The 57,671-nt window shown below is 39.4% G+C and carries 58 protein-coding genes and 1 pseudogene (1 of these 59 only partly in view); 17 read left to right on the top strand and 42 right to left on the bottom strand.

Annotation, left to right across the window (positions count from 1 at the left end):
• A protein-coding gene (locus tag CEF17_RS06990) for an erythromycin esterase family protein (protein ID WP_100398896.1) crosses the window boundary here: on the top strand, window positions 1-491 show its final stretch. Its footprint begins 763 nt before the window's first position; only the last 491 of its 1,254 coding nucleotides appear in the window; the start codon falls outside the window, past its left edge; it ends in the stop codon at window positions 489-491.
• A gap of 158 nt (window positions 492-649) precedes the next feature.
• On the opposite strand, the gene CEF17_RS06985 is transcribed toward CEF17_RS06990, so the two are convergent.
• Window positions 650-2,107 carry an NADP-dependent isocitrate dehydrogenase gene (locus tag CEF17_RS06985; protein ID WP_100398895.1) on the bottom strand — a complete coding sequence of 486 codons (1,458 nt, stop codon included), beginning with the start codon at window positions 2,105-2,107 and terminating at the stop codon, window positions 650-652.
• Between the two features lie 367 nt (window positions 2,108-2,474).
• On the opposite strand from CEF17_RS06985, the gene CEF17_RS06980 reads away from it, so the two are divergent.
• The 5 genes from CEF17_RS06980 (at window position 2,475) to CEF17_RS06960 (ending at window position 5,847) form a co-directional block, all read left to right on the top strand.
• Complete coding sequence (locus CEF17_RS06980; protein ID WP_198508914.1) at window positions 2,475-2,684, top strand: hypothetical protein; 210 nt, start codon at window positions 2,475-2,477, stop codon at window positions 2,682-2,684.
• 82 nt (window positions 2,685-2,766) lie between these two features.
• A complete protein-coding gene (locus CEF17_RS06975; RefSeq protein WP_100398893.1) occupies window positions 2,767-3,036 on the top strand; it encodes a hypothetical protein in 270 nt (89 codons plus the stop codon).
• A gap of 428 nt (window positions 3,037-3,464) precedes the next feature.
• Window positions 3,465-3,752: a MarR family winged helix-turn-helix transcriptional regulator gene (locus CEF17_RS06970; RefSeq protein WP_232725443.1), complete on the top strand. Its 288-nt coding sequence runs from the start codon at window positions 3,465-3,467 to the stop codon at window positions 3,750-3,752.
• A 7-nt stretch (window positions 3,753-3,759) separates the two neighbouring features.
• Entirely contained in the window at window positions 3,760-4,962 is a 1,203-nt protein-coding gene (locus CEF17_RS06965; protein ID WP_100398891.1) for an MFS transporter, read from the top strand.
• A gap of 630 nt (window positions 4,963-5,592) precedes the next feature.
• Complete coding sequence (locus tag CEF17_RS06960) at window positions 5,593-5,847, top strand: hypothetical protein (protein WP_100398890.1); 255 nt, start codon at window positions 5,593-5,595, stop codon at window positions 5,845-5,847.
• A 79-nt stretch (window positions 5,848-5,926) separates the two neighbouring features.
• Here the strand turns inward: CEF17_RS06960 and CEF17_RS06955 are convergent, their stop codons facing one another.
• Complete coding sequence (locus CEF17_RS06955; RefSeq protein ID WP_100398889.1) at window positions 5,927-7,015, bottom strand: nitric oxide synthase oxygenase; 1,089 nt, start codon at window positions 7,013-7,015, stop codon at window positions 5,927-5,929.
• A 256-nt stretch (window positions 7,016-7,271) separates the two neighbouring features.
• Here CEF17_RS06955 and CEF17_RS06950 point away from each other — a divergent pair, with 256 nt between their 5' ends.
• Window positions 7,272-8,156 carry a helix-turn-helix domain-containing protein gene (locus CEF17_RS06950; protein ID WP_100398888.1) on the top strand — a complete coding sequence of 295 codons (885 nt, stop codon included), beginning with the start codon at window positions 7,272-7,274 and terminating at the stop codon, window positions 8,154-8,156.
• A 186-nt stretch (window positions 8,157-8,342) separates the two neighbouring features.
• The gene (locus tag CEF17_RS20350; protein ID WP_100398887.1) at window positions 8,343-8,573 is read left to right on the top strand and encodes an alpha/beta hydrolase family protein; all 231 of its coding nucleotides are present in this window, start codon (window positions 8,343-8,345) and stop codon (window positions 8,571-8,573) included.
• 346 nt (window positions 8,574-8,919) lie between these two features.
• On the opposite strand, the gene CEF17_RS06940 is transcribed toward CEF17_RS20350, so the two are convergent.
• The 4 genes and pseudogenes from CEF17_RS06940 to CEF17_RS06925 form a co-directional block, all read right to left on the bottom strand.
• Window positions 8,920-9,225: a hypothetical protein gene (locus tag CEF17_RS06940; RefSeq protein ID WP_100398886.1), complete on the bottom strand. Its 306-nt coding sequence runs from the start codon at window positions 9,223-9,225 to the stop codon at window positions 8,920-8,922.
• Between the two features lie 543 nt (window positions 9,226-9,768).
• Window positions 9,769-11,400: an outer membrane protein assembly factor BamB family protein gene (locus CEF17_RS06935; protein WP_157842965.1), complete on the bottom strand. Its 1,632-nt coding sequence runs from the start codon at window positions 11,398-11,400 to the stop codon at window positions 9,769-9,771.
• A gap of 826 nt (window positions 11,401-12,226) precedes the next feature.
• Window positions 12,227-13,144, bottom strand: a complete 918-nt coding sequence (locus CEF17_RS06930) for a proline dehydrogenase family protein (RefSeq protein ID WP_100398884.1) — start codon at window positions 13,142-13,144, stop codon at window positions 12,227-12,229.
• Window positions 13,145-13,243: 99 nt separating this feature from the next.
• Window positions 13,244-14,235, bottom strand: a pseudogene (locus CEF17_RS06925) (YeeE/YedE family protein).
• A gap of 460 nt (window positions 14,236-14,695) precedes the next feature.
• Here CEF17_RS06925 and CEF17_RS06920 point away from each other — a divergent pair.
• Window positions 14,696-14,947, top strand: coding sequence for a hypothetical protein (locus tag CEF17_RS06920; RefSeq protein WP_232725442.1), 252 nt, complete (start codon window positions 14,696-14,698; stop codon window positions 14,945-14,947).
• A 561-nt stretch (window positions 14,948-15,508) separates the two neighbouring features.
• Here CEF17_RS06920 and CEF17_RS06915 read toward each other — a convergent pair.
• From CEF17_RS06915 to CEF17_RS06900, 4 genes are all read right to left on the bottom strand, one after another.
• Window positions 15,509-16,930, bottom strand: a complete 1,422-nt coding sequence (locus tag CEF17_RS06915; RefSeq protein ID WP_442857433.1) for an amidase — start codon at window positions 16,928-16,930, stop codon at window positions 15,509-15,511.
• Complete coding sequence (locus CEF17_RS06910; protein WP_100398882.1) at window positions 16,923-17,102, bottom strand: hypothetical protein; 180 nt, start codon at window positions 17,100-17,102, stop codon at window positions 16,923-16,925. The genes CEF17_RS06915 and CEF17_RS06910 overlap by 8 nt, the downstream gene beginning before the upstream one ends.
• Window positions 17,103-17,272: 170 nt before the next feature.
• The gene (locus CEF17_RS06905; RefSeq protein WP_232725441.1) at window positions 17,273-17,716 is read right to left on the bottom strand and encodes a hypothetical protein; all 444 of its coding nucleotides are present in this window, start codon (window positions 17,714-17,716) and stop codon (window positions 17,273-17,275) included.
• Window positions 17,717-17,892: 176 nt separating this feature from the next.
• Window positions 17,893-18,108: a hypothetical protein gene (locus CEF17_RS06900; RefSeq protein ID WP_100398881.1), complete on the bottom strand. Its 216-nt coding sequence runs from the start codon at window positions 18,106-18,108 to the stop codon at window positions 17,893-17,895.
• Between the two features lie 577 nt (window positions 18,109-18,685).
• Between CEF17_RS06900 and CEF17_RS06895 the strand changes: the two genes are divergently transcribed.
• A complete protein-coding gene (locus CEF17_RS06895) occupies window positions 18,686-19,363 on the top strand; it encodes a M50 family metallopeptidase (protein ID WP_100398880.1) in 678 nt (225 codons plus the stop codon).
• A 636-nt stretch (window positions 19,364-19,999) separates the two neighbouring features.
• On the opposite strand, the gene CEF17_RS06890 is transcribed toward CEF17_RS06895, so the two are convergent.
• The 3 genes from CEF17_RS06890 to CEF17_RS06880 are packed head-to-tail and all read right to left on the bottom strand — an operon-like array spanning window position 20,000 to window position 23,690.
• On the bottom strand, window positions 20,000-21,097 hold the full coding sequence (locus tag CEF17_RS06890; protein ID WP_157842964.1) for a Ger(x)C family spore germination protein: 1,098 nt from the start codon (window positions 21,095-21,097) through the stop codon (window positions 20,000-20,002).
• Window positions 21,094-22,185, bottom strand: a complete 1,092-nt coding sequence (locus tag CEF17_RS06885; RefSeq protein ID WP_157842963.1) for a GerAB/ArcD/ProY family transporter — start codon at window positions 22,183-22,185, stop codon at window positions 21,094-21,096. Before CEF17_RS06885 ends, CEF17_RS06890 begins: the two co-directional genes overlap by 4 nt.
• A 23-nt stretch (window positions 22,186-22,208) precedes the next feature.
• A complete protein-coding gene (locus CEF17_RS06880; protein WP_232725440.1) occupies window positions 22,209-23,690 on the bottom strand; it encodes a spore germination protein in 1,482 nt (493 codons plus the stop codon).
• 505 nt (window positions 23,691-24,195) lie between these two features.
• Between CEF17_RS06880 and CEF17_RS06875 the strand changes: the two genes are divergently transcribed.
• Window positions 24,196-24,405 (top strand): hypothetical protein, encoded by a 210-nt coding sequence (locus tag CEF17_RS06875; RefSeq protein ID WP_198508913.1) that lies wholly within the window; start codon window positions 24,196-24,198, stop codon window positions 24,403-24,405.
• A 416-nt stretch (window positions 24,406-24,821) separates the two neighbouring features.
• On the opposite strand, the gene CEF17_RS06870 is transcribed toward CEF17_RS06875, so the two are convergent.
• The 6 genes from CEF17_RS06870 to CEF17_RS06845 form a co-directional block, all read right to left on the bottom strand.
• Window positions 24,822-25,184, bottom strand: a complete 363-nt coding sequence (locus CEF17_RS06870) for a (2Fe-2S) ferredoxin domain-containing protein (protein WP_100398878.1) — start codon at window positions 25,182-25,184, stop codon at window positions 24,822-24,824.
• 55 nt (window positions 25,185-25,239) lie between these two features.
• A complete protein-coding gene (locus CEF17_RS06865; RefSeq protein WP_100398877.1) occupies window positions 25,240-25,533 on the bottom strand; it encodes a hypothetical protein in 294 nt (97 codons plus the stop codon).
• Between the two features lie 83 nt (window positions 25,534-25,616).
• Window positions 25,617-26,066 (bottom strand): Fe-S cluster assembly sulfur transfer protein SufU, encoded by a 450-nt coding sequence (sufU, locus tag CEF17_RS06860; protein ID WP_100398876.1) that lies wholly within the window; start codon window positions 26,064-26,066, stop codon window positions 25,617-25,619.
• Window positions 26,067-26,493: 427 nt separating this feature from the next.
• Window positions 26,494-27,432 (bottom strand): CobW family GTP-binding protein, encoded by a 939-nt coding sequence (locus CEF17_RS06855; RefSeq protein WP_232725563.1) that lies wholly within the window; start codon window positions 27,430-27,432, stop codon window positions 26,494-26,496.
• A gap of 306 nt (window positions 27,433-27,738) precedes the next feature.
• Window positions 27,739-28,674: a CobW family GTP-binding protein gene (locus CEF17_RS06850; RefSeq protein WP_198508912.1), complete on the bottom strand. Its 936-nt coding sequence runs from the start codon at window positions 28,672-28,674 to the stop codon at window positions 27,739-27,741.
• Between the two features lie 515 nt (window positions 28,675-29,189).
• The gene (locus tag CEF17_RS06845) at window positions 29,190-30,077 is read right to left on the bottom strand and encodes a TIGR03943 family putative permease subunit (protein ID WP_100398873.1); all 888 of its coding nucleotides are present in this window, start codon (window positions 30,075-30,077) and stop codon (window positions 29,190-29,192) included.
• Between the two features lie 955 nt (window positions 30,078-31,032).
• Here CEF17_RS06845 and CEF17_RS06840 point away from each other — a divergent pair.
• The 5 genes from CEF17_RS06840 (at window position 31,033) to tatC (ending at window position 34,566) form a co-directional block, all read left to right on the top strand.
• Window positions 31,033-32,679 carry a flavin monoamine oxidase family protein gene (locus CEF17_RS06840; protein WP_332835286.1) on the top strand — a complete coding sequence of 549 codons (1,647 nt, stop codon included), beginning with the start codon at window positions 31,033-31,035 and terminating at the stop codon, window positions 32,677-32,679.
• A gap of 20 nt (window positions 32,680-32,699) precedes the next feature.
• Window positions 32,700-33,272, top strand: coding sequence for a RidA family protein (locus CEF17_RS06835; RefSeq protein WP_232725439.1), 573 nt, complete (start codon window positions 32,700-32,702; stop codon window positions 33,270-33,272).
• A gap of 16 nt (window positions 33,273-33,288) precedes the next feature.
• Window positions 33,289-33,522, top strand: coding sequence for a twin-arginine translocase TatA/TatE family subunit (locus CEF17_RS06830; RefSeq protein ID WP_054636588.1), 234 nt, complete (start codon window positions 33,289-33,291; stop codon window positions 33,520-33,522).
• A gap of 10 nt (window positions 33,523-33,532) precedes the next feature.
• Window positions 33,533-33,760 (top strand): twin-arginine translocase TatA/TatE family subunit, encoded by a 228-nt coding sequence (tatA, locus tag CEF17_RS06825; protein WP_054636587.1) that lies wholly within the window; start codon window positions 33,533-33,535, stop codon window positions 33,758-33,760.
• 71 nt (window positions 33,761-33,831) lie between these two features.
• Window positions 33,832-34,566 carry a twin-arginine translocase subunit TatC gene (tatC, locus tag CEF17_RS06820; RefSeq protein ID WP_100398872.1) on the top strand — a complete coding sequence of 245 codons (735 nt, stop codon included), beginning with the start codon at window positions 33,832-33,834 and terminating at the stop codon, window positions 34,564-34,566.
• A gap of 302 nt (window positions 34,567-34,868) precedes the next feature.
• On the opposite strand, the gene CEF17_RS06815 is transcribed toward tatC, so the two are convergent.
• The 17 genes from CEF17_RS06815 to CEF17_RS06735 all read right to left on the bottom strand — a co-directional run bounded on the left by CEF17_RS06815 (window position 34,869) and on the right by CEF17_RS06735 (window position 52,426).
• Window positions 34,869-36,101: a sensor histidine kinase gene (locus tag CEF17_RS06815; RefSeq protein ID WP_269799474.1), complete on the bottom strand. Its 1,233-nt coding sequence runs from the start codon at window positions 36,099-36,101 to the stop codon at window positions 34,869-34,871.
• Window positions 36,102-36,177: 76 nt separating this feature from the next.
• The gene (locus tag CEF17_RS06810; RefSeq protein ID WP_100398870.1) at window positions 36,178-36,939 is read right to left on the bottom strand and encodes a response regulator transcription factor; all 762 of its coding nucleotides are present in this window, start codon (window positions 36,937-36,939) and stop codon (window positions 36,178-36,180) included.
• Window positions 36,940-37,096: 157 nt separating this feature from the next.
• Window positions 37,097-37,516, bottom strand: coding sequence for a GlcG/HbpS family heme-binding protein (locus CEF17_RS06805; protein ID WP_100398869.1), 420 nt, complete (start codon window positions 37,514-37,516; stop codon window positions 37,097-37,099).
• A gap of 27 nt (window positions 37,517-37,543) precedes the next feature.
• Window positions 37,544-37,852, bottom strand: coding sequence for a glycerol dehydratase reactivase beta/small subunit family protein (locus CEF17_RS06800; RefSeq protein WP_100398868.1), 309 nt, complete (start codon window positions 37,850-37,852; stop codon window positions 37,544-37,546).
• Window positions 37,845-39,692 (bottom strand): diol dehydratase reactivase subunit alpha, encoded by a 1,848-nt coding sequence (locus CEF17_RS06795; protein WP_100398867.1) that lies wholly within the window; start codon window positions 39,690-39,692, stop codon window positions 37,845-37,847. The genes CEF17_RS06800 and CEF17_RS06795 overlap by 8 nt, the downstream gene beginning before the upstream one ends.
• Before the next feature lie 2 nt (window positions 39,693-39,694).
• Complete coding sequence (locus CEF17_RS06790; protein WP_100398866.1) at window positions 39,695-40,117, bottom strand: diol dehydratase small subunit; 423 nt, start codon at window positions 40,115-40,117, stop codon at window positions 39,695-39,697.
• Window position 40,118: 1 nt separating this feature from the next.
• Window positions 40,119-40,703, bottom strand: coding sequence for a propanediol/glycerol family dehydratase medium subunit (locus tag CEF17_RS06785; protein WP_232725438.1), 585 nt, complete (start codon window positions 40,701-40,703; stop codon window positions 40,119-40,121).
• 22 nt (window positions 40,704-40,725) lie between these two features.
• Window positions 40,726-42,411 (bottom strand): propanediol/glycerol family dehydratase large subunit, encoded by a 1,686-nt coding sequence (locus CEF17_RS06780; protein WP_100398864.1) that lies wholly within the window; start codon window positions 42,409-42,411, stop codon window positions 40,726-40,728.
• 680 nt (window positions 42,412-43,091) lie between these two features.
• Window positions 43,092-43,394 carry a hypothetical protein gene (locus tag CEF17_RS06775; RefSeq protein ID WP_100398863.1) on the bottom strand — a complete coding sequence of 101 codons (303 nt, stop codon included), beginning with the start codon at window positions 43,392-43,394 and terminating at the stop codon, window positions 43,092-43,094.
• Between the two features lie 139 nt (window positions 43,395-43,533).
• The gene (locus CEF17_RS06770; RefSeq protein ID WP_100400825.1) at window positions 43,534-45,984 is read right to left on the bottom strand and encodes a DEAD/DEAH box helicase family protein; all 2,451 of its coding nucleotides are present in this window, start codon (window positions 45,982-45,984) and stop codon (window positions 43,534-43,536) included.
• Window positions 45,977-46,303 carry a nucleoside triphosphate pyrophosphohydrolase gene (locus tag CEF17_RS06765; RefSeq protein WP_100398862.1) on the bottom strand — a complete coding sequence of 109 codons (327 nt, stop codon included), beginning with the start codon at window positions 46,301-46,303 and terminating at the stop codon, window positions 45,977-45,979. The genes CEF17_RS06770 and CEF17_RS06765 overlap by 8 nt, the downstream gene beginning before the upstream one ends.
• Before the next feature lie 186 nt (window positions 46,304-46,489).
• Window positions 46,490-47,530 carry a 5-methylcytosine restriction system specificity protein McrC gene (locus tag CEF17_RS06760; protein WP_100398861.1) on the bottom strand — a complete coding sequence of 347 codons (1,041 nt, stop codon included), beginning with the start codon at window positions 47,528-47,530 and terminating at the stop codon, window positions 46,490-46,492.
• The gene (locus CEF17_RS06755) at window positions 47,508-49,976 is read right to left on the bottom strand and encodes an AAA family ATPase (protein ID WP_100398860.1); all 2,469 of its coding nucleotides are present in this window, start codon (window positions 49,974-49,976) and stop codon (window positions 47,508-47,510) included. The genes CEF17_RS06760 and CEF17_RS06755 overlap by 23 nt, the downstream gene beginning before the upstream one ends.
• A gap of 159 nt (window positions 49,977-50,135) precedes the next feature.
• Window positions 50,136-50,501, bottom strand: a complete 366-nt coding sequence (locus CEF17_RS06750; RefSeq protein ID WP_100398859.1) for a hypothetical protein — start codon at window positions 50,499-50,501, stop codon at window positions 50,136-50,138.
• A gap of 161 nt (window positions 50,502-50,662) precedes the next feature.
• Entirely contained in the window at window positions 50,663-51,319 is a 657-nt protein-coding gene (locus CEF17_RS06745) for a DUF1643 domain-containing protein (RefSeq protein ID WP_100398858.1), read from the bottom strand.
• A 114-nt stretch (window positions 51,320-51,433) separates the two neighbouring features.
• Complete coding sequence (locus tag CEF17_RS06740; RefSeq protein ID WP_157842961.1) at window positions 51,434-51,997, bottom strand: helix-turn-helix transcriptional regulator; 564 nt, start codon at window positions 51,995-51,997, stop codon at window positions 51,434-51,436.
• 51 nt (window positions 51,998-52,048) lie between these two features.
• A complete protein-coding gene (locus CEF17_RS06735; RefSeq protein ID WP_100398856.1) occupies window positions 52,049-52,426 on the bottom strand; it encodes a hypothetical protein in 378 nt (125 codons plus the stop codon).
• Between the two features lie 174 nt (window positions 52,427-52,600).
• Between CEF17_RS06735 and CEF17_RS19910 the strand changes: the two genes are divergently transcribed.
• Entirely contained in the window at window positions 52,601-52,750 is a 150-nt protein-coding gene (locus CEF17_RS19910; RefSeq protein WP_157842960.1) for a hypothetical protein, read from the top strand.
• A gap of 175 nt (window positions 52,751-52,925) precedes the next feature.
• On the opposite strand, the gene CEF17_RS06730 is transcribed toward CEF17_RS19910, so the two are convergent.
• The 6 genes from CEF17_RS06730 to CEF17_RS06710 form a co-directional block, all read right to left on the bottom strand.
• On the bottom strand, window positions 52,926-53,156 hold the full coding sequence (locus CEF17_RS06730; RefSeq protein ID WP_100398855.1) for a hypothetical protein: 231 nt from the start codon (window positions 53,154-53,156) through the stop codon (window positions 52,926-52,928).
• Window positions 53,153-53,257, bottom strand: coding sequence for a helix-turn-helix domain-containing protein (locus tag CEF17_RS19905; RefSeq protein WP_157842959.1), 105 nt, complete (start codon window positions 53,255-53,257; stop codon window positions 53,153-53,155). The genes CEF17_RS06730 and CEF17_RS19905 overlap by 4 nt, the downstream gene beginning before the upstream one ends.
• A gap of 310 nt (window positions 53,258-53,567) precedes the next feature.
• Window positions 53,568-53,699: a hypothetical protein gene (locus CEF17_RS20845; RefSeq protein ID WP_269799446.1), complete on the bottom strand. Its 132-nt coding sequence runs from the start codon at window positions 53,697-53,699 to the stop codon at window positions 53,568-53,570.
• 306 nt (window positions 53,700-54,005) lie between these two features.
• Window positions 54,006-55,127: a cupin domain-containing protein gene (locus CEF17_RS06720; protein ID WP_100398853.1), complete on the bottom strand. Its 1,122-nt coding sequence runs from the start codon at window positions 55,125-55,127 to the stop codon at window positions 54,006-54,008.
• Window positions 55,128-55,138: 11 nt separating this feature from the next.
• Window positions 55,139-55,978: a fumarylacetoacetate hydrolase family protein gene (locus tag CEF17_RS06715; protein ID WP_100398852.1), complete on the bottom strand. Its 840-nt coding sequence runs from the start codon at window positions 55,976-55,978 to the stop codon at window positions 55,139-55,141.
• A 168-nt stretch (window positions 55,979-56,146) separates the two neighbouring features.
• Complete coding sequence (locus CEF17_RS06710; RefSeq protein ID WP_100398851.1) at window positions 56,147-57,592, bottom strand: aldehyde dehydrogenase family protein; 1,446 nt, start codon at window positions 57,590-57,592, stop codon at window positions 56,147-56,149.
• Between the last annotated feature and the right edge of the window lie 79 nt (window positions 57,593-57,671).

Below are 57,671 nucleotides of genomic sequence, written 5' to 3'. Positions count from 1 at the left end.
ATATGACAGAGGCTCTGCGAAGTATTTCTCGTTTTTACGGGAAAGAGGCCAAGGGTGTAATTTGGGAGCATAATACTCATATTGGGGACGCCCGGGCTACCGACATGGCTGATGAAGGAATGGTGAATGTAGGACAGCTTCTTCGTGAGGAATATGGAAATGATTATATATATGCCATCGGTCTGGGAACCCATAGAGGAACGGTGACCGCTGCAAGAAAATGGGGAGAACCTGCGGAAGAAATGACAGTTCCAGAAGCAGTGGCTGGAAGCTGGGAAGATCTTCTTCACCAGGCAGGAGGTTACGATAAATATATTATGTTTACTAACGAGAATCGTACATTTTTTCAAACGTCTATTGGCCACCGGGCCATTGGTGTAACCTATAATCCATTAGTCGAGCATTTAGGAAACTACGTCCCATCCCGACTGTCAGACCGTTACGATGCATTTATCCATGTAGAAAAAACCAATCCACTACCCCCCATCTAGGGTGCCTGGCACCCTTGTGCGTTGTAATATTACTTTCCTTTTACACCAGGGATTCTCTCCTGGTTTTGTTACAGCCAGCCGTCGGTGCCTGGCACCATCGCAAGTTGTAACAATACAAAAAAGCCGGGGAATCATTTCGTTCCCCGGCTTTCCTTCTACTATTTTTTGGCTTCTGAATATCCAATATTTCCATCAAAGCTGTACAAATTCTCAACCTTAATCCAATCCAGGCCAGCTTCAGTAATTCTGTTTAGCAGAGCCATGATACTTTCTTTATCTGTCTTACCATTCGCAGCAGTCGGTAAAAAGCGGCACCGCCAGTGATCCGTGGTAAATGTCTCCGTAAAGCCGCCAGGATACGCTTTCACCCCACGATTCGTAATAATCGCAAGCTCAAAATCCGAACCAGCAGCCTCTTCCAAAGTGGTGCCAATCTCATCAGGTAGATGGGTATTATTAAATAAAAACACATCCACTCCCTCTAGTTCGCGTGTAATTGAGGTATCAGCTCTGTCTTTCGCTTTGGGAGATACTTTGTATTTGTTTTCTTTTTTATCTTCATTCTTTGCATACGTCATTGGCTTAATCGTTTCCGGTTTCTCGCCAAGGCGTTTGATGACCGCATCAGCGAATTCACTAGTTCCAACGGATGGACCGCCCTTGGCGATGTCACCTGTATATATTCCGTCCTCCAGGGTCTTAAACCAAGCATTATGAATTTTAGAGGCTGTTTCAGGCTGTCCTATATGCACAAGCATTTGAATCGCCCCATGCAGAAGTCCTGACGGGTTGGCAATTCCTTTTCCTGCAATATCCGGGGCACTTCCGTGGATCGCCTCAAACATGGCACTTTCATCTCCAATATTAGCCGAGCCGCCCAGTCCTACACTTCCTGAAATTTGTGAAGCGATATCTGAAGCTATGTCGCCGTATAGGTTAGGCATGACCATCACATCAAATGCTTCAGGAGAATCTGCTATTTTTGCAAGTCCGATATCAACAATCCAATGGTCTGTTTCGATATCCTTATACTCTTTTGCCACTTCATCAAATACCTTGTGAAACAAACCATCTGACAACTTCATAATGTTGTCCTTTGTCACACACGTTACTTTCTTTCGATCATTTTGCCTTGCGTATTCAAATGCATGGCGGATTATTCTTTCAGAACCGGGTCTTGTGATTAACTTTAAGCTCTGCACCACTTCAGGAGTCTGTTGATGTTCAATACCAGTATATAAATCTTCCTCGTTCTCCCTTACTATGACAAGATCCATATCTGGATGATTGGTTTTTACAAAAGGAGAGTAGGACATCGTCGGACGTACATTGGCATACAGCCCCAGAGTTGTACGAATGGTGACATTAAGACTTTTATACCCTCCACCCTGGGGTGTGGTAATCGGTGCTTTTAAAAAGACTTTAGTCCTCCTTAAGGAGTCCCACGCTTCGTCAGGTATTCCACTTGTATACCCTTCTAAATAAGCGTCCTTTCCAATATCTATGACTTCTGGTTCAATTTTCGCCTCTGCTTTTTCAAGAATTTTAAGTGTGGCTTCCATAATTTCAGGTCCTATGCCATCTCCATATGCTACGGTAATTGGTGTTTTTTCCATAGAAAAACCTCCTCATCTGTTTCCTTTACATGTACAATTACTTTCTTCCTTTTGGCCCTCAATGATCCGGTAAATTCTTCCCTCTCTTTACCTTTACCCCTAATCCATGTTGCTAATCATCAGCTTCTCCAGACAACCCGTATTTTTCTTTTTTTCGCTCAAAGAAACCGATAAAACCGCATCATTACCTAATTTCTGTTAAATAAATTACTTTACTTTTCATTTAATTGTAAATTTTAACTAGATTTTGTTCGTTTTATAGCATAAAATAACATTATATCCAACCAAAGTAACAGTTAAATAAAGACATCCAGGAGAAAAGACATGCCCTTAATCACCTTCAAAAAACAAAAGCTTTGATGAAAGGATGAGAAGATTGGAAACAACTGAAGAGTTCAAGGAAAACTTGTCTAAGGTTGATCCTGAGTGGGTGTCTCTTATGATACAAGCGAAAAAAGACGGATCAGAGCAGACGAGGTTCGTGCTTTCATACTTAGCTGCCAAAGGAATAAATAAACTCTTCCCTCCACTTGCTGGTTCTTACATAACAGCAAGTGATTTTTCATTCTATATATAGCATAATTCACTCAGACTCTTTTATGTATATTCCTTCATCCAATCATGCACATTAACAATAAAGAGCAAAAGGAGAATCCCTTATGAAAAATAATATCAGCAGTCTGCAAACACAAAATCAGCTTTTTCAAGCCCAGCAGTCCGTGGAGCATGCACATAATGCAATCGATCAGGCAAAAACCCACCCAGATGAGAAACTAATTGAACAAGCCCGCCACTCCATCCAAAGAGCCGAACATGCAATCAGCCAAACGGCCGGGTTTGATAACCAGGATGCTGTCGAACTGGTAAAGTCAGAGTTCGAACAATATAAAAATGAATTTGAGAAAATGATTACAGAGCAAAAACATTAATATATTCAAAAAATCTTAAAAAACATGCATAAACTTCCTTAAAGAAACGTAGGATTATAAAGCATGGTTTCTAACCATCCACTTGCCTTTTTACCCTCGACATAAGGGGAAAGGGATTCTCCTCCTCCCTTTCTCTTATATAAAAAAATCATAGATCACCGCAGAAAGCTATGGGAATTGATCCCATAGCTTTCTCCTATTTAATTGTATTTTTCCACTCGACTGATATAATTACCAGGGTAACATTTACTTACCCAGGTAATTATTTAAACAGGGAGTGATCTCTTATTTCAGCGAATCACGAACTTTTCCATACCCTTCACCAGTTATCACGTCTGCTTACAAAGGAGACGATCCAGGCTCTTCAGCCTTTTGACCTGTACAGTGCCCAGTGGTCCGTCATTTACACATTACATACCAAAGGACCGATGACCCAAACGGCACTTCGAGACTATTTGGCTGTAGAAGCACCGCCTTTAACAAGAAATGTGCAAAGACTCGTTAAAAAAGAGATCGTTAAACAAGTGCCAGGTAATGATAAACGCAGCAAAACAATCGAATTAACCGCCTACGCAAAAAGAGAATACCCAGAGTGGGAAAAGGCTGTCGTCCAGGCAAATGAACAGATGCTTGCCCATATTCCAAAACGCTCAAGAGACAGCTTAGAACATACATTAAAAGAATGGATCGCTTCCATTTCTTTACCTAAGGAGTGATCAGTACATGCCAAGAGAACCTCTCTGGTCAAAAAACTTCATATGTATTTCACTGTGTAATCTATTTATTTTTCTGGCATTCTATTATTTAATTGTCACTCTGCCAATTTATACACTACAGGAGCTCAATGGAACCTCAACGCAAGCAGGCTTATTAGTGACTGTTTTCTTAATTGCTGCCATTATTGTCCGTCCTTTTGCCGGTAAATGGGCTCTCACCGCAGGAAACCACCGCTTACTCTTTGCAGGATTGGCTATATTTCTTATTTCCTCCCTACTCTATCTTTTTATTGACTCAATCACAGGGTTAATGGCTGTCAGGCTCATTCACGGAGCGGCATTTGGGATGGCAACGACTGCCACGGGAGGAATTGTTACTTCTGTCATCCCTGATTCACGCAGAGGAGAAGGAATGGGTTATTATTCGCTTTCCTTTAACCTGGCTGTTGTCTCAGGCCCCTTCTTAGGACTAACGGCGATATATCAATGGAGCTCGTTTGTATTATTTGGGATTGTCGTGTTATGCAGCGTGATGGCGGTTGTGATGGCATTGATCCTTACCTTACCTGAAACTAAATCCCTCGCATTGAAAAACGTGAACATAGAGCGCAAACGATCTCAGCTTTTTGAAAAAACAGCGATTAGCATTTCTATTGTCGCTGCCTTGTTTGCTATTATTTATTCGTCTGTTCTATCCTTTGTCCCTGTCTACGCTGAAGAAATTGGTCTGCTGCAGGCTTCAAGTTATTTCTTTGTTGTGTATGCAGCTGTCATGCTCCTTTCCAGGCCTTTTACAGGAAGATGGCTTGATGAGCGGGGAGCTAATATTATTGTTTATCCATCGATTATCACTTTTGCTGTCGGCATGTTTTTACTCAGCATGTCAGACACAACAGCCCTATTTCTATTATCTGCTGCTTTGATCGGTCTTGGCTGGGGGACACTTTTTCCAACCTTTCAAACCATTGCTGTGCAAAACGCTCAGCCAGAACGAAGAGGGCTCGCGATGGCCACATTTTTATCCACTTTTGATCTTGGCATTGCGATTGGATCATTTGTAATAGGCCTCGCTGTGGTTGAATTTACTCTGACTTCCATTTATTTTTACAGCTCCTTTTTGCTTCTTGGCGGCATCTTTATTTATAAAATACTTTATGGAAGGTTCCTTGTCCCTAAACCAGGAATGAAGGAAAGTACTCATACAGGATGATGAAAGCCGCTTACAAAACGTAAGCGGCTTTTTTATTCCTTTTAGCGAACAACATACCATAGAGCTTTTATACTCCATTTAGTGATTTTTCTTTTTTATTCGCCTTTATTCACTCTTTTCCCTCATAACTCCATGTAACTATTTGACTACAAAAACTAGTTCCTAATTCTTTATAACGAATATATAATTCTGATTATAGGCGATGCAACCCAATATCATGTGGCCACAGAAATAGTAAGGGCAGCGTTCTAGAAAGAAAGCATAGGGAAGCGATGAAGTGTAAAGTGACTGCCTGTCACTACCACGGAGTAACTAGAGAATCCAGCCCTTTTATCTAAATACATTTACTAAGGGAGAAATGAAAAGTGAATAAGAAGCTTGTATTGGGTGCATTGGCGGCAGCATTAGTATTCGGGGGGACTACTGGAGGAGCGTTAGCGGCTGGAAGATGTAACAAACAACGTAGAGAGTAAATTCGTTAAAGATGTCCATGAGTTAACATTAGAAGCTGATACCTTTGAATTAGAAGTTAATGAAACAGTTACCCTTACTGCCTCAGCACTAAAAAACGGCTCTCATGCTAATGCTACATGGACAATAGGTGAGGAAGAAATTGATGCGGATTTAAAGTTGGAAGATGGATATTATGTCTCCTCAATTACTTTTACAGCAAATGAAGCAGGAACTTACAAGTTTGTCTTTAACATTGATATGACTGCTGGCAAAAGTCACGTTGGATGGACAGGAGAAAAAGAGACGACAGTTATTTACAAGGATCCTGTTCAGGAACCTGCTAAAGAAAACAATGGAAAAAAACTAGGCCATATTAAAAACGATGTTCCTCCTGGTCCAGCTAATGGTTTTAACGCAGGAGGAAGAAAGTAATATACCTGCACCCCCTTCCTAGTATGGGGGTGCTTCATTTTTTAACCAAGGGATACATAAATCTACCAGGGCGATTATGCTATTCATATGGCCTCTCTTGATAGAAATAATTAGGCTTCACTACTTCATTCTCATACTCTTTATGAAACACATGGGTCGTTGCCGGGGAAACCGGAGGAATCAGCCAGGTCCAGTCACCGGTAACCTTTCGCCCCTCCTCTGTCTCTCTTTCTTCAAAACGACGAAATTGAGCAGCTGCCGTGTGATGATCGACGATGCTTACTTTCGCTTTTTTAAATGAATGAAGCACGGCTATATTTAATTCAACGAGTGCTCTGTCTCTCCACAACGTTGACTCCCATGTGGTGTCCAGCCCCATTACCGATGCCACTTTCGGCAGCATATTGTACCGCCCTTCATCAGCCAGGTTTCTGGCACCTATTTCTGTTCCCATATACCAGCCGTTAAACGGAGCAGCCGTGTATTCAATACCGCCAATGTCCAGCTTCATGTCAGAAACAATCGGAACGGCGTACCATTTGAGTTGAAGGTCTGAAAAGGAACGAATCTCCGGATGTGTAATCGGCACTTCCAGCACTTTGTCCCTTGGAACAGGAAACCACTTCGGTTTCTCCTTTCCTTTTTTAATCACCAGTGGCAGCACGTCAAAGTGAGTCCCATCCCCCTTCCAGCCAAGCTTCATACACTCCTTCGTAAATGAAACCGAATGAGGATCGCCAATGATTCCTTCGTCTGTTTCATAACCTGCATAGCGAATCAGCTGGTAATTCAAGATACGAAGATGACTCTTTTCGGTCACCTTCGGCCTGAAAACTGAAATAGTCGGTATAATCCTGCCGCTATTAGTCGCGTAATCGATATGATCCAACAGTGCTGCAGCAATTTCTTCCTCTTTTTGCAGGCTTCTCTTGTCCAATACATGTAAGGACTCCCAAAATAGCCTGCCAACACAACGGTTGCTGTTTCTCCACGCCATTTTCGCTCCATGCTCCAGTTCTTCAAAACTGTGTGTGTAGGTCCCCTTCTCTTCTATTTCTACCTTAATTTCCTTTATTCTTCCAGCTATTTGTTCTGGTTTGTTTAATTCCATGTATGCTTTTTCTATAAATAAAATAGATTCCTGTAGTAAATGCTCTTTTGCTGTCACTTTTATCCTCCTACTCTTCCTGGGAAAATACTCCTTTCCAAAAGAAGATCAATACATTCTTCCTTACTGTAGACCAAGGATACTTGACAAACAAGGAGAATGATTTTTTGTTACAAAATTTCCACTTTTCCCTTTTCCCTTACTAAAAATGGTATATTAGTAGGGGATTATGTGATTGATATCCGATCCACAGGCACGTAAGATTCGCGCGACCTATTTGATAATCAGTCTTGTATACCGTTTCACGGAGGACATCATGGAATATAAGTTAATTGGACAGACGATCAAACAAATCAGACAAAGAAAAAAAATTACTCAAAAAGCACTTGCACAGGGAATCTGTACGCAAGCGCAAATTAGTAAGATTGAAAACGGGGAAGTCATTCCTCTATCCATTACTTTATATGAAATCGCCAAAAAGCTCGGAGTTGATATTAACTATTTTTTTGAAGTATCAACAAGCCCTCGTAGCGATTATATAAATGAAACAAAAACGATAATCAGAGAAGCGATTGATAACATTGACTACCAAACGGTATATGAAGTCGTTTCAAGTGAAGAAAAGAACCCTTTATTTCATGAACTGGAGGATAGACAGTTTCTTCTGTGGCATAAAGGGATTGCTCTCTACCATTTAAAGAATAAATATGAAGAATCTCTGGAATTATTGTACAAAGCGCTTCACTTGCGGGATGAGCGTTCAAAAACGTTATATTCAAAAACTGAGGTAGAGATCTTCAACAGTATTGGGGTTATTTTTTTAGAAAAAGAAAACTATGCAGCTTCTATCCCAATCTTCAATGAAGGACTCCATCATTTATCTAAACTGAATCTGCCTGAAAACGATTTTATTGAGGTTCGCTTACGCTATAACCTATCGAGGGCTTATACAGAAACCCAGCGTTATGATGAATCTAACAAACATTGCGAAAGAGCGATTTCTCTTTGTCTTAGCAGAGAAACCATGTATTTGTTAGGTGAACTGTTTTACCGAGTCGGAGAGAACTACTTAGGACTTGAAAACAAAGAGAGAGCCAAAGAGTATGTGATAAAATCAAAGAAAATATTCGAGGTTCAAGAAAAAGAATACCTACTTTCTATAATAGAAGAAGAAATGAGTGACCTTCTCTCAGAACAGTAACTTCTGCTTGCTTACCTGTATAGCCGTTAACCACTTTGGGTTAGGCCTTCTTCTCGCCAATGAAGACTACTCTTCCGTGTTCGGTTCAGAGCTGCAAATACAAGGTATTATACCGATGTATCTGGAAATAGCCTTTCTCCTGATGCGGGAATAGGCGGCACTACTGAACTGATAAATCCTGCTCACATGGTTACTGGTGAAAGCCCGCTTCTTCTTTTGTTTCAAGGCACCCATGATGGGATCGTTCCAGATGAGGTTGCTCAGAAATTTAAAGAAGCATATCTAGAACAAAGCAATAGGCAGGCAGCTCTTATCCGAGTGCCCTTTGCAGGCCATGCGAACGACATGTATTTCAGCGGGTATTATAACCAAATATTTATGTATCATATGGAGCGTTTCTTGTATGAACATAGGTAACCTAGAGAACTGATTTTTCCCCTTTTGCTGATGGATCACCACCAGTGAAAGGAGAATCGCACTATTAGATAGTAACCATTCCTATTTACGATATAATTTGTTAAAATATAAATAAGCAACCGAACATTTTCGTTGCTGCCCCCTTTTCTTTAAAATTGTTCTCTTAAGAGAAGCGTTCGACACAAAGAAGTTCATCTGCGGATGGGCTTTTTTGTATTTACAAAAACATACCCCAACCCTTTTTTACCAAAGGAAATTGGGGCATGTAAAAATCACTGTAAAATGAAGACTGCAGCTGCGTACTCGTCTTCTTCACCATTCGTTATATTGAACGACACCTTTTTATCTAATCTCTCCCCAACTCTTTGGGGTTTAATTCTTCCATTATTTCTTTTTTAAGTTGTTCTTTTTCTTTAAACTTTTTCTCTTTAATTAGATTGGTTATATATATGAATGAAAGAATGAGGAGAAACAAGAAGAATAATGAGAAGGCTGGATTTAAGAAGATAATGATTAACGTTTCACGCAGAGGTTCTGATAACAGTGAGTGGCTGTCTAAGACTGAGATTAATTGTCCGAAATAAAGTTCCCCAATAACCAGGCCCATGCTTAACAGGAAAAAAGTGACGATCCCGTAATGCTGGTTTTGCATGAAATATTTCCTCCTTCCGGAAATCTCATAAAGCCAACTATGAAAGAAAAGCACACGACGCTCAATTATTCACGAGAACTGACAGTTGGTCCGCTGATATATATAACCAGAAAGCAGAGAACCTTCCTGGAGGGTGCCTGGCACCACAGTAAATTGTCATATTCCTGTAACATCTATTCCCTTGCTGCACACTATAAGATCATCCTCTATTGCTGAAAGCTAGTACTACTTTGCCGGTGCCTGGCACCACATTGTAATCAAACTGTAATACTACTAACACAATTGGGGAATTATTACATACTACTATATTGGTATTATATCATTTAGAAAAATAGCAAATCAAGGTAATTATGGTAAATCATACTATGTTACTACATAACTAAAATAATGTCAAAGGCAGTATGCTTCTTTCTTCCTTTACTTTCTTGCTGTTAGCCTACTGATTTTACGCTCTTTTCCCTTTTCATTAAATTCGTTTACTTATATATATGTGAGAAACTCCTTTTCATACGAAAGAGCATAGAAAACTATGCTCTTCACTGCCTACTTTAATTCAATGCTGTATATATTTCCGTCTCTGCTTGCAACAATAATGGTATTTTCATAGACTGCCGGGGATGCTTCGATGTTAGACCCAAGGTTGAGCTGGTCCAGGACTTCACCAGTCTCAGCGTTTAGTAACGTAAGGTTGCCACCGAAATCTGCCTGGATAATGTAGCTGTTCCCTTCCTCGTCATAAATATCTACCGGGGAGCTCCAAGCATAGTCTGGCATTTCCCATCTCCATACCTCCTCACCTGTTTCCCTGTCCAGGGCAGCCATTATACCCGAGTATCTCTCCTTATGGCGTGCAACTGTAAAAATAACCAAATCATCAATATTTTCTTTTCCAAGAATAGGAGTAGCTAAGACTCCTCCTATCACACCAGGATAATAGAATGCAGAATAGGATTGCTTCCAGACCTCTTCCCCAGTCAAGCCATTGATCTTTCGAATGAAAGCCTCGCCATCTTCTCCTACATTATCCACTTCACTTCCGGTGTATAAATAAGGAACCCCTTCAATCTCTTCAATCACGATCGTAGCATCTGTATCATCAAGTGGCGGCAAGGCCCAAACTGGATTCTTTGTAGTGAGATCCATTCCTATGATACTTCCTCCGTTATCTGCAAAATAAGCGAGGTTATTATAGATGGCTACAGAGTTTTCAATTCCTTGGTAATCATTATCATCAACCTCATATCTCATCTTGGCAACATCCGGGTCTATGTCAACGGTGCCTTCCTTTCGGTCAAACTCTGTATTTAGTTTCGCACTGTAGAAGTATCCGTTCTCCCCGCCAACAACCATCATATCTGTTTTTCTGTTTACTAATGCTGAGCTGTCAAAAGCACCCCAGTCACGGTATGCTGAAGAGTCTCTCCCATCTATATGATGAAGTAATTCATAATTTGTGAGATCGTATATGTTAAAACCAAAGGGTTCACTTTTCTTATGAGGAACCCCGTCTCCCGCATAAAGGAGTGGATACCCTCTACTATCTACACTCACGCTCCCTTTAATAGGATTACTTCCGTAAATAGGTTCTCTCGTTTGTTTTCCCGTTTCTTTATCTAAAAAATAGATATTTCCATCAAGGGAACCTTGAATAACCTCAATAAAGTCATCCTTTTCTTTATATTCATCTTTAAGGTTCATCATTTGCTTGATATCGTCTTCCCATTTCACAATCACAGGCTGTCCGGTCCACCCAGCCCCTCCTCCCCACTCAGGATCGCTGTCAGTGGTAAAATGCCAATTTTCCTGGAGGGTGAATTCTTCAAAAGAAACTGAACCGAAGGAAGGAGAGGTTCTTTTATGGTCTCCACGAAACGTCAATACACCGTCTATCTCCGTGTATTGGGCTGGAAAAACAGCCTCCTCATCAAGGACGGTGCTTGTTTCTTCATCATTAAGTAATAAGGTATAAGAAAGGTTACCAAGGCTTTCGCTCTCTGGTGTTATGACCTCACTGTTACTTTCTTCATTACTTTCTTTGTTCTTTTCATCCTTCTCATTATTCTCTTCTTCTTCATTATTTGCTTCCACACTTGCTTCCTCATTACCAGGGGTCTCTTCAGAGCAGCCAATAAATAAAAAAGGCAGCATGAAAAGACCGGCTCGACCTGCTTTCATATACACACCTCTATGTAAAAATTTACAATCAATGGTTACATATATTACCATTAATTGTTATCATTTTCTATAGATTTAGGAAAAAAGTTTTATATCAACATTAAGAGCGGTTTATAAAAAAAGGTAAAAAAAGGAATTTATATTACATAGATAAATGGTGCCAGGCACCGCTTAGAGATTGTAATAATAAAAAGGAAATTCCTGATTTAATAGGAAAGATATATTACAGCTGCCTATGGTGCCAGGCACCACAAAAAAAGCACCTTCTCTGCTGTGAGAAGGTGCTTTCATGTGCTACAAAAAAGTGTCATCGTCCTCTTCCTTTTCCTTGTCATTCTTTTTTGATTTTCCTTTCACAAAAAGAACCCCTCCGTATATTGCAAAAACAACTACAGCGGACATAATTATAAATTCGATAATAATACCGCTCCTTTCGAACTGACCCTGTCTCTATATCCATGCTCTCCTAGTGAACATAAAATTGGGTCATGTTATTACCTTTATAATGTCTCTTAAAATTATTGTTGTAAAGGTATATGCTATATTACAGGGGATTAATAACATAAAAATAACCCAGGACACAGCAATTTAAACATGCCTTATGACCCGGGTTTTTACACCTGAAACCTATAAATATATTTCACTTTGTAAAAAAAGGAACTTTTATTACATGTTTGACTGGTGCCAGGCACCAAAGTGAGATTGTAATAAAAACCAACGGGAGGTCCTTATTAAAAGGAAATCTATATTACACCGCCAATTGGTGCCAGGCACCTATATAAGAGAGCCATAAAAAAAGAAGGAGCCTGGCCCCCTCTTCTTCTATCTATCTTTCAAGCATTGTTTTTACAGCAAACCCTACGTTAGCCGGGCGTTCGGCCATCCGTTTCATAAAGTATCCAAACCAGTCCTTGCCGAAAGGGACAAAGATTCGTACCTTGTATCCTTCCTCGCGTAACTGTCTTTGCAACGTCTCCCTCATTCCCTGAAGCATTTGAAACTCAAACTGGTCCGTAGAAATATTGTTCTCATTTACTATTTTTTTCGTATACGTGATCATGTCATCATCATGAGTGGCCACTGCTGTATAACTCCCTTGTAAAAGGTTCGTTTTCACAAGCTTCTTATAGTTTTCATCTACTTTATCTTTGTCATCAATATCAATATCAGGGTGCTCATTATACGCCCCCTTCACAATACGGATGGCAGGAGTAAGTTCCTGCAAGTCTTCAAGATCCTTATTTGTTCTTTTCAGGTTGGCTTGAAGGGTAATGCCAAGATTATCATATTGTTTCCTGTAGTGCTTAAAGAGTTCCAGAATCCTCGGACAGGTCTCATATTCCTCCATATCCAACGTCACAAATACATCATGCTTTTTTGCCTCTTCAAGAAGCCTTTGAAGATTATATATAATGCTTTGATTTGAAACTTCCAGACCGATGGAAGAAGGTTTCAGTGAAATCTGGCCATGTAGCTGTTTTTCTTTAATGGTTCGGATCACATCTATCGCATCATCTGTAGATTTTTTTGCGTCTTCATCTGTTTTGATAAATTCCCCTAGACAATCAATGGTGACATCAAGCCCATCATTATTTAAATGATTTACAACCTTAAGAAGCTGATCAAACGATTCACCGCCTACAAAGCGAAAACCTCCAAGAGGCATGCCGTATTTCCTGGCAAACTGTGTCGCCATATTATTTTTTGAAAGTGATAAAAAGAAAGCTCTGAGAATCTTTTCCATAACAAACCCGCCTTCTCATTAGTAATAGTCAGTGTTGCTATTGTTTACCCAAACGGTAAAAGATCAAACGTGAAGTTGGATAATCTCCCACCTTATCCTTTACCCCTGACCTTTAGATCCAGCCCTGGTAAGCTTTAAACGCTTTTCAATCTGGAAAGCCGTATAGACTCCGGTAATTGCCATTACCGTCCATATCCAGGCATGGAGACTGAAGGAAGCAATGCCGCTAAAATAAGCACCAATATTTGCGCCATAAGAAATAGCCGCGCCATAACCCATTAGCATCCCGCCAAGCAAAGCGATACCAAGAATAAATAGGGGCGCTTTGGCAAACCGGATAAGCCCCGTGAGTGCCATCGTAATAAAGGTGCCCAGGATGACACCGATATTGAGCACACTCGTTGAATTCATCAAAACCGGCTGATGCAGAGCATCAAGATGCCCTTGGGAAGACCAATATCCCCACTGGGTTACATCCAAACCAAAAAACATCGCAAGTTTTGATCCCCAGATGGCAAAAGCGGCTGTCAGCTCCCAGGGTTCACCATGAAGGACAAATACTAGGGCATTAAAGACAGCAATCAAAACAGCCCCCACCCCAATGGGCCAGGATCCAAAAATGACCCTTTTCCAGCTCGTAGCTGATGGTAATGACGGAAGACCCGGAGGCCTTTTTTGCTTTTTATACATATAAGAACCAATAATGATGAGTATAAATATTCCAAGCTGAAGCCCCCATGCCCCCAGGTAGCCTAGTCCTGTATCTAAAGCCAAGGAGAACGAGGAAGCATATGGAAGCTGTTCGTTCCAATATTCAAAATGAGAGACGCCTATAACCGAGCCTGTCATAAAGCCAAATAAAGTAAAAAGCATCGCCACACGTCCCCCTCGGCTTTGTGCAACGACGCAGGAGCAAGGCCGCTTCCCATTTCCAAACCAAAGCCGAATAAAAAAGAACCAACGAATAAACCAATGCTGATTTCAGAAACAGACGGAAGGGGCTGAGAGCCAAAGAATCCCATGTCAAAAATTAGAATGATCGCAAACAGTGTACTGGCCGTCCCGAGCATAGTCATATGCGCTCGCAGCATTTCCGTATTTCCACTTTCTACAATTTGCCGATACACAGCCGCAAATCCAAACCTTGCATGGAATAAAGTAAAGCCAATCAATATACCTGTCCAAAGAATCAATACAAACTGGACTCCCTTATAATCATGGGCAAAGTAAGTAAGAATGAAAGCAATCATCAAACCTAAAACGATAAATGTTTTTTGCGGCTTTCTCAGTTTATCATTAGATGAACGAGATGATTTTGTCATCCAGCTCCTCTCCTTTTTCTTGCAAAAGAATCTATTTCACTGCTCTTCCCCAATAACCGAATGAAATAACAGCTGAAAAGGTAGAAAGTAGAATGACCCGAAATAGAGACTGGAACGGTCTGCTTGTCAGCCACAAAACATGAGTAGATTCATAATAGTAGTGATTTTCATCACACCTTTGTACAAACAGATAACGTAAGATGAGAAGAGGAAAAAATGATCGAAAGGAGTGGCTGTGATGTTGATGATCGAATCCCCGGAAAATAGTGCACAGCAGCAACAATTGATACTGTTAGAGGAAGGCTTGCAGAAATTAGAGGTGAATGAAAGAAGGATATTCAGTTTCTTTTTAGAAGTAGAATCTACGAAAAATCCTACGAAACTGACCTCTCAATATTTTTCCATCAGCGAAATCGATACGATCGGGATCGTGAACAAATGCGCTGTATACCTACATAAGTACGTAGACACCAGGATATAAGTCGCCAAAAACAAGCGGTTCTAATAGTAAAGCCCAGAAGCTGCTGATATGTTTCACTTTATAAAAATGAAAACCTACTCTGTTTATCAAGCAAAGTAAACACAAACCCGCGGCCTTCATCCAAAAAGGCTGCTTTTTCATTTCCTAGTGAATTAAGGAGATATTCTAAGAATATAGAAGAAAAATGAATATGAATGACGCTTACAATTCAATTGTTTTCGTTTTCATGAATCCTCTGCCAATTTGAGGAATTCCAATTTTCCCCTTACTATAAAGGTACACCTTACGTAATGGAGGTCTTACCTTTGAAAAATATCTTTAGTCGATTATTCCAAAGATTTTGCGATGGCCAGGAAAAAAAGGCACAGGCTATTATCAAAAACAACTTATATACATTAGACTAAATACCGAATGCTTGAGTCCTTCATAAGGATTCAAGCATTTTTTCTGTACGAATTGCCCTGTATTCCCCATACAAACAAACAATAAATAAGAGCAGCCCTTAAAAAAGGCTGCTCTTTCTCATCTCGTAAGTATCTCCTGGTGCAGACCCTCTTCTTATTAAACAGAGGAGATTTCCAAATTCGGTTTCTTGCCTCCAAGAGGATTGGTTTGCTCATATGCATAAGCAAAAGAAAGAACACTTTCCTCCTTAAAGGCAGGCCCCATAATCTGCATCCCCACAGGCATCCCCTCTACAAATCCGCAAGGAATAGACAGTGCCGGCAGTCCAGTGAGATTTCCTGGACCAGTAAATCGGATCACATGATCAAGGAACATCCCTTCCATTTGATTGATCATTACCTTGTTATCACCTATGTTTGGCGGTGCAAACGGGAGTGTCGGGGAAATAAGCACATCCACCTTATTGAATACTTCTGCAAAATCACTCGACAGCTTTCTTCTTATTTGCTGTGCCTGCAAGTAATCAATGGCAGAAGGAAGCTCACCGAGTTTCAGAAGAAAGCGAACATCCTCTCCAAAATCCTCTTCTCTTGATATAAGGTTTTGATGATGGATAGCACTTGCTTCCGTAATAATCGTAATCATTTCAGCGTACTCAGACTGTCTTAATGCTGGGATCTTAACTTCCTCTACCCTTGCTCCCATGCTTTCCAATTCCTTAATTGCTTTTCGAACCTGCTCTTCTACGGGCCTGTCCACATCCTTAAAGAAATATTCCTCATTGATTCCAATGACCTTGCCTTTAATATCTGCAGTCAGCGAGTCATAATAAACACCTGTCGGTACATTGACGCTCGTAGGATCCTTAGGGTCATAGCCTGCAATATGGTCAAGCAGAATCGCTGCATCTTCCACGTTTTTTGTCATTGGTCCAATATGATCCAGCGACCAGGCAAGGGGGAAGCAGCCGTATTTGCTCACACGTCCATGAGTAGGCTTTAATCCTACAATTCCGCAGGAGGACGATGGTATCCGAATGGACCCCCCAGTATCCGTGCCTAGAGAGGCAATCGTCATATCAGCAGCCACCGCAGCCCCTGACCCGCCACTGGAGCCTCCTGGTATTTTTTCCGTGTTCCACGGATTTTTACACGGGCCAAAATGAGGATTCGTGGTGGTCGCTCCCCATGCGTATTCATGCATATTCAGCTTCCCGCTAAACAGGGCGCCAGACTCTTTTAACTTAGATACGACAGTGGCATCGAAATCAGGCTTAAAATCACGATGAATGTTGGAGCCCATTGTCACGGTCTCGTCTTTAAAATATAGAATATCCTTTAAAGCAAGTGGAATGCCGTGAAGGTTCCCTTTGTAATTGCCACTTTGGATTTCCTTTTCCGCTTCCTTTGATGCATAAAGGATTCTTTCTTTATCATGTTCGATAAACGCATTAATTTGCTCTTCAAATGCCTCGATGCGGGTAAACAGGGATTCTGTAATTTCAACCGGAGAAATATCACCCTCGCGGATCATGGGAGCTAATTCAGATATTGCCATTTGCGCAGGCTCTTTACTCACTTTTTTCACCCCTTCGCGGATCGTGGGTAAGTGCAATGTCATCCGGGCCAAATTCATCATCAACACCTTTTAAGCTTTGCACACCTTCCCATTGACTCTGCAATACGGAAGCCTCCTCAGCAGTGACATTGATTCCTTTGGCCTTTAAGATTTCTTCCACTTTTGTTTCCACCAGCTATCCCTCCCAGAAATTTTGACAGGGGTATTCCCTATCTATCATTTATTGTGACATATACAGAAAATTCTTACAATAATTTGTTTACTATTACAAACTTTATCTCAAAAATAGTAAAAAGCTCTTACCCTGGCATACGGGAAGAGCTTTTTTGTCAAATGATTGTATTAAAAGAAGAATGGAAAGAAAAACCCTCTGACAAAAGGAAAAGGGAAACGATGTCTTCTGAAACGCCTGAACCTTCTTGGGAAGCCGAACCCAAATGGAGGACCAAATCCATATGGTGCCCCATATCCATATGGAGAGCCAAATCCCCCGCCAAACCCAAAGCCGAATTGACGGTACCCATCCTGATGGTGGTGGGAATAGTCCTCATCCCCGTAAGGCATTAGCATGGTGACTCCTTCATTATCGTAATCCTCGATTATGCCGTCATACATATTCCCGTCTGTGGTTTGCATTTGTACAAAATGAAGATGATACTGCCTGCACATATCATGCATGTGGTGCTGATGCCTTTCATCAAGAACATAATCCTCTTGTGTACCCTCTTCGTAATATCCCTGCTCTCTTTCTTCAGGCTGATGGGAATGTTCATAAGGGTATTTCATATCTTTATCCCTCCTAAAAAAAGTCCTTACTAACTAACCGTATGCTCTTACTCCCTCTCATTAGACGTAAAAATTAAAAGAGTTTTTCCCCTCATAAACCATGTATGTATTCGTTTCACAAAAAAAGAGAGCATGCTGATGTGCTCTCATCCAAACTTATTACCTTCTAAATAAAATTAAAACCAGGAAAAACCAGGTCTATCGTCAACTTCTTTCTCTTCTTCTTTTACCTCGGGAGACTTTTCCTCTTCAGGTTCATGTGCAGCTGGCCTTCCAAACATTAAATCGTCCCACGGGCTTCTCCTAACCGGCTGTGCCTCTTCCTCAACTGATGGCTGCTCACTTTCCTCAGTCTGACTCTCAAATTGTTCCATATTTTTTTCTTCAGACATACTATCCTTCCTTTCTCTGAAAAATAACAGATTCATGGTTTACCAGATACATGACAGCATACGCTCCATCAAAAGCAACACCACTATATTAACGTATGTAGCCTGTTCGAGAAGGTATAGGTATTTTCATGCAGGAAGTCCCCTAACTTTTGCACATAAAAAAACAAGGAGGGTTATTCCCCTCCCTCTTTCCTATTCGGTGCATAAAATACCGACTTGTATACACTGCATCTGCATGGATGGTGGTGCCTGTTACATATGAAGATGGATCGAAACGAGCCACAGGGTTGCCTGAGTTATTCCTCCGCCTGACCAACACGGTTTCACAAACAACAAACTAAGCTTTGGCCAAACTGCTCTAGTGCCCCTGGAAGTACCGGCGGATCAATAGCACAGGGAGCTACAGTGTTTGCTAATATGTTCTTGCTCCACAGCTTCCACCTTTGTCACTCTTCTACCCAGTGTTTTGCAGACATTACTGACCTATCACATTCAATCTACATATGCTTGCCATGCTTTCTACTTACGAACAAATCCGTTATACTTCTTGGTATTACACATCAAACGAGGGAATACCATGACAGAAATCATCCAATTCGTATTGTTAGTTCTTGTGATCAGTTTTCTTACGTATCTCCCTATTATCGGCTCCTACTTTTCCTTGTTCCACACGCTTATTCATGAAAACGGCCATGCCCTGGCAGCGAAGCTGACTGGCGGGAAGGTAGGAACCATATCATTATTCCACAGCACGGAAGGACTCATTACCTATCACCACCACTGGGCAGGCAAAGTTATCACGGCTTTGGCAGGCTATCCTTTTGCCTCTGCCGTATCTGTCCTGTATATATGGGCAGTAAGGCAAGAATGGCATCTTGAAATAGGAATATCCCTGCTCCTCCTTCTCTTATTTAATCTACTCTTTTGGGTAAGAAACCTCTACGGCTGGCTATGGGTCCTTTCCACCCTGGTGTTTACCTACTTTCTATGGCAGCAAGGATATACAACGATCCTGGAATATATCGTGACTGGAATCGGGCTGGTCCTGTTAACCCAGGCACTGATAAGCTCGTGGCATATCTTTGTAGTAAGTATCAAAGCATCTCGATATGCTGGGGATGCCAGTTCTCTGGCCAGGTATACATTCATCCCGGCACCATTATGGGGTCTGTTGTTTTTCTTCCAAGGGACAATCTTTTTTGTGGCAGGAAGCTTTGTTTGGTTAGGAAAGGACTTTCTTTTCTTCTTAAACTAAAACTAAAAGATCGAGTCTGGGACAAAACCCAGCTAATAAGAAGTGCCATCGGTGAAAGCTCTTTTTTGTCTCCAGTATTCTAGTCGTAGTTGTTCAAAAATACTCGCTTGTACCGAAAGGCACAAGTGCGACATCCGTTCAAGCTTCACTCCATTCGCTTCACGGTGTCTTCTATGCCGTGGGCAAGGCTTCAGCTAGCCAGGTTAGAGCGTCCCGGCGGATCTTAAGCTCTTGCTTTTCCCGCAGGCGTCTCATGACTTTTTGAAACATCGACGGATATGGAACGGGTATTAAATTGAAAATTCCCCATCGAAAAACATAACATAGGGAAGCTTAGTTTGTTGTTCAATTCTGATTGCATTGAATCTTAACCTTGAAACTACTTTTTAGTTGCACTAAAAATATAATTATTCCAAAAGAAAATAGCTCTAGTGTGGCTCTTTTGCTTATTATAACGGACGCCACCTGAACTATAAGTGAAGATTTGCGGATGTTTGTACTTAGTGGTTTTACTGTCCTTAATTTCAACGTAATGTAAGGTCCATGGCTTGGCCAATTTCACATACTTGGTTTTACATCCTATCCTCTCCTTTTGTTTTGTTGATCACTTTTTCTTGCATTTTGGCTTAATATTGCTTACTCCACAACTCCTGCATTGGAGATCTGTACATTCGTTTCAACCTTGATATCTAAATGCGGGTATTGAGTTTTCCAGTTTTCATAATCCCACTTTCTTGTCCTTGAACGAACCTGATCGCCAAAACCAATCGGATCCACTTCTAACGCTTGAAACTGTGTAATCAGCTTTTCTGCTCGTTTTTGAAGTTCTTCTTCTGCTCTATGTTGTATCTCTTCAACTTTTTGGTCATCAAGATTAACGCCCGAATATTCAGTAATTCTCCCTTCGATATCTAAAATTACCGTGATTTCTGGGGTTTGATTTCCATTTTTTACATGATAGCTAGACCGGGCTTGTAAATTAAATAAATCTGCGGATTCATCTGGTGACAAAGTGACCTCGTAGAATCCATTATCAAAGTTTTCGACAAACATTTTAAAGATAAACATCTCTTCCCTATCTATAGCCGTGACCATCTTGTCATCTTTTAAGATGGCCAGTCCTTTCACTTCTACTTGGTCTTCTGTTTGCTCAAGCAGTGGAAGAAAGGGATCCATACCTAGAGCATTAAAACGATACAAGTAGACATGCAGATTGGTTTTCGGAAGCCCTTGAGCTTCGGTATTTTGGCTGATAAGATCAGACAAATATTGTGAAATTTCAGGTTCTAATGGTGAATTCAAGTTCAAAAGCTGTTTTGTTTTCCCTTCCAATACGGCTAGAAATACCCTTCTACCTATGATAGGATCGCGACGCAAGGTATCAACCAGTTCCATAATCCCGTGTTTAGCCAATTCATCATTGTAAAGGACAACGGCAAGTTTGCTGCTATTTAGTTCATGGCGGGATCTTGTGTTTAGTTGTGCGCGAAGGTCTTTGCTTGTACGGGCTATCCCGGAAATTGTTTCACTCCTTACGCTTCCCTCACCTTGATGTAGTTCCTGACCAGGTCCGTATATAGGAATGCTTACACTCCCCTCCACGAGATCCTCCTGGAGAAAATCATATCCTATGGTACTGATGAGTTGAATCTCATCAATAATTTCCTGATTCACACAAGCCCCAAGAGTGCAAAGAACCAAGACCAAGATAATATGATTACACAGCTTTCTCACACTCTTCTCCTCACCTTCATTATGATACGTTGAGCTACCCATAAAAAAGGAATATACACATATACAAAGTAAAAGCCAGCTTCAGCAACATATAAATTAAGGTTGTCAATTTGCTGTCGGGTTTGAAACAAAATAGCGCCAAGCAATACAATGATTAATAACAAAAAGAGTATCCTTCGTTGATTAAAGAAAAAGAGAAGACGTATCCCTCGGCTGGCAGCCCACAGTGCTAAACAGATATTAGGAATTACCACTAACAACCATAGGGAAATTCCGGTATACTCAAATCGTTCTAAAAAAGGAAACTCAAAAATTTGCCAAAGAGAGATGGTTGCCCAAATCGTTATTTCAAGCTGTTCTTGGCTAAAGAACACAAAGGTGATAAAGGCGATGAAAAGATAAGTAAATGTTGTAATTATGTTTCCGACTTGCGCCCATTTCATAGCTTGTTCTGGATTTTTGATAAAAGGATAGTAAAAGAAAACTAACTTTATACCAAGGAAACTAAGTATCATGGCTTTAGTACCCGATAACAAGTCAATCATGCTATGGTCTAGTACAGGTAAAACATTTCGGTAATTAGCAAACTCCAAAGCAGGCAATAATGAGATAAGGGTTAAAAGAGAAATTATGGTTCCGATAAAACAAAGACCTACAACCAGACGAAAGCCTTTGGTTACCACGTAAAAGCATAGCAGCAATAAACCAAACGCCATCGCCCAAGTAGGCATAGTAGGAAATACCCAAACTTGTATCACTTCTATATACGTTCTCGTTACGACCAAGGCCAAAGAGAGAAAGTATAGAATGAAAAAACAGCTCAGTAAACCACCAAACCATTTGCCGAACAAATCCTGATGAATAGATAGTATATCGCCTTTTCCTTTGTTTAAAACACTGAAGATTAAACCAATAGCTGCGGCGATGCTTAGTCCAGACAGAAGAACAGATATCCAGGCATCATAACCTGCATCTTCGGCTATATTTCGGGTAAAACCTAGTATACCTACTCCTACTTGCATGGAGTTAAAGATAAATAATACGAAAAACGGAGGAATTAAGTGACGTTCTGCAACCACGGAAGACACGTTTCTATTCCCTCCTTTGGAGATTAATCATCAATATCCTTCTTTTGCTGGGCTTGAGCTTTGTTAAAGCGATAAGGACTCTGAGGTCGAACTTGCTTTGGCCTTATCGATTGTTTGGTAAAAGGAAGGCGAATAAATGAATCTTTTAAGTCGGGAAGCCGTAATGGATAAATGGGAGCTAAATATGGTCTTCCAAGTGATGTAAGGCCTAATAAATGAACTAGAAGAAAGGCCATTCCTAAAGAAATTCCAATCACTCCCCATAGTTGCGCTATTAAAAGAAAGGGGAATCGAATAAGCCTAATTGTATTACCAATTCTATAAATAGGAGTCGTAAAGGAAGCAAGTGCAGCAAGTGCTACAATAATTAGCAATACATTGCTTGTTAATCCTGCCTCCACAGCTGCTGTTCCAATTACAATTCCTCCTACAATACCAATGGTTTGACCTACTTTTGTAGGTAGTCTAGCCCCTGCTTCACGAAGCAGCTCAATGGTCAGCTCTAAAAATATTGCTTCAATTATTGGGGGGAAAGGTATCGCTTCTCGTGACATTATTAAAGTGGATAATAAATCCCTAGGTATTAAAGCTGCATGGTAAGTGATAACGGCAACATAAATGGGTGTTGCCAGTACGCTGAAAGCAACAGCAAAGAGGCGAATAAGCCGGAACGCAGATGCAATATGCCAGCTTAAAAAATAGTCATCAAAGGATGAAAAAAACTCAATAAGAGTAGTTGGTCCTGTGATGGCAGTAGGCGAGCCATCGACTAAAACAGCTACCTTCCCTTCAGCCAAAACAGCAGTTACACGGTCGGGCCTCTCAGTATCAATTAGTTGAGGGAAAGGTGAATTCGAATTGTCTTCAATCATTTGGTTAATATAAGCACTATCACTGATATGATCGTATTCAATATCGCGGATACGTTGGATCATGGTATTTACATTTTCAGGGTCTGCAATCCCTTCTATGTATATCACAGCTACCTTTGTTTTCGATAAGCTTCCCACACGAAATTCCTTTAAAGTAAGATTTTTATCTGGAAGTCTTTTTCTTACCAAATTGATGTTTGAATCAATGGATTCTACAAAGGAGTCTTTAGGACCTAATACACTGAATTCCACTTCAGGGAGCGAAATGTCGCGCTTCTCTGTTGAGAAAGCAGGAATGAGTAAACAACTGTCCTTGTTTTCTTCTGTTTGAATGGAAATGTAGCCCTCTAATAATTTATTTTCAATCTCTTTATTATCCTCTGTTATGACTATTTGATTAAAGGGGAGCTTTCCAGTTAGTTCATTAAGATTTTTAAAAGGAGCACCTTGCAGTTGTGGCAATATGTCATGGTGAAGAGCAGAGGGGTCAATAAGAGTTTGAAAATAAGAGATCCAAAACGGAGTCTTTGACGAACTATGAAACGAATGTACAAAGTCTTCCGATGACCCAAGCTTTTCCATAAGTTCAGAGACGGTTGTTTGTTCAGTTTTAGCAGCGTATCGTTTATGCATCCATCTCCTCAATGTTCATTCACCTTTCTTTCTTCCTAAGACCTCTCTTTGCAGTGAGTATGGGAAAGTTAAACCAGCGGACGAAATGTTTAAACCCTTACACTGGTATATTGGTTATAATTGAGGAAATTTATTCAAATGTTTCCTACCCTAAGAACAATGAGAGAAAAATGCGAAAATACTACCGTTTTGATTGCCGTTAAGAGGGAAACGTATAATGTAAGCATCGATGGAAAATTACATTATTTATGGATTCATGTTTTCCAACAGAGAAAATAATATTCTTACTAGTGGATACTAGATATAGCATAAATGTTCTATTACATGCTTCAAATGAGTCAGGTCTTCCTTCATAGGAAGTACTTGATTTTTCAAAGAAATCGAAGAGATATGAAATATAGTCCAAATAAAAGTGTTACTTGAGATTCAGGAGAAAAATACCCCGGTCTTGGGGCTTTGAAAGGTGACTGTCAATTTATTAACATGTTTGAAGGAGTGAATGAACATGGCCAAAAAAACAGTTGAAGTGTTTACGTCAGACTGTTTTATTTGTGAAGCCACTGTAAACCATGTTAAAAATCTTGCACAGTTTAGTACCGAATCGGAAGTCGTTGTGTATAACTTAAACAAGAGGGGGGAAGCCAACAAAGGTGAAGATAAAGCCAAAAAATACGGTGTTCAATCGGTTCAGCCGTTGCAATTGATGGAAAGTTAATGGATTGCTGCAAGAACAATGGCGTTGATTTTAATAGCTTAGAAGCTGAAATATTAGGTCATAGATAGTTTAAAACAGGGCAGACAAAACTGCCCTGTTTTATTTTCCGTATGCTCCACATTCACAACGCTACAGTTTCAAGTCTTGAACGGGGAATGGTCGTTAGAGTCGTTGGGTAAAGGGATATCCTATTGTAAATGTAGTTTTCAAATCCACTTGCTTATCGGTGAACTACGACTGACCTCTTCACTTTATTTCCACAAAGTATTTACTAAAATTTGAGCAATTTGTTGTGATACGGGGCGCTCTATGTTCTTTTATTCCTGCTCTTTCAAGAATAATGGTAGGTAGCTATTTCATTTTATTGCTGTAGTCTATCCAACCAAGAGAGGTTCCTTTCACTTGTAAAACTAGGGTTATGGTTTTTGATATCCTACTTCGACGGAGTCATTTACTCGATGAAAACCATCTTTTTCATAGACAAGACTTGTCTTATTACTATATCGCTGATTATTTTTCAAAGATTGAATAAAAGGTTTGGCATCGTAACTCGTAAGGTTCTTATACCATGTACCTTCGGGATACACTGTCACCACACAGGCATCCTGGCACCGTCCATTACAGCGGGTTCTTGTGGTGTGAATCTGATTATTTAATCCTCTTCGTTTAATTTCGTCTCGCAACGCCAACGTAAGTTCTTCTCCCCCCATCTTCTTACAACTGCCTCCGTTACAGACTAATAAATGATGTCTCGTACGAGAAAGATCCCATGTACTCACGTTCCTTTACTCCCTTCGAGTTGTTGACCCTCTCAATAGTAAGATTCTTTGATGTTTAGTTTTCCAGCCTTTTTCTTTCTTTTTTAAACTCTTCCTGAAAGAAATATAACTCACTTAAATCTTTATCTATTTGTTTAACAAAATCATCGTGCCCCTTTATCAGAGCTTCATTTCTAATTAGTAACGCTAACTCAATGAGTTCATTGTTGCTTTGTTCTATTTTAATAAGCCTTTGTCGCTCTAAATCTATCTCAGTCTCTAAATTCTCTGTGTTAAGTCGAGACATACCTAGATCAAATGAACGTCTTGAGTTAAAGCTTTTCTTTTGTGAATGTTGAAAGGTAAGCATAATTCAGCCCCCTCTGACTCTGTTTTACATTTATTATTTCTAACTCATCACTGCTTACAGAATTCCTAAACAATTAGTTCTTTTCAGATAACCATTTCATTCTTCTTTTCGTATTCTTGTATTACCATGCCTAGTGCTTGCCAGCCCATTAATGCACAATTATGCCGGGCTTTTAATTTATGGACACCTTCTAATGCTAAGGCATCACCTAGATCTACCCGTTCAGGGTGTCGTCCTTTTTTTATAAGCTCTTCCATTCCTTCCTTTTGTTTTTTTACTTCTTCGAGTTTTTTCCCTTTTATTAATTCGGTCATCATGGAACAAGAAGCCATGCTTATAGAACATCCTTCACCAATAAAGGAGACCTCCTCAATGATATGGTCGGGTGACATTTTCCAATATAGTGTCATAACATCTCCACACGTAGGGTTTTTATAGGATAGATAACTTGTTCCTTCTTCTTTTAACTCTCTATGGTTTCTCCGATGTTTGGCATGATCCATGACTAATTGACGATATAATTGATCAAGCATAGAATCCTCCTCTATTGATCCTACTTCCTAAGCATCAGGGGCAAATGAGTTCATCTTTAATCGCAGATTACGATTTATATTTCAGGTTGTGATAAGGCCACCCCCTGTTGTTTTTTGTTTCTTTCCCAACCGCTTTAGGTTATTTTTGTAAAAAGAAGAATCAAAACACAAATGAAAATTGTTGTCATTACGATTTAAAAGAGAAAACACCTCTGACCAAAATACACTTATCAACGAACAGATAAATATTAGGAAATCAAATAAAATATCTCTTTTTGTAAGGCTTTACTACCCTTAAATTTAACTTGCTTGTATTTCCTTTATCAGCTCCAGCCCCCGATAAACAAAAAGCACTGCGGTTCCTGGTATTCAACTCTATGACACTCGAGAAAGCAAGAATGTTTAAGGGGACTCACAATCCAGTTGCTCACACATAAGACCCGTTAATTTTTTCCTTGATTTGCTGTGGGTTAAGGTTTTCTCCAATGAATACAAGAACGGGTTTCACTTCTCTTTCGTCAACATACGGCTCAAAGAGCAATTCTCCATACGAATAATTTAGAAGAAAAATTTCTGGACTCTCCATTAATTTCACAAATCCTTTGAGACGAAAAAGACAGCCCTCCATGGAATTTACACAGTCACTTAAACACTCACGACGAATCGGGTGAGGCAAGGACAAGGTCACAGAATGGAGGTGAAGGTTTTCTATGTGGGAATCCCTGTTTAACGTGTTTGAAACCTTTTTCTTCTCGGTATGTTTTTCTTTTGAAAACATTAGTGAAACATCAACGTTTGAATAATAAGAAGGAACAATCGTAGCTTTTGGATTTAAACCTTGTATGTCTTGCCTAACAGCTGCCCACTCTTCAGGTTCCACTTTATCTATCTTGTTTAAGAGAACCATATCAGCATACCTTACTTGTTCTTTCATTAGTTTTTTTATCTTTATACTCCCCCTTCCCTCTTTCCACTGTTTTACATCAACCAGGGTCAAGACTGATTTTATCTCTACTTTGCCTGCTAACAATGGGTGGGTACAGGCATCAATAATTTCTATAGGGTGAGCCGCCCCCGTTGCCTCAATATAGATAGCATCTAATTCGTACTCGGTTAACAAGCTGTTCAGTTGTTGACTAAGTTGGCCGTTTATGGTGCAGCAAATACATCCATTTAGCATTTCTTTTAACGGTGTACTGGCAGGCACGACAGATGAATCTATGCTTTTTTCTCCTAATTCATTCATTAAAACAGCTATTTGTCTTCCATTCTCATGTTCCTTATGAAGAAACCGACGAAGTAGAGTACTTTTTCCGCTCCCGAGGAAACCACTTAATATAAAAATTTCAGTTGAATTTGCATTCATAGTCAATTAACCTGCTCCTGTACATATGGTTTATTTTTCTTTGACTTAGGGGGAAAGGTCTAAACTTTTCTCTCAAAAAACATCTATGCTCTTCTTTATCAGGTGATTCAAAAAAAGTGTATTGCTGCCCAAATAACAATTGACCGTATACTGTTCCCTTGTTTGTCTGGACTACATTTTCCCTAGTACATCACTATACTAAAACAAATCGTAATGATTATTATTTACAGATGTTAATGCATATAATCGTTTTCGTCAAGTGCCGTTTTGGGTTGAGATGAAAGTATGACTGAGTTGTCATCCTTGCTAATTGTTAACCTTTATAACCTCACACTCTTTTATGGATTGTCCTATTTTTTCTTTGTCAATAGAGGTCCCTATCAAAACAATTTTCGATGAAGAAACTGACCAATCAAGCTTATTAAAGGTAAAGTTTGTTGGAGTGTATTGAAAAAGATGCGTACCATCCTCGAATGGGATAAATCCTTTGGCACGTATAACAGTACTTTTTAAAGTAGCTAAGAATTCTTCAAATCTTTCTCTATTTACCAGACCTTCAAATTGATAGGAATACGAATGAACACTCTCAATGTTAAATTTCTCCCGTTTACCGTTTTCTAAGTATACTGCATTTTCGGATGATGATCGCTCCCCATCAGGGAAAGTAATCTTTTCTATGTTCACTTCACAATTAACGGTACGGTAGACCGGGACATCTGGGTTTATTTGCTTTATATTTTGTTCCATTTTCGTTAGGTGTTTCTGATTAGTAAGATCACATTTATTGAGTAGGATGATATCAGAATACTTAACTTGGTCCCTTATTAAAGGAGAAAATTCATTCTGTAACCCTTGGCTTCCGTCTACTACAGTAAGCACTCTTGAAATACGGTAACTATTTAGTAAAGAAGGTTGGATAAAGGCATCAATCACCTCAAAAGGATTCGCTACCCCCGTACATTCCACAATTACCACGTCAGGCTTTTCAAGAATTGAAATTTCCTTCAAAGTAGTCGTTAAATCGTCACGTATTGAACAACAGAGACATCCTTGCAACAGTTCATTCATTGTAATATCTTCCTCGTTTAAGACATCCCCATCAATATTCAAATCGCCAAACTCATTCATTATTAAGGCTATGTTGGAATTATCCTTCTTGAAATCGCTTAAAATATTCTTTAATAAAGTTGTTTTCCCTGCTCCTAAAAATCCACTCAAAATAATAACGGGTATCTGCTTCATTTTGATCCTCATTTCTCAAACTTATTTTAATACATTATTCACGATGATAAAGCGTAATACTTACGATTTAAATAATATCATTTAATATAAACTTTGTTAACACTTCCCGAAATGTTGCCCTCTACCTAGGATGAAAAAGTCTTTAAGATTCGTAGAAAAGAATAAGTTTGAGAAGATATCATGGACAAAAAAAGGTTGAGGGTTCCCCCGCAGCCTTTTCACTCATTTTGAATTTTCACCTTGATTCTTCTATTCTTTTCCTTTGAGTATGTTTCTTGATCAGAATGCCTCATATCCATAGTCTAATAACTTTTCTGTATTTTGATAACTTTGCTCAGAAATACGTTAGACCAATACTTTGAAAAAAGAGCATCTCTTCTAGCTACTGGCCCCCGCTCCATCTTTTAGAGTTTATTGGATTTATTGTCTGGTTCCACTTCTCTGCCTGAGGAAATTTTTCTAACCTAACCACTGGTAATAGAAATTTTAATATCCATTTTTTGTATCTCTTATTTTCATTTAAAAGATGGAAAGACATAGGGCATATCGGGCTCACTGACTTGCTCTATATTTGTTGTACTAACGGTCGGCATCACGAAACCATTATAACTTCCTTTATTAATTTTTCCATGGACCGTAACCCACGTATCTTCTTCCACGTCTACAGGTTCTTCAGACTCTATTAATATTCCATATACAGTGGCGTCTGCGATACAACAGGTCATAGAAAAACGTGCAACCACCAGTTGATTATCTTTCATTTCTGGTTCGGTATACACAAATCCAGTTACTTCTACTTCTTTCCCAATAAAGTTGTCAATATAGAGGTCTATCACAGAAAGCATTTCAAGAAAATTCTCTTCATTGATTATTATTCTATCTATATCACTATAAGCTTGTGCTAGGTCTTTATAATACTCATCATACTTCTCTCCATCAGAACCTTCTTGCTCAGTTTCTGCAACTTCTCCTATACTTTTTTCTGTCACGATTCTTTCTGGATTAGCTGTAGGACTTGTAAAAATCCCAGAACCATATTGTATACCGCGATTAGCTGCAACAGAACTATCTAGAACTTGATCAGGTAATGAAAACCCAAATATTATGGGACTAATAAATATGCTATAAATCACAATTTTAGTCAGAGGACTCCCATTCATGCTGTGATCTTCACCGCAATCACAAAAGAACCCCTCCATATCTTTTTGAGTACTCCGTAGAACCTGTAAAATCCCAAGTAAGAATAGTACCACGGTAGCCACATAAACGAATGGCAGCATAGTTGGGGCAATATAGAGACGGATACTTCCTGATATAATCATTCCTAGTTGCAAGAGAGCAAAGCCAATGAAAATAATACCCCTTATAAAGGCATGGAAAGATACATCGCTGTTACCCTTCATTTCACGCACCTCCCATTCACTAGTTCTGTATGTAAGTAAATAGAAACATGATACTTTGGAAAACAAACTTTACTAATTACCAATCATTTAATATATATTGCGATAGATAAAAAAGTAGACCAACTCCTAGTGAGTTGGTCTACTTAGTGATAAGAATTTCTCTGAATGTTTATTAACCTGCCCTTTCACGCCCGCAGCTACTATCTACTCAGAGATTATAAACAGGATAATCAAAGGAACCCTATCAAATCCAGTACCTTTGCTTCATATTTTTTATGTTAGGGGGTGACGTAGAAAATCAGTGACTTATCGAAAAAGCATTATTATGTCTTGGGTTTACTAAGAACGCGTGGAAGGGAAACAGTTGCAGGAACCAAAGTATCACAATCACTCTCTGACAGATCATTATTAAGTCCTACAAATAGTCGTAACTGTTCCAAATGAGTCTCTTTTCTTTAGCAAAGATTCAACAATTTGACCATTTAAAGCCTTGTGAATCCTCCGCTGTTGCCTGGACTATATTCAATGGCAATAGGAAGATATTGTCTTTTGCATACTTAAAAGAGACTCTTTTTTTACTTGTCTTTCTGAATCGTTCGGCTCGATTGAAAAATAAAGTTTCGGTTCCATACAATTTATCTCAAGTCATATCTACTAAATTTCTCTATTCATCTCCTATAGTGCAGTATACGAACGGCTGTTTACTTGTTTACTTTGCTTTCGCTCTAAAGGAATATAAAGACATTCAAGTTAGTTCCAAGTATTTCTATCAACACACAACCTCTCTACTTTCGACCGAGAAAAAATTTTTGTAAAAATATCAGAATAATTAAAATTTTGTGTCATATTATGTTCCAAAATTATTACATAAGAAAATAAAACTGGTAGCATTACCATTGTAAGGAGATTTCATTCTTACATCATTTAGTAAAGTGAGTCGAAAGGAGGAAGTGGATTGAGTCGACAAGGATTGAAAACGGACGTAACACGAAGGCAATTTCTCAATGGATTAGGGAAAGTAGGAGGCGCAGTGGCCGTTTTTGGAGCTATGGAAAGCCTTGGTTTACTTGCTTCCCCTTCTGCCAAAGCGAGTGGTGATGGTAGTTTTCCTGATGAAGGTGATTTATCAACCATTGAGAAGAATGGGAAAAAGGTCATTATTTTGGGAGCCGGACTCGCGGGAATGTCTGCCGCCTATGAATTGACGAAATCAGGGTATGAATGTCACGTTCTGGAAGCTAGAGATCGCAGTGGCGGGAGAAGCTGGACAGTTAGGGGTGGTGATCAACACGCTGAAATTGATAAAGACATTCAAACCGCTCAATTTGAAGATGGCCTCTATTTCAATGCTGGCCCGGCTCGAATTCCCCAACACCACACGACCACCATGAACTACTGTCGCGAGCTTGGAGTAAAATTGGAGACTTTTGCAAACGTAAATGAGTCGACCTATTTGTATAACGAAGATGTGGGCCCCATGTCCGGACAAAGAATTAGACGAAGAGAAGCACGGACGGATATGAGAGGCTATACCTCTGAATTGCTCGCTAAGGCACTTGATCAAAGTGCGTTGGATCGACCCCTGACAACAGAAGACAAGGAAAGGTTACTTACTTATTTGCAACAAGAAGGAAGTCTTGATGGAAACCTCAGGTACCAAGGATCCTCCGCTAGAGGATATAGGGTACTCCCTGGTGTTCAAGACGGAACATACGATGATCCTTTTGACCTTAGTGCGCTATTAGAGGCTGGTGTCGCAAACTTCAGCAGTGAATATAACATTAACCAACAAATGATGATGTTTCAGCCAGTTGGGGGTATGGATCAAATCCCAAAAGCATTTGAGAAGAAAGTTGGTCACATGATTACGTTTGGAGCAGAGGTCCAGGAGATCCGTCAATCGGAAGAGAGTTGCCGTATTGTTTACACTAAAGGAGAAAGCACGAATGAAATTCAAGGAGACTTTTGTATCTGTACAATTCCTCTACCAGTATTGAAAAATATACCTGCTGACTTTTCAGCAGACATGTCTACGGCTATCGAATCTATTGGTTATGCCTCGGCAGGTAAAATAGGGTTTCAATTTAAGCGAAGATTTTGGGAGGAAGATGATTTAATCTATGGCGGGATCACAAACACCAACATGGATATAAATCAGATTTGGTATCCCTCTTCAGATTATCAATCGAAAAAAGGAATTGTTGTAGGTTACTATAACTTTGGTAATGATGCTGACAAATACGGTAATTTCTCTCTTCGAATGAGAGAAAAGCGAGCTCTAGAACAAGGAGCTAAAATCCACCCACAATACAATAAAGAGTTTGAAAGTTCTTTCTCTATAGCCTGGCAAAAAATGAAATATAACTTAGGCGGATGGGCCAATTATTCACCATCTGATCGCAATACTCATTACCGTGTATTAAACAAACCCGATGGCCGCGTGTATTTAGCCGGTGAACATTTAAGTTATTATACCGGTTGGATGGCTGGTGCTTTTGAATCTATGGAAAGTGTGGTCGATCAAATTCATAAACGCGTGATTAATCATGAGCCTGTCTCCTCGGCGACATCGCTCATTAAACAAACCGCCCTATTAGGATAAAACAAAGGAGGAACACTCTGATGAAAAAACCTATGAAACTTGGTATAGCAGGATTACTCGCATTATCTCTTGGATTCGGAAGTCTTCATGCCTTTTCCTCTGACGGTGGGGAGCCTGCTCCTGACACGGAAGCAGAGACAGTTGAAGAAACGACTGTCGTACCGGACGAGGTCACCTTTTATGGATCAGAGTCTTCGACCATTTCATCTGCCGTCACGATTCCAGCTGATACCACCCTTTGGTATTCCAGCGGATCTGTGCCACCAGAACTAGATCCTGATGGGGAGACAGTTTATGAAAGATACGGGGATACCAAACAACAAGCCATTGGTATTTTAGAGCAATTTGAAGAAGACCTTGAAGAAGAAGGCCTTTCCTTAGCGGACGTTACCTATTTACGAGTATATATCACTCCTGATGAAGCATTAGACGGCGAAATGGACTACACTGGTTGGTTTGAAGCATACGGCGAATTTTTTGATAACGACAGTAACCCTGTTAAACCTGCTCGATCTACGGTAGGCGTTGCTGGTTTAGTGAATTCAGACTGGTTAATTGAAATAGAAGCAGTGGCAGCTTACCCAGAAGATTAAGACGAGGAGGTAGACAATGTTACAAAATATCGGTGTTCCCGGGCTTATTATTATGCTTGTGATTGCTCTCGTAATTTTTGGACCATCCAAGCTTCCGGAAATCGGACGAGCCTTTGGACGGACGCTTTCTGAATTTAAACACTCAGCGAAAGAATTTGTAGAAGATACCCCTTCCCCTTCCAAACCAAAAGACTATGCTGAGGAAGACTATGTGCAAAACGATGAGGAACCAAAAAAACAAGTTATGTAGGAGGTAATGTATGCTACAAAGCATAGGAGTCCCCGGGCTTATTATCATACTCGTGATTGCCTTGATCATATTTGGACCATCCAAGCTTCCGGAAATCGGAAGGGCATTTGGACGCACCTTATCTGAATTTAAACATTCAGCCAGAGAGCTAGTGGAAGAAGAACCAGTGAAAAGAGAGTCTTCTACTGAATTACGGGAAGTCCCTTCCCAAAATGAGAAGCAGCATCATGTAAGCTGACACTACACAAACAGGGTCATGCAAGTGGCCCTGTTTCTCTACATAAGGCAGGAGAATAAAGAGGTGTTTACATGGAATCAATAGAATATAAAAATACAGAAGTAAGTCCTATCCTAACTCATTTAGAGGAACTAAGGAGGCGTTTAATTCTTTTAGGCGGGGCCTTTATCGTCTTCTTTGCCCTTTCTTTTATGTTTGTCGGTGATGTTTACTCATTTTTAATAAGAGACTTGGAAGATCAATTGGCGATATTAGGTCCTGGAGATATAGTTTGGGTCTATATGGCCCTTTCAGCTATCATTGCTTTCATTCCAACAGTCCCTCTTGCCGCACATCAAGTATGGTCCTTTGTCGCTCCGGGATTAACCAAAGAAGAGAAGCGCTCTACCCTTTCCTATATTCCCCTATTCTTTTTCTTGTTTATTACCGGACTAGCTTTTGGTTTTTTTATCATTTTTCCTTTAGTCATGAACTTTTTACTAGGGCTTGCCGTTGATCAGTTTCAAACCCTTTTTACGGTAGAACGTTACTTTGGCTTTATGTTCCGAACAGTCATCCCTGTTGCTTTTTTGTTTGAATTACCTGCCGTAGTTATGTTTGGTGCACAACTGGGCTTAATCAATTCCCAGCAGCTTCATACATACCGTAAATATGCTTATTTTGTATTAATTGTTTTAGCAGTGCTAGTGACACCTCCTGATTTTATCACCCCTTTACTTGTTTGCGTTCCACTTTTTCTTTTGTATGAAGCTAGTATCTTTTTTGCCAAAATGATCGAAAGGAAGAAAAAGCAGAGTCAGATCTAGCATTTATCTGACTCCATTCAGAAATGAAAGACATCGCAGGCACAGCTTGTATGTCCCCACCACTCTCAGCAGCTATCACCCCACATAAAAGTGAAGAAGGACAGATTATGTATAGGAACGAAAAAGAGAGAACGAGAAAGGTTACTAGAATGATAGATCCTTATAGTAACTGCATCTCGTTTCTTTTTTCTCTCAAAATCCCCCTTCAATTTCATGTATCCCTTAAAAAGCATTGCAAATATTAGCTGAGTTTTATAATCGTACTCTTCCCTTGCTATTGTATCCAACATTCTTCTTCTAATCTACATTTCCGCAAGTAAGTGGTTTGGCAGTTGAATTTGAACCATCGTGCCCTTTTTTTCTCCTCTTCTTTGTACGTGAATCCCCCAAGTATCCCCAAAATAGTGTTTTAACCTTTTATCAACATTTTGAATGCCTAAGCCGGTTGTATGTCCTTTTCCTGTAGGGAGGGGTACATTTGATATTTCAAGCTCTTCCTTTGTAACTCCCTTACCATCATCCATAATATTAATAATGAACTTGTCATCTTTCCTAATAAATGTAACTGAAATTTTCATGGGAAGGCCAACCGGTTCGAAACCATGAACAACAGCATTTTCAACAAGGGGCTGTAAGGTAAAGATAGGAATATGGTAATTTTCTAAAGGCTCGTATTCCTGTATTTCTAGACGGAGTTTGCCTGGAAATCGAGTTTGCTGAATACGAATATAGTTTCGAACGTGTTCAATCTCTTCTTTTAATGGTACTAATTGGTCTATATTACGCAAACTATACCTTAGTATTTTACTGAGTAAGTATGTAACATCCTGAGTTTGATTTGAGCCTTCTAAATAAGCAATCCTAGAAATTGTATTTAACGTATTAAATAAGAAATGAGGGTTTACTTGGGATTGGAGTACTTTCAGTTGTGTTTCCTTTAAGGTTTTTTCTAAATTCGCACGGAGCTGCAACTCCGTAAAGAGTTTTTCATTTTTTACTGCTAATTCTTTTTTGATTAAATAGGCATCTCCTATTTCCACAATATAATTTGCAGTTAAAAAAAGTAGTTGAGCAATTGCTTTTACACGGCTATGACTCTTATGCTCCAATTGTCTGTATAACGAGTGCATGGTTTCTTGTTCTAAGTCTAATTCTCCCGTTTCCATACTCATATCCGGGATATCCTCTACTTCCTCTTTATCAATTAAAAGTTGGCCACAAAGGACTGAACCTAAGTATTTTTCTCGCAGTACAATAGGTGCCGCAAAATCAATCAAACCTGTGTGACAGCGGTGAATAACCGGTTGGTTTCTTTCAGCAGCCATCTTGCCCACTCTTTCATCCGAAAGGATACATCGTTTTAAACCTTCCTCACATGAACGGATATAGTTACAGAAGTTTGTGAAGTTGCTGGGCTTCGTAATTGGGTTACCACCAGCGTCACATATAATGACAGCTACTTCTGTTGCCTCAGCAAATTGGTCTTGTATGTCCTGTAACTTTTCCGTATCAACAAGTTCCCATAGATTTTTGATAAGGCTGCACCCTCCTTTACCCTGCTCCTTTAAAAACTAGCAATATAAAATGAAACACTGCCTTCCCCGTGCTTCATCACATAATTCTGTTAAAATAGTGTTTATTTAATTTTTCTTTTCTTAGCAAAGTTTCATTCTTCCTATATTGCATCGGTGGTTCACCTTCCATCTTACGAAACACTCGAGAAAAGTAATTAGGATCTGAAAACCCACATAGTTCACTGATTTCTGTAATATTTTTTTTGCTCTTCACCAACAATTCTTTTGATTTTTCTATCCTTTTCTTTGTAATAAAATCAGTGAAGGTCATCCCCATTTCTTGTTTAAACAACCGGCTAATATATTGAGGGTGCAGGTGAACAACTCTTGCTATCTGTTCCAAGGTTAGCTTCTCATCGATATTAGATTTAATATAGCTATTAATTTTTTCTACCACGGAACTTCTTTGTTCTTCTAGCAGGCCATTATTTCCTGCACCGTGTATCACTTTTTGCAGTGATTCTACTACTTCCTTTGGGCGCACGGGCTTTAACAAAAAATCTTCTGCTCCAATCTTGATCGTCTGCAGTGCAAAATCAAATTCATTATAGGCTGTCAAAAAAATGATTTTGATATTAGGATCTATTTGTTTTACCATTTTGGCAGCAGACAGGCCGTCGAGTATGGGCATTTTAATATCCATAAGAATAAGATCTATTTTATTTTTTTTAGTTATTTCTAATGCTGTAAGGCCGTTTGCAGCTTCTAAACAAATTCCTATATTGAGGTTGCTTTTTTTCACAATATCCCTCAACACTTCTCTCTCTAACGTTTCATCATCAACAATAAGTAAGTTCATTGTCTCCCCCCTAGAATTTCAAAGTAAAGGGTAATCATTTTTGAAGTTAGTGAAAGGAATTATTGATTAAATATTATTACAATTCCGAAAAAATGAATAGTCCTTCTTTTACTAGATAAAAGAAGGACTATTGTACTTATCTTAGAATTCACTTATCTTACTGTGAGTGTATAACCTTAAATGCTTCCACTGCGGCTTCTGCTACTTCAATGTCATTTTCTACGGATCCACCACTAACTCCTGCTGCTCCTACAATCGTTTCTTCTATTGTGAGCGGAATTCCGCCACCGAATAAAACAATTCTAGAATCATTCGTGGTGTGAATACCAAAGAGTTCTCCCCCTGGCTTTCCTAAGCTTGTTAGCTGGTTAGTAGGCATTTTTAATGCTACTGATGTCCATGCTTTATTTAAAGATATATCTATGCTTGCTAATAACGCATCGTCCATTCTGTGACTTGCCAATAGGTTTCCACCATCATCAACAATCGTGATGACCATGGGTACACCTATCTCTTTTGCTTTATTTTCAGCAGCATCTAACATCTCTTTCACTGTAGCTAACGTTACCTTTGTCATATCTACTCCTCCATTACAGATATTTTGTTACTCTATACTCAGCGATACTCCTTTCACTATTCTTGCTGCATTTTTCCCTAGTAATCTCTCATTTCCTTTACTTTTGGTAAGATATGGTCCTTTTTGAAGCTTCTCATGGAAAACGTCCATTTTATCTTCCTTTACTATTATTTTGACTTCCAAAGGAGAAGGAGATATCACATTATTTTCATTCTTAATTGGTTTGACTACATATGGTACTCCCTCTTCTTCGATACCTGCACATAGCTCCTTTAGATTGACGGAAGGTAAGTTATCATCATAAAAGATCGGAAGGTATACCTTTACATTATCCATATACCTTTCCCCTCTCCGTTTTCGTAGAAAGGATAAGGCCTGTAGCAACCGCGTTTCTTGGCCCCTCTGTTCCTCTTACATTTGCAAACCCTGCGACAATACCGTATTTAGACAACTCTTCACTAATCATTTGCGGAATTTCAAAGTCAAGCGCAGATCCCCCTAACATAACAACAAAGGAGATATGTCTAATGTTCTTGGTAGGTACCACTTGCTCTAAAGCGCGCAAAGCGTTATTTACAAAAACTTTTCGTTTAGCATCCCGGCGAATGGTACGAACCTTTTCAATTGATTCTTTAATAGGTATTGGAGTTAGTCCACCTTCTTGTCGAATGACCAACTTTCCAAACGTATAAGAAGGATAGGGAGTTTCTGAAAAAAGAATTGTTCCATCTTCAAGCTGCATTTGAAATAAACTAATGACCTTCCCTAATGGATGTTTTTTAACTTTTTCAGCAAGTTCTCGATCCTGAAGAGCAAGTTCAGAGTTAATGAGCAAGGTGACCATGTCACCTGCTCCAGCCAAGTGTGTTGTAGAAATGTCACCTTTTTCGTCTATGGCAGCTGCATCTGTAGACCCACCACCCATGTCTAATATGACAACAGGTTTTTCAGTACCGGGAGTTGTGAGCGCTCCTTTAATAGCCATGACTGCTTCAACCCCACCGACCTCTACGGGAATTCCAACTTCCCCCTCTAGTTCTTCAGATACTTTATGGATAGACACTTTTTCAGTCTTAACCATGGATGCTAAAGCAACACCGCTTTCCATTGCTAATTCGCCAGCCATAGCTCCACTTATAGAGAAAGGTATCACTGAATCCACGGCAAATAGATCACTTATATAAATGTCATTGAGGTCCTGGGAGGTTAAATCAGCTAAATCTTGTTTAAGTCCGTTTAACATCCCACCAACGTTAGTCCCTTTTTCTCCAGTGACATCAAGTAACTTTCCTATTTTTTTGTAAGCTTCCATTATTGTAGTTGATCCGTCGTTTACTGAAACTTGTGCTTTTGATGTTTCACCAATAAGAGTCATCTTTCCCGCTTCAATTTTACGTTCAACAATTTCTCCTTGCGGCGTTCGGATCACCACAGCCGAACGATTCCCAACTAAAGATTTAGCCACAGGGGCTATTTGTTTTGTTTCTTCAGGTTCTAATTCAAAAAGAGTGGATAAACCATACGGGTTGCTAAGCATTCTAATGACGTAACCAGGCAGTGCCACTTCCACGGCGGCTAGTTTTCCTAGTGGAATTTTTTCAACCATACGAACTTCATCTACAATAGGGATCTTGCGATGCAAACGATTATGAATAAGCACGCCGTCATCCTTTTGCACAATGGCTCCCGTTACGGAATATCCCTTTGAGACCATTTGATTGATGGCATAAGCAACCCATTCATAATCAAACGTGTTAGGAATCACAACAATATAGTCAACCTCTGTCTCATTACTCGAGAGTTGAACAAACTGATCAATAAGAATTGTAGTACCTACTCCAAGCCCTGCGCCACCTGGAGTGTCCGGATTATGCCCTATCATCGATGATTCCGTAATCACTGTTTCACTTATTAAATCCATTGCAAGGTCTCCAATAACAGGTACAGCATCATTTATGCGGATTGTATCAATATCTGACAGCTCTATTCCTGCTTTTCCTGCTGCTTGCTTTAAGCACCTGGTTATGCCCTTCACGTTCTCCACTGTTCCTTTTACCCCTGTCGTGGGGACAAGATGTTGAGATAAAAAAGTGATATCATTTCCCTTACATTCAGCAATCGCTACTTCTGTTGACGAGTTTCCAATATCAATACCAGCAAAAATATACTTCTCCATATTTAATCCTCATCTTGGCGCAACAGTCCTCGTCTTTCATACACTTCAGCTGCTTCCACGATTAATTTGGAGTTTTCAATAGCTTCATACTCCGTTTTCAACTCCTCTGCTATGGTAAGCAGTTCATCTTTTGTGGAACGATTCGGTCTGAGGGCGTTATAAATTTCAAGTATTCTTTGATCTGAAATGTTAATGAGTTCAGCCGCTCTTCGAAAATTTCTTCCTAATTGGTCTCTATTCAAGCTTTCAGCAATTTCGGCTTGATGTAATAAGGTCTCTGGACTGATGCGAAAGTCTTCACTGGATATATTTCCCTGTAACGCTTCTTGCAGGGTTAATTCATTAAGAGTTTTTCCTGTAGGAGTTTTTATCAATTCCGTTCTTTTGTCCCCTAAAGGATAGTCTTCTCTCGTTAAGGGCCTCATGTTACCCCTCCTCCTTCATAGCAAATTGGTATTCAACGTCGACGGATTTTTTATTTTTAACAACATACTGGGCTTCTTTCAAATACAAAATAGCTGCAATAGCCTGATACCTTGGCCTGGCCATTTGATCGTTGACTACCGGTACGGGATCCACACTTTCACCCAGGGCGTAAAAGGCCGCATTCCTCCCAATTGCACGGTAAGTTTCCAGTGTAATTAAAGGTGATTGTGGAAATAACTCAAGGTTACTTAGCGGGTCTAAATCCCGCTGATGGATTACTGTTGTCCCGCGTGATTGTAATCCTACACCTATCCCTGATCCGCTCTGCTTAGCAGCCTGGTGCCCCATGAATGCCAAATCAGCGGTATGGTAGCTGCGAATCACCCGAGGGTTACCCCCACTTTCTTCAATGCCTGAAATGATTTCTCGTAATACCTTGGCGTGTTCTTCTTTTATAATCGTCTTCTTCATTTCTTTCCCAAAGGCCGGGGAAATACAGATAACCACTTCCTTCGGATTTGATCCCTTTTGTGCCTGCTCTAGATCAGTTAGAGACATTTCAATGGAGATGGATCCTATGGGCATCTTATTTCCTCCTTTCTTCCTTTTAGTAATCACTTGGGTTAATGGCTTGTCTGATGTTTTTGATCTCCTGCCAACGCTCTTCATTCAGCCGGTATCCTGTTCCTGGCCCGGTGTAGTCATTTTCATTATTAACTGCACTAATGACAAGGTTATCTTTATTAATAATGGCTGAGGTGTGCAAATAATCCCCTGCCACCCGTTGTTTTAACATGTTAAAGATCCGTTCAGCCGTTACTTCATACCCGCGCCTTGCCAGAATTAAAGCTACTTCAAAGCCTGTAATTCCTTCTTTTAAGATCCTCTCGGCTGCTTTTAGATCATCCACTACATTTCTTTTTGGCATATCACTGCTGCCATTAGCATAAGTGGCGGCTTCAATTTCTTCTTCCGTGATTTCAGGGAATCCCAGCTCCTCAAAAATGGCTTGCATGGCCTTCGCCGCTTTATATCGGACTTCAATAACTTCATTTTCCTTTACAGGTTTTATCCCACCGTCAACCATCATATCTCGCTGGATGACTAAGTAGTCATCAATGTCAGAAGAATCCATGTTGGAGCCGGCAAACATATCATCACTATTAGGAACTGCACTATAGCCAGAAAAAATAAAATCCGTCCCTGGCAGCATTTGACATAGCATTTTTGCGCTACGTCTAATTTCTGAATGGGAAAAGGTCTGGTCATTTCCTGAAGCTACTTCAAGATCAAACATGGTGGTAGCTAAATTTTCAGCCAGAACGGCGCGAATACCGCTTGGAACCGAAGCCGGTATTCCGATGCAACTGATGGATCCATTTTGCAGTCCTTGTACACCCGCTCCTTTCGCCATCATAATGCAGCGAACCTCCAGGTAAAGCATCGATTTCCCTTCAGAACCTGCCATTTGCACTTCTGAGCCAGTTCCTGAAGTAAAACGCATTTTTGAACCACGGGAAGCGTAAGCTGAGGCCAAAAATGATTTAGACCACGGGGTGTCGTCCCCATCCATAAACACAGACTCGGTTCCATAAATTGAAATCGTTTCTGCATACGTTGTTAATCCAAGCATCGCAAGCCGCAATTCCGTTGCTTCTTCAAGTGCATCTTGGGTCAGGATGCCGTTCCTCGCCGTTTGTGAACCCACCAAAAGGGCAAGCGCATTAAAAGGAGCGTAACGAACGATTCCTACGGTTGTTTCTTGTTCGTCAAAACCAAGAATTCCAGCTTCTGCTGCATCTGCCGCCATAAGAACAGGGTTATCCCGGACATTCGTGACATGACATTGGTTAGATGGCATTTTTCTTGCTCTTAATTTTTGAAGAGCCATCATTAACTCAACGACATTCAAATGGTTTAGAACCTCCACCACTTTAGAAGGAGTCATTCCTTTGGTTATTTTTAAAACCTCAGTTCTTGAGACATTAATATCTACTAATTTTCTTGCAATTTGTAAGCTATCCATTTCCATGACTTCCTCGGCCACCAAGGCATCTATCGTATAGTCCGCAATAAATTGATCAAGCATATCAAAGTCTTCTCTGCTCTTGCCATCTAACTCTACGACTCTACCATGTTCTATGGTAATAGAAGGCTTAGGATCATTAGGACTGGACATGGCTACAAACCCTTGTTCAGGCCACTCGTGAACAAATCCGTCCTTATTAATCGGCCTATCCTCAAGAACTTGGAATCGCTTTGAACGTTTTACAGAAGAAGTGACCTTATTCATACCAACACCCCTTATACTTTATTAGCATTACATTCCGGCAGCCCTACTCAACTCCAAAAGTTTCAAAAGTTCATCCTCTTTCACTCAGACTAATCGTGGCTAAATGGAAAAAATGTTTAACTCCTTATTTAAATATAAAATGTTAGCGCTTACATTTCTCTGTAAAATTAGAATCAAAGATAGGAGAGTTTATACTTTCTTTGTCAGGAATTAGTATTATAGAGATATTTTCAGTGGTTTTCTTCTCAATGCTAGCAACTTAGGAAAGGACAAAAAAACCGTTTCTTTTATGAAACGATTATCAACAAAAAGACTTGTATTCTATTATCTTTGAAAGGGTCTCTTTATCTTAGGTACAATAAACGAGTCGTTGAGAAGATTGGTAATGATGTATTACATTAACGCCAAAGTGGGTAAGATCCCTGCTAATTCTTCAACAGACTTCCCTCATTACTCTTTTAAACACGGTGGGATCTCTCTTTACGATCACTTTTATTAATCAAAGGTGTGTGGCTAATTGAGAAATTAGAATTACTCTATTTAAATAAATTTGAAAGTGGAGCACATTTTTTAAATAAGAGTTACTCTCTCTATTAAAGCAAGAAACTGACTTTTTCGTTTCAATAACACCATCTTTTAAGCCTTATAGAAGTAATACAGTACATTTAGGTTTTGTTTGATTAGCTATGCAGGTTCTTTAATGAGGAATGTACTTGCTTAAGCATCATAAGCTCTTGGTATGTGATAGGTTTCATATGGCACACCTTATTTCTGATTGAAACCGTTCGACGAAGCTTTTGTTTATCACCACCTGAAATGGAGAGGTTATCATAATCTAATTGTAAAGAAATCAGTTGCCAGAATGATAAGTCCTTTTTAAAACTCAATGAAGGAGCATTTGATGTGAACTCTTTTCTCAAAATTGTTTCAATGTCGTATATGTATGAGTAGGCTTTTATTAAATTTTCTTTTTTGTTTTCCATTTTATTGGTTTCTCCTATTCCCTTTCCTAAGAACAAGGAATCCCTTGTTACATAAGGGGATGGTAAGCGACATTACATCATGCCGCCCATACAACCTCAATAGAAGATAATTTAATATTTCTCTTTATGTATGAAAACTTTAATTTATTATCCCTTCTCTTAATTTATCTTTTCTCTCAAAATAATAGTGTAATCGATACTCAACTATTTGCTTTGTCCATTCATAAACAATCAAATTGTCTGGTGAATTTATTTTAACAAAAAACTTCCCTTCTTCGAAAAGTACTAGACCTTTTCCACTTCCTGCCCATTTTGTCATCGGCATTCTTGCGATAAGGCTAGCAACATCCTTTTCATTAAAAAGAGAAAGCTTACTTGTTGTCTTGTCAGAGAAGTCTATTTTCTTTCTATATTCTTTTTCTGTAAGGTACTTATGAAAACCGTAAGCTGCTTCTTCTGGGGCAATTGGTGTAGCCCACTGTTGTACACCTCTATCAAGCATTACTTTTAAGAGGACCATTTTATAGCTTTTATTCATCCCCGTTTTTTCTACTTCCTCAAACCATTCTCGATTCTTTTGGAATGCTTCTTTTTCTTCATTATTTAATTCGTTAGCCCAGTGTAAAAATCCTGGATACGATTTGAACTCCTGTTTATACTCCTTTGAAGGTCTTGCCCCTTGAAGGTGTAATTCTAAATACGTAGGTCGACGACCAATTTCTTCTTTTAATTCTAAATACGTTTCTTTCAAGATATGTTTTCTGGGCTGTCGTTTCTTTTTAAACTCTTCTAATAAATGAATAGCTTTTAGCTCAAAGTTCACTGAACAGTTTTCGGGCACAACAGGCAAGACATCACTCTTTCTTTTCCGTTTTTCTTCTTCTGTTCTAGTATCTATTAAAGAAAGTTTCAAATCAGCGTTTCTATAGTTTCCAATCAGATCTATTACCACACATTTATCCTTATCCTCACTTAAGCGGAGGCCTCGCCCTATTTGCTGAGTGAATATAGTTAAAGATTCTGTTGGCCGCACAAAAAGGAGCGTGTCTAAGGAAGGGATATCTGTTCCTTCATTAAATAAATCTACAGAAAAGATAATATCTAAAGAACCATCTGATATCTTTTCAATTGCTTCACTTCTGTTTATATCCTGGGTATGAGAACTTACACAGGCTGAGCGAATACCTTTTTCTCTAAAATATTTATTAAGAAAGTTCGCTTGTTTAATGGAGGAACAAAAGGCTAATGTTCTAGTTTGTTTATTCTTTAACCAGGATTGATAAATGTTACCTGCCGTTTCTTCTCGCATTTGTGCACCCAATAATTCCTCATCATCGTACCGATTTCCTAGCCAAGTAATCTGGGAATAGTCCGTATCATCGTAAATACCTACATAGTGAAAAGGAGATAACCATCCCCTCCTAATTGCTTCAAGGAAGTGGAGCTGATAAGCTACATTCCCATCGCATAAGGCATAAACGTCCTTCCCATCTCTTCTATCTGGAGTAGCAGTTAACCCTAACAAAAACTTAGGATTAAAATATTCAATGACATTATTATATGATTTGGCTGCAGCATGATGAAACTCATCTATTATTATTAAATCAAAGTCATAAGGGTTAAATGACTTTAAATGTTTTTCTAAGGATAAGGTAAAGATAGAACCAAATATAAAATCAGCTTCCCTTTCTTTTTCTGAAGCAAAAAACAGACCTGTTGTACGATCCTTATATATTTGTTCAAAAGAAGCTTGAGCTTGTTTTAAAATTTCTTCTCTATGCGCAACAAACAATACTCTTTTGTATGGCTTTGCGAAAAAACCAGCAAGATATGTTTTTCCTAATCCTGTTGCCATGACAACCATTGCTTTTTGATAGCCTTCTTCTTGCGCACTTTGTAATGCTTCCAAAGCTTCCTTTTGAGCAAGTCGTGGTACCAAATGATTAGTACTATACTTGCTCACCTTTTCACTTACTTCTTTTGAACCATCCATTGGTACTGTATAAGGAAGCATTGCACCTGCTTCCTCACGTTCAGTCCACTTTTTTGTAAAATTAGGATGTTCTTTATGAAATCTTTCATAATTGTATTTGTATGTTGACAATGTTTCCCTATTTAATGGTACGGTTTGTTCATGATAAAAAACATATAAAAACTGTTCTACAGCCTCGTTAAAGGTTGCAGGTGCCTTGGAAGAAGGAACTGACAGATTCCATTCAATCCCACTAGTTAAGGCAGATCTAGACATGTTGGATGATCCGATGATCATTTTCCCTTCATCTTCTTCATTACTGAATAAATATGCCTTTGGGTGAAAGGAGCGCCCCCTACTTCTCCATAGTCTAATCTCTAACCTAGGTGAGATATGTAACAACTCTTCTAAAGCTTCAGGCTGAGTAACATATAAGTAATCCCCCGCACATATTTTAATTTCCTTCTTTTCAGCAGCTGCTTGTTGTAATGTTGGCTTTAACAGAGCAACACCTGACTTCATTACAAAAGATGTTAAAATAAGTATGCTTTCTGCATGATTACAAGAGGAATACAGTTCATGTTCTAAGCCATTTGTATGTAATTGAATGTCACTCATCTTCAACGCTCACTAAGAATATCTTTTCCTCGAATCCTCCTCTTGATTTTGCTTTTATTGCTCTTGCTTCTTCTAACTTTTCAGGGGAACTTCCATGCTGTTTGGATAATGCATAAAGGAGTTCAAGGATATCAGCTAATTCATCTACTGCCTCTTCATCATTGGAAGTCTCAAGATATTCATTTAGCTCCTCTTGAAGCTTTTTCCTTGCTTCCTGCATATATTCTTGCTTTGAAAGATTACGGATTTCAAAACTTTTCCCACTGCTCTCAATAATGCTTGGTATGTGATCTCTTACTAGTTTATTGTAAATAGGCATTCCAATCACTCCTTCTTTACCTTCTATTATAATATTTTACATTCTCTATTGCTTTTATCAAATATAGTAATTCCTTCACTTTAATTAAAAATCCCTATAGTTACCTTCACTTGTTTATCAGTGAAATCCCCCCACATGAAGGGAAAAATTCACATTTTATTAGCAATTCATTTGAGAATGCTACTATTACTTATTAATAACATCAAGCAATCGTTCGTGTATTTTTTTCCAAGGTTTCATTAAATCTAGTGTACAAATGATAATTTCAAACTCATGGATATGATAGATCCAGGTAATGTCTTTATCGATTCTAGGATACAGTAGAATTCCGGTGGCTTTGTTCCCTGTGTAGTATTCATCGTTCTTCAAGTAGGCAAACAGTTGATAGAGATGGCTGCTCCTTACGGTTTCTTTGTACCATTGTGTACTAAACGTGTCTTTATAAAACTTTGTATCTATGATGAATTTCTTGTTTCCTACTTCTAAGGAAATGTCTGTTTTCATCTTTGGAAGAGAGGATATGTTATCACCTTCTGCAGGCCAGTACAAGGACTCACTTCTTGCATTTGAACCTGTAATTTCTTTTCGGTAGAAGTTTTTAACAAAGCTTTCAAACAGTCTTGCCAGCTGATAGTGCTCTCTATTTAAGTCATGAAACTGAATGTCTCTTTCTCCTTCATTCAAGAAAGACGTTTCATATAAGAACCTGCAGATCTGTAAAATAAATTTATAATGTTGGTTATTACGGTGGATCCTGATCTCTTGGAATAACTTATTATTCAATTTAATCAATGAAACCCTGGTAAAATAGGCGGTAATGCCTTTAATTTCTTCTTTATATTTTCTTTCAAGCTGGACATGTGTTAGAAGAGTAAATAACGTTGCTTTAATGATTTGGTTATGGAGAATATCTGTTGACATCTCTTCATGCTGTATATGCATTCTCCCTCTTTTATAGGAAAAGGTATTTATGGATTTTTGGAAAAGGATCTTTCCTCTTATTATGTCTGACTCTTCTTCTTCTTCCATGTATTCTTTGTAGAATCCTCTCTTGATAAGAGATTGAACTTTTCCTATAAGGACTTTACTTAAAAGATTAATTAGATCCTTTTCATCCTCTTCGTAGACTGAAATAAGATTTTTTTCGTAGGGATGGTCCCAGGCATAGACAAGCATATAATATAAGTTTTTAATAGGGACTTTGCTAGGCTCGTTTGATAAGGTCATGTACCTTTTCCTCCTGGTCGAACCAGTACTCCTTGAGCAAAGGTTCTATTTCTAAGCGAATGACCCGCTCATACCATGTCTGCTCATCGGAAACTTCTCCGCTTGGACAAAAATAGCTATGCCCTATTACAAACCCTTTTCCTAAATTGACAGCATCCTCAGCAATTTCTTGATTGACTTCATCCATAAAGGCTTTAATTCTTGCTATAAATCCAGCAGTAACTCCATTTTCTTTTAAATGGTCGACAAATGCGTCTGTATGAAAGCCAGGTACTAAATTAATAAAGGCAAACCGTCTTCTCAACGCGTAATCTACCATCGCTAATGATCGATCAGCTGTATTCATTGTAGCAATAATATACACATTTTCCGGGATAAAGAAGGTTTCCTCACTGCCATAAATAAGCTTAATTGCATACTCAGGTCCTCTCTTATCCGCTTCTACGAGCATCATTACTTCACCAAATATTTTAGATAAATTCCCTCGGTTCATTTCATCTATGACAAAATAATAATTTTCATCAGGATCTTTTTCTGCCTTTTTACAAAAAGAATAAAAGACTCCATCCTGCAGTGTAAATTGGCCTTCCTCATTTGGTTTAAAGCCTCGAATAAATTCTTCGTAGGAATAAGACTGATGGAACTGCACCATTTCTACATGACTATTAAGCTTCTTTTCCATATGTAAATAAGCCAGCCGTTTAGCAACAAATGTCTTTCCTACACCAGGGGGTCCTTGAAGGATGATATTTTTCTTGTAATCCAGTGACTCAATGGCATCTTCGACTCTTTCCAGATCCATAAATACCTCTTTAGCTATATCTTCACTTGAGTAATGGATAATTTCATATCTTTTCTGGCCGTTAGTTTCATAAGGTGAGTTGGTTTCTTGTACCATTATGTCGTTTAGAAAGGAGTTTATGTACTCTTTGTAAGGTGTTACATCAGTAAGTGTTTTTGTGGTAACTGGCAAATCTTTTGTATCCCACGTACCAATCCTTAACCATTCCACCTCTCTATATGAGGAGTCTTCTACCCTGTCATTGTCAAACAGGTAAGGTGAAAGGATTTCCCCTACAGCTGTAACTCTTGTTTCTCCGTGCTTGATAAGCACATAGTCCCCTTCTTTTACCTGACGGACGAAATGGTCAATGCCCTGGGCGTCGTTTGCCGAGATTTGCTCTTCTGGGTATGCTTCTTTTAGTGCTTTACTGATTTCTTTTTTGTCCTTAAACTTACGTAAATCACCAAGAGCATCCCAGCCGATAGAAATATGTTGCCCACTTTTATATTGCTCCAACTGATTTTCACCTGCGCCTATCAGCCAATAGCTCGGTTCCTTCATTTCTTCTGCATCTTGTAGCGCTTGTTTACTTTTTGAATAAACAAAACTAAGAAACTGATCAACTTCATAATATAACGGAAGTTCAGTTTGACGCCCCACCAATTCTCTATATTTATCAGCGATTAGATGCTCTTTTATTGCATGTTGAAACTTGATAAACTTCTGGGAGAATGTATCCCCTCTTTGATACTTAGGATCTATTCCTAGTTCATTTTCTAAAGCCACTCTGTCGCGTTGGTTATACAAACAGTACTTTTCAGGAAACACGTTGCCTATAATCTCACTTAATGCATTTGCTCCTATGCCAAACAGCTTATAGTCAGCATCATGCAAGAACTTATCCATTCTTTCCTCTATCGGATCTCTTCCATGAACAAGATAATAAAAGGTGTTTCTGTATTTTTCTATAGGTGCGTTCATGCGGCCAAAGGCTCGGCTGCGCGCGATCCCCATACGGTAAGCATGTACATGACTGCCAATCTTCTGAAAATCCTCCCACTCCATACTTTTAATAAAGTGAGGATCTCTGTATTGTTGAAAATAACGATAGCTCTCTGTTATGTAATTAATTTCTGTTAAAAATTCATCCTTCTCTCTTTTATAATAGAGAAGATAATTCTCTAATAAAGGTCTTTCCGCTGACTCCTTTACATAATCAGGATCGTCCCAAAACTTCTTTAGGCGAGTATATTCATCATTTGTCAGTTTATAATTGGTCATTTGGGGAGCACGTAAAATAAGTAAATCTTTGGTTTCTGGTACATCCTTTAATCTATGTCTTTGGAGCATCCCTTCCTCTTCCGTTAAACGATATTCTAAAACTTTAAGCTCTACCACCGGGACTCCGTCTTCTTTTCCAAACGGCTCCGTCAACACTTCTGATAATGCGATTATCCCGCCAGTATTTTTCTCCTCCCCATCTGGCCGCCAAATAAACACATGATCACCGATTTGGATGTCTTTTTGAAAATGCCTTTGCCTGACACTCCAATCTATGATTCTTCCTTCTTCCACATATTGATCGATGTCATGTAAATCTGGAAACTTGTCTTTATCGATCGTAAATCGTTCCGAATTTCCTTGAAATATCCAATGTCCCATGTCCCTGGTCCCTTCTTGTTTTAATGTAGGAGCTAAACTAAATAGATACTTTTTCCTATTGTAACAAAGTTTTGACAAAGGATGAAAAAGAAGAACCCAATATGTGTGATTGGGTTCTTCTAGGACGTACACTTAACAAAATAGAAGCCTACTAATCCTCTAACAAATCAATTTTTTAGCATCTGCTGTATTAATCATTTCTTTGTATTGCTCTTGGGGGGTATAAAACTCTCGTAACTTATTGTTGTCATAATAGATTTTATTCTTTCCCCGCGCTACGACTGCGATGGCGTTTCCATTATAGATAATTGCCTGTTCAATCTTCAGGGCGTTTTTCACATAGTATCCATTGCTGTCTTTTTCATTATAAGATACTACATAGGAATCAACCCAATTTGCGATGTATCTTACCTCATAGGGCTTGAAAAATAGAAGAGAGACTAAGACAAACTTTTCTTTCGTTTCGAGAACAGTGACAAAGACATCCGCAACTAGAACGGCATGAATACAAATGTCATCATTCAAAAACTCGTAATCTTTGATAAGACAATATTCCTAGTACTCCTCAAACTCCCTTACATGCTCTTTCAGGTGACTGTATGCCTTCTTTTTCTTGTATTCAGCGAATTCATTTTGGTTCATCATAAGCCTCCTCAGAATGATCATCAGGTCACTGCTTTAAATTATTATCTTTCAGCCAGCTGCAGACTTATTTCTTCTAACCAGGCAATTGATTTTTCTTTTAGCTGAGGGCGAGGATGTTTGTAGAAAGGGTGTGTATGATACTTTATGCCGAATAGCGGCCTGTCAATATGAAGTAAGACGTTAAGAGCAAGCTCCCGGATCAGCTTGTTAGCACCCCACCCGGCAATGATCCTTGGGGTGTCTGATACCATTCGTCCCAGTTCCTCTTTTCTTTCCTTTGAAAAAATAGTGTGAGCTTCAAAATCATTTCTTTGAAATTCCATAAGCTTTTCCTTAAAAAGGTCTATTTTACCTGCGCAAATATCAGATAAGTTAATCATATACACGCAGTTCCAGTTTTTTCGGTTCATCAGTCTCATGATTTGATATTGGGTAGGGTCTGGTTTTGCTTTGACAAATGGGAGGGTTTGAAGATCTTTAATCATAGCAGGGATCTTGATGGATGGATCGGCAGGAGTGCAGCTTCCAGGGTTAACAAGGATAAAAACAGCATCTTTTGTATAGGGGGCGTTGATATCTTTTCGAAGGATTCTAGCTTGGTTTCTGCATTGGTGGTCTTTGTTTTGCAAGGTAATGTTGTAAAAGCTTCCTTCCACTTCAAAGTCTTTTTTCAACGTATCCGCAGGGGTAAATTCCATTTCACAACCACCTTTCAAATATTTGGTACTTTTTTTATATCCTCCCTTTCTGCTTACCCTTGCCCAAATTTGGTAATGGTTCAAGTGCTTCTAATAAACTGGACTCGCAGGGTACTAATGATAAATGTTATACAATTTTTTGGACTCTTCTTTCATTCTTTGAATAAGCGCTGGCGGAGACAGAACTTTGGCATCACTTCCCCATGTAAGCAGCCAGCGGACAAGACCGTCACTAATAACAGCGGTAACGGAAATACGAAAGGTGTGTGCATTATGCTGACGAATCTGGGTCTTTAAGCCGAAACGGCCAATCACCACATTAATCAGGTCATTGTCAAATTCAATTTCTATATTGCGCTTTTCTCCTGAGTACATATGAAACAACGTATTTGTGTAGGTCGTCATATCAAAGTCAGGGTCAGGAATAAACTTTCTATCCTCGGTTCTTATGTTTATCATCCGGTCAATCCGGTAATGTCTCATATCCCCTTCGGGCTCATATTCGCCAATTAGATAGTAATTGTCGTGATTCCATATAACGGCGTATGGCTTTACACAGTAATAGTCTCCGCTTCTATTCAACTGGAACTCTTTTCCCAAATCATACTTTCCATACTGAAATTGAATAACTCTTCGTTCCGAAACCGCTTCATGCAGCCCGTGAATGATCCTTTTCACTCTCTTGTTTTCTGTTTTTGTGCCTTCAGAGAGCAAAATTCTATTTTCAAGCTACCTGGCAAGATTCACACTCGTTAGCTCCCTTAGCTTCTTGATCAGCTTTTCTGTTTCAGATACCGTAATAAACTTCGCTGCAGACACAGCATCTATAAGTACTCTCAGCTCATGAATCTCAAACAGCCTGGTTTGATGGCTGTACGTTTTCTCCATGCCGTTTTTGGGCTGGTATTCAATGATGTCAAATAAGCCAGAAGAGGCTAATTCCTTTATGTCATCTCGTACTGCTTTTATGGATACATCCTGTTCATACTCCTCCTGAAACAGGTCAACCAGCTCTCGTATCGTTACTTCATGAAACTCGTCTGTATGCTTTTTTAACAGGTTTCTTGTCTTCAGAAGCCTTTCCTTGGTGGAAAGGTTTGTTCTCATACCCTCACTTCCTTTAACCACTTAATGTAATGAAAAGGGTTCTCGAAAACATTAAAAAACCCTCTGCATCGAGTGATGAAATTTAAATTACCTGTAAATTCCAAAAAACAACAGTATAATTAGGCTATATCGAAATAGGAGTAAGGAGAGAAAACTTTATCCTATGGAGGAGGGATGGTGTGCGACAAAAACTTTTATAGGTTTAAAGATGTAGCGGAGCTGTTGATCCGTGGAAAGAGGACCAGGGAAGCCTTTAAGGAAGGTGATCGGAATGTTTTTCGGGAAATTTCGTTTGAGAAGAAAACGGATGTGGAAGAAACCTAAGGCCAAGTTCGATGTGACAGATAAGAAAACATTTTACACGGAGGATGGAAAAAAGGTTCAATTTTTTCGAATGAAACCAAAAAAATAGCCAATACATGCAAAAAAGAGGATCAAAACGCCATGTTCTAGATAGGGCATACGTGCCCCCTCAAAGGCCGAATTGGTCTTTTTTTGTCTACCACTTTCTTTTCTGAACCTTTCGCATCTTCTCATACTCCCTGTAGATAGGATCTTCCTTCTCTGTTGGTGGATTATTTTTCAGGTATTCCTTTAAAGCAGCCATTACCTTGCTATCTCTACTCCGTACGATCTCATTCAAGTCATATTTTCTGCGCTCTTTAAACGCAGGGTCAATGGCATGCATTTTCCCCACAGAATCAAACTGTTCCTTAGGAAAGACGGTCACTGTTCATCTTTAAGCCTGCCTTCTTTTGCCCATTTTTCAACGGTATCAATGGAGACATCAAAAAGCTCTGCGACGTCTTTTGCTGTGTAATACTCTTTCAATAATTGTACACCTCCAGTAAATAAATACCCTATAATCCCAAAGGCTGCGTAACATGTATAGGTCTCATTCCTTTTCCAGCCTCCTTCCCTTCTCTGTAACTGATGGGACATCTACGAACAATAAGAGAAAATCGGAAAGAAGGTGCGAAAGACACCGAAAAGAAAGTGGGAGCCTTCTATAGACACCAAGAGGGACAGTCACCGTTCCTGGGACACATTTATACCCTCTCTAGAACATGCAATCCTCTTTTTTGGTCTCCCCATGTTTATCCACACAGTAGAGCTCCTCTATGATAGTCCTGCAGCAATATCATTCTTTCTGTTTCTTTTTCATAAAAAGAAAGGATATCTCCTTTCCTTCTTTTGTTCTGATTACCTTTTCTTCAGTGACTTCGTACTTCTCCCCTTCTTTTTTCATCCGTCTAATCTGAAACCAAGACAACTTTCGTGAAAAAAACATTTCCGTCACCTTCCTTTAGGGGATAAGAGAGCATTAAGCTAAACTTAGTTGGGCTTATTCTTGTTGACCTTCACCTTTTCTTTTATTATATCATTCATATGTATAATGTTGGAAAAATGATTTGGTTTATCGGGCAGCGGAATTCCCCTGTTTATTTTCAAGAATAGTTGTTTGAAGTTAATCTCCTCCAAGAAAATTCCATTCTTTACAGCTTGGTGTGATCCATATTCCGTGAAAAAAAATAAGACGACAGAAGCCTTGAGTAGCTTTTGTCGTCTTAATAACACCTTATAATTTAACACCAGTTTTGATAGGATTAAATATCTTTTCCACTTTTTGATGCCCGTCATTTTCCTTGTACTCTTCTACCCTTTCAAAGTTAAACGCTTCCATGATTGGTAAATCATTCGTAGAGAAAAGGTACGCCTCTTTTGAATCTGAGGTATTCACATGTTCATGCCAGCACCAGGTAGGAACCACCAAAAAGTCTCCCTTAGACCAATCAAATCGTTCTCCTTCTACAATTGAGTAACCTTCACCTTCAAAAACATGGTAAATTGTGCTATGGACATGTCTATGAGCTTTCCCTTTAAATTTCGGATCTAGCCTTTGCATGCGCGCTCCAATTCGATCCACTGCATCTCCACCGGTAGTTGGGTTTATATATTCCACTGCATATCCGTCATAAGGATCTGCCTCTAATTTAGAAAGACCTTCGATCCCTGCTTTTGTTTTTTCCCATGTATAACGTCCTAGTGGAGCTATTTTTTCTTTACGGTCACTGATTGGACGAGTCATCCCACCGTTATACCTCTTTATACTATAATCATCTTCTACAAGCAGGTCTTGTTGTTTTTTTTCATGAAACTCGGTAAAACACGTAGATAGAAACTTGGTAAAGGGAACATCAAGGCAGTCCATCCATAGTACCTCTTCATCATCAATGTTTGTATGATCATGCCAGGTCCAGGTTGGTGTAATTAAGAAGTCTCCCGGTTCAAAATTGATTCTCTCACCATTTACTCGCCCTTGGCCTCCATGTCCGTCAATAATAAAGCGCAAAGCAGTGGTTGTATGCCGGTGAGCTGGAGCTATTTCTCCTGGCTTGACAGCTTGAACTGCAGCATATAATGTTTGAGTGGCACCGCCCCAACCAACAGGTTCTAAATCTTTCATCCCTGGGTTAATTAAAAAGACTGCTCGGCGGTCTGCCCCATCACCCACCGTTAAAAGTTCTTCAGCTTCTTTTAGCCGTTTTTTTATAAGGTCGCTTTTCCAAAGGTAGGGAATGGGTTTGGATTTAGGTTCAATGGTATTTAACTCGTGTATGGATGACCAAAGTGGACCTAGATTCTCTTCTTCTAATTTCTCATGTAGCTTCTCAAGCTCTTGGTTAGAACCAGAATTCATCTTTACCCCTCCTATTTATAATCAACAGAGACCTTAAACTCTCCAACTCTTTCAATTTGCAGGGTTACTTTATCTCCAGCTGTAATGGGCCCAACTCCTTGAGGGGTGCCGGTTGTCAGGATATCACCCGGTTCTAGTGTCATAACAGCGGAGGCTGCTTCTAAAAATTTATAACAATCATAGATTAAGTCTCTCGTATTTGCTTCTTGACGCTTTTCTTCATTTACCCAAAGATTCAAGTCTACTTCATTGGGAGTATCTAGTTCATCCGCTGTGACAATCCAAGGACCGATCGGAGTAAAGGTGTCAAACGATTTTCTCCAAGGACGATCTTCTTTTCCCCGTACGGTTATGTCTAGTAATCCAAAATAACCAAATATATATTTATGGGCCTCGGAGGCGGGAACATCTTTCGCTTGTTTATCTACGATGAAAGCCAGCTCTGCTTCATGGTCTGTTCTGCGATCTTTGAAAGGAAGTTTTATCGTATCCTCCGGACCAATGATTGAAGAAGGCGCTTTCAAGAAGAACCCTAATTTTTCAATCGTATACTCGGCATTGTTAAACTGTTCATTCATTTCATCTTGGTGAAGATAATAGTTTACCGGGGCCGCTACAATTTTCCCAGGATTTGGAACTGGTGCATTTAGTTTTACCTCGGAAAGATTTTGGGCCAAGTTTTCCGTAAGCTTTTCCTCGATTAATTCCTTGTTGCTTTTGTAGCTTTTCATAAAAGTAAGTAACGAATCTTGTGGGTGATCTGCATCCCAAAAAATTATATCTGTCACATCATAAATTTTGTCGTCCTTTACAACTCCAACCTTTGTTTCGTTATATAAAGCAATTTTCATGTGTGAAACACCCCTTAACTCATTATGTGAGATTGCCAACTCATTTATTAACTTAAGCATAGCAAAAGAGAACTTAAATAGTCAAGAATATTTAGTTTATTTTTACTTGTCTGTCATCTATATTTTGATTTTGCTTTTCCGTAAGATCATTTCATGCGGTTCGGCTCTTTACTTCCGCTCTTTATGAAAGTGAATGGCGTGGTGGTCTATATACTCCTCAAATACAAGCTCAGAATTTTCCCTTCCCATACCGCTCTGTTTGACTCCACCAAAAGGCATGTGCTTATATCCTAGCCGGGACTGTGCGATGCCATTGATAAAAGTAAAACCAGCTTGTAATTGTTTAGCGACATCTTTTCCAAGCTCTTCGTTATTGGTCCAAACGGAAGAACCCAGACCAAATTCTGTACTGTTAGCCATTTCAATAGCTTCTTCAAGGTCGTTGTAAGGAACAATAGGTAAAATGGGTCCAAATTGTTCTTCTTTTACCAGCCTATGATCAAAAGAAATGTCCTTTACGACTGTCGGTAACAGGTAATATCCATGTTCCCACAACTCAGGCTGAAGCTTCTTTCCTTCCGTAATGACTTCTGCTCCTTGTGCCTTGGCTTCTTGTATGAGGGTCTTAACATGTTCGAATTGTTGTTTGTTGTTCATGGGCCCAAAGGTTGCACTTTCATTCAATTGGTGGCCAACCTCAACCTCTTTTAAATGGTTAACGATTTCATGAAAGAAGGAATCATAAATGGAATGTGGAACGTATACTCTTTTGGTAGCAAAGCAATACTGCCCTGCTTTTCTAAAACTGCTTTGAATGACGGCTGCGGCTGTTTCTTCGATATCAGCATCTTCCAAAAGGATAGCTGCATCATTGCCCCCAAGCTCGAAGTGAAGATTCTTAAGAGAATCAGCCGCTCCTCGCATAATGTGTTTGGCAGTTTCTCCGCCACCGGTAAAGGAAACCATCCGAACATGAGGGTGAGAAGTTAAGGCTGAGCCTACCTTACCGTCACCATGAATAATGTTTATTACTCCCGGAGGCAGAGGGGCTGCCATTCGTTTGATAACTTCGTAAGTGCCCAGAGAAGCAAAAGGTGAAGGCTTAAATACAATGGTATTTCCGCTTAAAACAGCTGGTACAAGCTTTTGCATTGTCAATACAATAGGAGCATTCCAAGGAACGATTCCTGCAATAACCCCCTTCGGATCTTTTTCAACCTTCACCCAGCTTTCTTCATCTTCAATTAATGGAGTAGTAAAGTAATCCCTGGCCAATTCTATGAGATTCTGAATACCATCTAAAGCTAGTAAAAGTTCTGCCTTTGTTGTAGAGATTTGCATACCGTTTTCAGAAGAAACAAGTTCTGCAAGTTCATCTAGATCCTTCGTTAAAGAGGAAGCCCCTTTTTGTAAAAAAGAAATTCTTTGATCCAACGAGACGCCTTTCCATGTCTTAAACGCATCATGAGCTGATTGCACACAATCTTCTACATCAGATACTTCTCCTACCGCTACTTGTCCCACAGTTCTGCGAAAATCTCCCGGATCCGTGACTGACTGATAATTATCCTTTTTTCGTTCTTCATTATTAATCCAGATATGTGCTTGTTTCATGTAACTATCTCCTTTTCTTTAAAATGACAGCTAGAAGAAACAGCAAGAGTCATCTACACTCTTGCTGTTTCTTCTTTAC

This window comes from Bacillus sp. FJAT-44742 (assembly GCF_002797315.1).
In the GTDB taxonomy this organism is placed as follows: Bacteria; Bacillota; Bacilli; order Bacillales; family Marinococcaceae; genus Thalassorhabdus; species Thalassorhabdus alkalitolerans.
Note: the sequence above shows the minus strand (reverse complement) of the source record. Positions and strands in the feature narration are given on the sequence as shown.

Excerpts from the sequence above, each read along its gene's own strand:
- CEF17_RS06905 (WP_232725441.1), bottom strand. The coding sequence starts at position 17,716 with ATGAAATACCCTTATGAACATTCCCATCAGCCTGAAGAAAGAGAGCAG.
- CEF17_RS06865 (WP_100398877.1), bottom strand. The coding sequence starts at position 25,533 with ATGCTTACCTTTCAACATTCACAAAAGAAAAGCTTTAACTCAAGACGT.
- CEF17_RS06835 (WP_232725439.1), top strand. The coding sequence starts at position 32,700 with ATGAAAAAACCTATGAAACTTGGTATAGCAGGATTACTCGCATTATCT.
- CEF17_RS06830 (WP_054636588.1), top strand. The coding sequence starts at position 33,289 with ATGTTACAAAATATCGGTGTTCCCGGGCTTATTATTATGCTTGTGATT.
- CEF17_RS06940 (WP_100398886.1), bottom strand. The coding sequence starts at position 9,225 with ATGCAAAACCAGCATTACGGGATCGTCACTTTTTTCCTGTTAAGCATG.
- CEF17_RS06970 (WP_232725443.1), top strand. The coding sequence starts at position 3,465 with ATGACCCAAACGGCACTTCGAGACTATTTGGCTGTAGAAGCACCGCCT.
- CEF17_RS06765 (WP_100398862.1), bottom strand. The coding sequence starts at position 46,303 with ATGCCTATTTACAATAAACTAGTAAGAGATCACATACCAAGCATTATT.
- CEF17_RS06720 (WP_100398853.1), bottom strand. The coding sequence starts at position 55,127 with ATGAATTCTGGTTCTAACCAAGAGCTTGAGAAGCTACATGAGAAATTA.
- CEF17_RS06875 (WP_198508913.1), top strand. The coding sequence starts at position 24,196 with ATGGCCAAAAAAACAGTTGAAGTGTTTACGTCAGACTGTTTTATTTGT.
- CEF17_RS06930 (WP_100398884.1), bottom strand. The coding sequence starts at position 13,144 with ATGGAAAAGATTCTCAGAGCTTTCTTTTTATCACTTTCAAAAAATAAT.
- CEF17_RS06845 (WP_100398873.1), bottom strand. The coding sequence starts at position 30,077 with ATGAAGGGTAACAGCGATGTATCTTTCCATGCCTTTATAAGGGGTATT.
- CEF17_RS06735 (WP_100398856.1), bottom strand. The coding sequence starts at position 52,426 with ATGAGAACAAACCTTTCCACCAAGGAAAGGCTTCTGAAGACAAGAAAC.
- CEF17_RS06805 (WP_100398869.1), bottom strand. The coding sequence starts at position 37,516 with ATGACAAAGGTAACGTTAGCTACAGTGAAAGAGATGTTAGATGCTGCT.
- CEF17_RS06850 (WP_198508912.1), bottom strand. The coding sequence starts at position 28,674 with ATGAAGCAGATACCCGTTATTATTTTGAGTGGATTTTTAGGAGCAGGG.
- CEF17_RS06895 (WP_100398880.1), top strand. The coding sequence starts at position 18,686 with ATGACAGAAATCATCCAATTCGTATTGTTAGTTCTTGTGATCAGTTTT.
- CEF17_RS06880 (WP_232725440.1), bottom strand. The coding sequence starts at position 23,690 with ATGCATAAACGATACGCTGCTAAAACTGAACAAACAACCGTCTCTGAA.
- CEF17_RS06975 (WP_100398893.1), top strand. The coding sequence starts at position 2,767 with ATGAAAAATAATATCAGCAGTCTGCAAACACAAAATCAGCTTTTTCAA.
- CEF17_RS06985 (WP_100398895.1), bottom strand. The coding sequence starts at position 2,107 with ATGGAAAAAACACCAATTACCGTAGCATATGGAGATGGCATAGGACCT.
- tatC (WP_100398872.1), top strand. The coding sequence starts at position 33,832 with ATGGAATCAATAGAATATAAAAATACAGAAGTAAGTCCTATCCTAACT.
- CEF17_RS06770 (WP_100400825.1), bottom strand. The coding sequence starts at position 45,984 with ATGAGTGACATTCAATTACATACAAATGGCTTAGAACATGAACTGTAT.
- CEF17_RS06965 (WP_100398891.1), top strand. The coding sequence starts at position 3,760 with ATGCCAAGAGAACCTCTCTGGTCAAAAAACTTCATATGTATTTCACTG.
- CEF17_RS06780 (WP_100398864.1), bottom strand. The coding sequence starts at position 42,411 with ATGAATAAGGTCACTTCTTCTGTAAAACGTTCAAAGCGATTCCAAGTT.
- CEF17_RS06775 (WP_100398863.1), bottom strand. The coding sequence starts at position 43,394 with ATGGAAAACAAAAAAGAAAATTTAATAAAAGCCTACTCATACATATAC.
- CEF17_RS06785 (WP_232725438.1), bottom strand. The coding sequence starts at position 40,703 with ATGCCCATAGGATCCATCTCCATTGAAATGTCTCTAACTGATCTAGAG.
- CEF17_RS19910 (WP_157842960.1), top strand. The coding sequence starts at position 52,601 with ATGGTGTGCGACAAAAACTTTTATAGGTTTAAAGATGTAGCGGAGCTG.
- CEF17_RS06935 (WP_157842965.1), bottom strand. The coding sequence starts at position 11,400 with ATGAAAGCAGGTCGAGCCGGTCTTTTCATGCTGCCTTTTTTATTTATT.
- CEF17_RS06745 (WP_100398858.1), bottom strand. The coding sequence starts at position 51,319 with ATGGAATTTACCCCTGCGGATACGTTGAAAAAAGACTTTGAAGTGGAA.
- CEF17_RS06790 (WP_100398866.1), bottom strand. The coding sequence starts at position 40,117 with ATGAGGCCCTTAACGAGAGAAGACTATCCTTTAGGGGACAAAAGAACG.
- CEF17_RS06710 (WP_100398851.1), bottom strand. The coding sequence starts at position 57,592 with ATGAAACAAGCACATATCTGGATTAATAATGAAGAACGAAAAAAGGAT.
- CEF17_RS06795 (WP_100398867.1), bottom strand. The coding sequence starts at position 39,692 with ATGGAGAAGTATATTTTTGCTGGTATTGATATTGGAAACTCGTCAACA.
- CEF17_RS06900 (WP_100398881.1), bottom strand. The coding sequence starts at position 18,108 with ATGTCTGAAGAAAAAAATATGGAACAATTTGAGAGTCAGACTGAGGAA.
- CEF17_RS20350 (WP_100398887.1), top strand. The coding sequence starts at position 8,343 with ATGGTTACTGGTGAAAGCCCGCTTCTTCTTTTGTTTCAAGGCACCCAT.
- CEF17_RS06800 (WP_100398868.1), bottom strand. The coding sequence starts at position 37,852 with ATGGATAATGTAAAGGTATACCTTCCGATCTTTTATGATGATAACTTA.
- CEF17_RS06950 (WP_100398888.1), top strand. The coding sequence starts at position 7,272 with ATGGAATATAAGTTAATTGGACAGACGATCAAACAAATCAGACAAAGA.
- CEF17_RS06855 (WP_232725563.1), bottom strand. The coding sequence starts at position 27,432 with ATGAATGCAAATTCAACTGAAATTTTTATATTAAGTGGTTTCCTCGGG.
- tatA (WP_054636587.1), top strand. The coding sequence starts at position 33,533 with ATGCTACAAAGCATAGGAGTCCCCGGGCTTATTATCATACTCGTGATT.
- sufU (WP_100398876.1), bottom strand. The coding sequence starts at position 26,066 with ATGCTTGATCAATTATATCGTCAATTAGTCATGGATCATGCCAAACAT.
- CEF17_RS06755 (WP_100398860.1), bottom strand. The coding sequence starts at position 49,976 with ATGGGACATTGGATATTTCAAGGAAATTCGGAACGATTTACGATCGAT.
- CEF17_RS06980 (WP_198508914.1), top strand. The coding sequence starts at position 2,475 with ATGAGAAGATTGGAAACAACTGAAGAGTTCAAGGAAAACTTGTCTAAG.
- CEF17_RS06810 (WP_100398870.1), bottom strand. The coding sequence starts at position 36,939 with ATGAACTTACTTATTGTTGATGATGAAACGTTAGAGAGAGAAGTGTTG.
- CEF17_RS06715 (WP_100398852.1), bottom strand. The coding sequence starts at position 55,978 with ATGAAAATTGCTTTATATAACGAAACAAAGGTTGGAGTTGTAAAGGAC.
- CEF17_RS06760 (WP_100398861.1), bottom strand. The coding sequence starts at position 47,530 with ATGACCTTATCAAACGAGCCTAGCAAAGTCCCTATTAAAAACTTATAT.